A 50,735-nucleotide genomic window follows, 5' to 3' on the forward strand; every position below is an offset into this window, starting at 1 on the left:
TTCGGGGTCATGAAAAACCAGCGACGCATCGCCACCCGCTATGACAAGACCGCGCTCTCCTTCGCCAGCTTCCTTAACCTCGCCGCCGTGCGCCTATGGCTGAAATCTTTTGTCAACATCGCCTAGGCGAGCTTAGATTTCTGTGCCCTCTGCGAGAGTTAAAGCATCCTCCACATCAACTCCGAGGTATCGGACGTGCTTTCGATCTTCGTGTGCCCAAGCAGAATCTGGACCGCGCGGAGATATCCAGTCGCCTTGTAGATGATCGATGCCTTGGTCCGCCGTAGAGAGTGGGTACCATAGTCCTCGCTGGGCAAGCCAATTCCCGTGACCCATTCATCGACCAGGCGGGCATATTGCCTTGTGCTGATGAGGGTTACGTGATCAGTGCGGCTGGGGAATGCAAAGTCCTCCAGGGATCCACACCGCAGTTCGAGCCATTTCAGCAGGCTTGCGCGAGCATCGTCCATCAGTTCAAACTGGACTGGTCTTCCGGTCTTTTGCTGAACGACTGTAGCACGCGTTCGAATTTTCCGATCGCAAACGATATCGCTGATCCTGATTTTCGCCAGATCGCAGCCGCGCAATTTGCTATCGATAGCTAGATCGAAGAGGGCTCGATCCCGAATGCGCCCATGCTGGTCGAGAAAGAAGCGGATCGCCCAAATCTGACGGAGCTTCAACGCCCGCTTCGCGCCAACCTTGCGTCCGGCGTTCCAAGATATTCGCCCCCGGGCGGCGGGATCAAATTCTGATAATCCCATGACACGTCTCCTAGGGCCATGATGGCCGCAGGCATAACGATTCAAAATAGGCCAATCCTCCGCGGCCGATATAGACTCAACGCTTTCCCTCGAAATCTGATTTGCGAATCAGAAGAAGACTGATGCCGCTTCTGCGACACCAGCCTCCCCAATCGTCTATGACGTGCGTTTTGAAATAAATTGCGGACCAGAATAGACGCGCACAGGATTGCCGCGCTCCAGTTGTTTGTGAACAGCCCATTCTGCCTGTCGCCCTTTGGCTTGCGAATGGGCCCGCTGATCCTCGATCAACATCACCAGCTTCAGTTTCGCCAGTTTCCGATTGGCGTGCTGGGATCGTTGTTCCTGGGCGGTGGCGACGAGGCCCGTGGGGCGATGCGTTGCACGCACAGCGCTGTCGGTCTTGTTCACATGCTGGCCGCCCGGGCCACTGGCCCGCATCGCTTGATAGTCGATATCCTCCTCTCGCAAATCGGCAATCGCATCGGCTTCTGGCGCGACGCTCACGCCGACGAACCAGTTGCGACGCTTGTGATGAGTGCGGAATCGGCTTTCCCCCTTCCACAAGATCGTGCCTACACGCCTGGATGCGAAGGCGCCTGCGCCTTCGCCCGATATTCGAAGCAGGAGCGAAGACGGCAGGCCATCATGGCTTTCGACCAGTTCGCAGGCAACGCCAGCCTCCTTTGCTTCCCGCGCGAAAGCCATGGCCAACTGGGAGACGACCCAGCGGCACTCCTCCGGCCCACTGCCGGAGGTCAGATGAAGGATGATGTCGCTCATGGGCGCCTCGTTTTATAACTGAGCAAGGGACGCAGAAGCGCGATCACTCGGATCAGGCCCGCATCGTGCAGATCGCCAATCACGCCGCCTATATCCTTGTACGCCTGAGGTGCCTCCTCGAAGATCAGTCGCCGATCTTCGCAGATCACCCGACTGCCAAGGTCCGTCCGCTCCAGTTCAGCCGGTCGATAGCGACGGGACAGGCGGGCATGGGCATCCTTGCGGCTCCATTTGCGCCCCGCACCATGGGCAAGGGAATGGAGCGCAACATCGGCGCGATCAGCCAACGGCTCGACCAAATAACTGAAATCCCCGCGCGAACCGGGGATCGCGACGAGGTCCCGATCGGCCGGTGCGGCACCCTTGCGATGCAGCCATCCGCCCTGATGGGGCGTGACGCTGTTGTGGCAGATATCGAGGACGCAACGCCCCTCGAACCCCAGCTTTTCCGCGAAACGCCCGGCGATGATCCGCCGGTTGAGCATGGCCCAGTTTAGGGCCTGATCATGCCGGACGAGATAGGCGAGACCGTCCGGCTGATTGGCTTTCAATCCGGCACTCCCATTCCTGGCCGCATGCGTGGTCAGGATCGCATCCCCCGGCCCACGAGATCCGCTGTGAACCATCATCCACAACCGGTCGCGACCAAGCCCTAGTTCGTCAAAGCGCGCGGAGTCAGCGACATCCTCGATCCGTTGCAACTCGACGAAATGGTTGCCGCCGCCGATGGTACCCAGCGATGGATCGGCCATGGTCGCTGGCAAATCGGCCGCAATGAGCGCTCCTTCGCTATCCCCCTCCCAAGGCGTGTCGAGATCATGCAGCTTCCGTTCCGCCACTCCCAGCTTGAACTTGCGCAGGGCTAGGTCGGTTTCCCATAAGGCCATGCCGCATCCAATGTCGCTGCCGACCAGATGCGGATAGATATGGGTTTCCGACCAGAAGGCTGCGCCGACCGCAATACCGTTGCCGGCATGGAGGTCAGGCAGGCCAACCACGCGCCGGATGCCGTCCAGCTTCGCCGTGGCATGGAGTTGATCAACGGCGAGAGGATCGAGGCGAGCAGGATCATTCGCAATGAGGGTAATGCAGGACTGTTGCATCATGCACCGCCCTTCAATGGAGCATTGGTTTGGCACGCGCGATTGGCGGGCGGTAGCCTATGCCGAAGCTGGACATAGTCCTTCAAAAGCCCATCTTCAGGGTCCACGAAGAACGCGCGGCGCCGGAACCAGCGCCCTTCCCGTTCGAGCACCTCTCCCTCGAACATCCATTCGCCATGACGACCAATGGAGATGCGGGTGAGGACATAATCCTCCAGATGCTGGCGGACATGCATCTTCACCGTGCTACCGGTATCGAGGCCCGCGCAAATCTCGCTGAAGACCATATCCCAAGGCTTGCCACGCCTGCTGCGCAGGAAACGAACAAGCGGCGCAAGATTCTCGTTGAGGCTCTTGGTGTAAGGTGTCCCGATCTTGGCATGGCGCTTTAAGCCTATCTGCTTGATGCCCCGGGAGGCTTTTCCTTTCAGCTTTGCGGAACGTGCGTGACTCGCCCCCCAGCGCGGTCGCTCCACGATGGTCTTGAACATGTCAGCGCGCATGATCGACCTCCTTCCCGTTGGGAAAGGAAGCGGAAACGCTGACGTCGAAATGATTGAAGTTGATCTGGCCCGCGCGGCGCGGGTCAGCAATATGCGTCAGGTGAGCGAAGTCACCTGCAGGGAAATTGCCCATGCAATATCATCCTGAACATTCTGGATAAGAAGAATTTCTGGCTGGCTTGCAGGTGCTGCTCGCATGTCATTCTCCTTTCTACATTCAGGACCGGCCGGGATCGGCTGCGGGCTCAATAGTCGATTCATCATGACTTGGCAACGCGACAATATGCGCGGCCAGCCATGCTCCGCCTGACACGGAACTTGGCTGCACGTTATCGGACGACCAGCAGATGCGTCCCACCATGTTGCTGGGCGAACCCAAGTCGCCGATCCAGAAAGCGCCCGATCACGTCAATGGCCGTCAGGCTGTGCTGGCTCGGCTTGACCGTGGTAAAGCTGCCCCCGCCCGCAAGGGCAAAGGGAAGGAGTAACTGATCCGCCAGATAGGGGCCGGCAAATGCACTGGATTCCAGGAAGCCAAGCATTCGCCCGACCGCCTTCTTTGCCACGCGTTCGGCCGGCACGCCCAACTGGCCGAATCCGCTAACGATCTCGGTCCCATGCTCGAACTGCGCTTCAAGCAACAGGATATTGCCGGGGCCCTGATCGTCCGGAAGCTCGCGAGCACATGCTTCCCGCTCCGACCAGCCGAGGTCGCGGCGCACGACATTGATTTCGCGCTCTGCAATCTCGAACGGTAGGCCAGCAAACAACGCCTGGCCGCTGACGCCCATCAGGGCTCCGCGCTCTAGGCAGTCGATCGGCCGCAGCGGCGCCGGGCTGATGTCGACCTCGATCCGGCCGCCACCACGCGGGTAGAAGCCGTGACGGACAAGCCGAGCCTCCACCTTCGGCCCCATGCGATTGATGATCGGCAGGAAGCATTTCGCGATGAAGTCGAACGGCGGCGCCAGCATGTTGTGCGTGCCGCCCTCCAGCACCAGCCGCGACGGCGCATCGGCGAGCAGCAACGGCATCAGCACCGTCTGCAGGACAAGTCCCGTCGATCCTGCCGTGCCGACAGCAAAATGATATTCGCCCGGCACGACGCGGCCGGGCGTGAAGCTGAGCGCGGACGAACCGACATGAAGCCCCTCGCATTCGGCATTGCCGATGACGCACGCGGCTTCCACCGCAGTCACATGCTGGCGCATGAGCCCCGGTTTCGACCGTTTGGCGCGGACATTCTCGATGCGGACGGCCTTGCCGATAACGAGCGAAAGCGCGCACGCATTGCGCACGACCTGCCCGCCCCCTTCGCCTTCCGATCCGTCAATCGTGATCATGTGTCTACCAGTTCGAGAAAGAGGTGATCGGCTGCTGTGACGCCGTCGATATCCAGCCCCCTCTCTGGCAACTCGCCCGCACGCGCTAGTTCTTCGCGGATCAAGTCGTCCAGAGCAGGCACACGGGTTACATTGCTCAGTTCATTGCTCTGCCGTTTGGCCTCGACCAGCTTCGCCACTTCATCCCGCATGCAGTCAGGCAGTGCGCTCAATTCGACAAGAGCCTGAAGATTCATTGGCGGACGCACATTCCCATTGAGCCTCATGCAACGGATCGCGAGTGCTGGACGAAGGGCATAGAAATACCGCTTCACCGGCACGTCTCCGTGATCCTCCAGCCAGCGTTCAGCCGCATTGCGGCCAAGGTTGGCATAATGATGGGCAAGACCCGGCGCATCCAACAGTTGGTCCGCCAACGCGGCCAGCGGGGCCACGGCCGAATGAACGGGTCGATAGCGGATCGGGCTTTCAATCCATTCGCTGACCACCGCGTTCGACTTGAGAAGGAGACCCAGCGCCTTGCGTATGTCCCATCCGTTCAGATCGATGTCGTCCTCGATCGGCGTCTCGATCACATCACGTCCCGGTTTCAGCGAAAGATACCATGCGCGCGGCCGCACATAGATGAAGCGCACGTCATAATCGCTGTCGGGCGAGGGGAAGCCCCATGCGCGTGAACCGGACTCGACCGCCAGCAAGATCCGCACATCATGCGCCTCTTCAATGGCGGTCAGCCGCGTCTCGATCTCGCGCCGAACGGCCAGGGCAATGCTCTGATTGGTGACGGTCTGCATGATGATTCTCATTTGGAAGCAGTGCGCGCCAAAGGTTCAGCCTTTGACGCACACCACCTGTTTCAACGTATGGACGATCTCCACCAGATCGGCCTGGGCGGCCATCACGGCTTCGATCGGCTTGTAGGCCTTGGGCGTTTCGTCGATGACGCTCTCATCCTTGCGGCACTCGACGCCCGCGGTATCGGCGATATGATCGTCGAGCGAGACCAACTTTTTGGCCTGGGTCCGGGACATCACGCGTCCCGCGCCATGGCTGCAGCTCTCGAACGATTCCGCATTGCCGAGACCACGCACGATAAACGATTTCGCGCCCATCGAGCCCGGGATGATGCCCATCGTGCCCCTCGCCGCGCGCACCGCACCCTTGCGGGTCACGAGCACATTCTGGCCGAAATGGTTCTCCCGCGTCACATAGTTGTGATGGCAGTTCACCGCTTCGAGCTCGGCGTCGAAAGGCTTGGCGATCTGGCCGCGAAGCGCCCGGATCACATTGGTCATCATCATCCTGCGGTTCAGCGCCGCGAAGTCCTGCGCCCACTCGACCGCCTCGACATAGTCGTCGAAATGGTCGGTCCCTTCCGGGAAGTAGGCCAGATCCTCGTCGGGCAGGTTGATGAACCACTTACGCATGTCCTGCCTGGCCAGTTCGATGAAGAACGTGCCGATCGCATTCCCCACGCCGCGCGAGCCTGAGTGGAGCATAATCCACACGCGCTGCTCGGTATCGAGGCACAACTCGATGAAGTGGTTACCCGTCCCCAGCGTCCCCAAATGGGTAAGCTGGTTGGTATTCTTGAAACGCGGATACTTCTCCGTGATGCGATCGAACCGCTCAACGAGAGTCGCCCAGGCCGACACGATCTCGGCTGGCGGATCGCCCCACGAGCCATGATCGCGCTGTCCACGGCCTACCGAACGGCCATGCGGCACCGCCCGCTCGATCGCCGAACGAATGCCTTCCAGATTGTCCGGAAGATCGCTCGCCATCAGCGATGTGCGCGCTGCCATCATGCCGCAGCCAATGTCTACACCCACGGCGGCCGGGATCACAGCGCCCTTGGTTGGGATCACTGAACCAACGGTCGCGCCGATGCCGACATGCACATCGGGCATGGCCGCCACATGCTTGAAGACGAAGGGCATCTGCGCCGCCTTGCGGAGCTGCTCGTGCGCCTTCTCGTCGACCGGCACGCCGCGCGTCCACAGTTTGATCGGCTTGCCGCCCTCGACGTGCTGAATATCGTAAGTCCTGCTCTCGGTCATTTCGACCTCCCTTATCTATTCATGGTGCCGGCGACGAGTTTTGGCGAGACATCCCGGAGCATCCTGGCCGGATTGCTCCGGAGCAGATTCGAACCGCTCGGCCTTTCGGCCTTACCCGTGTAGTCCCGCCGGCATTCGCCAGCTCAAATTTCGGTGCCATGGCGACGAGGTTTTGACAGACTTCTCTCCGTCCTTGCGGACGGTCCCTGTGCTACCGTTACACTACGGACCGATTGGGCGGTCCGGCGGGATTCGAACCCGCACCTGGGGCGTGATAGGCCATGTAGTCCGTCAGGCATTCGCCATGGTTTTTGTGTTCCCGGTCACGGCGACGAGAAGTGAGAAAGACCGTCCCGAGGGACTGGCGCTCTAACCGGCTGAGCTACGAGCCCGAACGCATCGAAGGCCCGGCGGGACTTGAACCCGCGACAACCACATTACCAATGTAGTCCTTCTCGGCATTCGCCGTGATAATTCAAAGCGGGTCGTGACGACGAGGTTCGGCAAGACGCGGCCCTTAAGCTACGTATCGGCGGCGGGGTTCGAACCCGCATCTCCCTTCGGCACAACTGCCTTCCGGGTGCTTTACTCGTCGGGCCTCGTGGTTTGGAGACATGTAGTCCTGCCAGCATTCGCCACGACCCTGTTCGTTCAGACCTCGACTTGTTCGACGATGCTCACCCAGTCGCGCGTTTCGCCGGAGACAAAGCGCGCAATCGTGTCGAACACCGCGTCGGAGAAGCCCCCGACATTCAGGATTTCCGGTCGCCCGGTTGCCTGCGTGGTGCCGTAGGGCGAGATGTCGATGCAGACGAGCTTGGCCTGCGGATTACGCTTCACCAGTTTCGTCCACTCCTGCATCGTCGCCGTCGAGCCGTTCCGCGTCGCATCGACCCAGGACTCATTGTCCGAGACGATGACGACCAGATCGACCGCCGCCTTCTCCTTGTTGAGGAGAGCGAGCGGCGCCGAGACGTTCGTTCCGCCACCACCGACCGCCGCCAGCTTCGCGGCATTCGCCGCGACCCGGTCGGAGGCCTTCAGCGTCACTGGCACGACCGCCTGCTCGAACGGGATGACCCGCGCTTCACGGTTGGAGCGCAGCATCGCCGCCGCGACCAGGGCGGCGACATCGATGCAGCGCACCTTGGACGACGCACCCTTGCGGTAGCCCGTCACCGGCGATTGCATCGACCCCGACACGTCGGGGCAGACGACCACGCGACCCGGCACCGTTGGCACGCCTCGGAGCGACAGCTCCAGCGCCTCCTCCAGCGCCGCCTGCACCTTGAGCGGCACGCCGTCACCGACCTGGCCCAGCGCCATCATCAGCTGATAGGGCATGGGCCGCACGGCGCGGAGCGCGTCGCGGTCGGTGAGCCGGGCCGCTACCTGATCGGTGAACCCCTCCACACCGAACGCACCATTGCGCGCCAGCGTGTTGAGATTCATCCGCAGCGCCTGCCAGCCCATGCGGCCGGCAAGCGCCGCCCACTGTTCCGCGCTCAGCGGATAAGCGGTCAGCCACTCGAACGGCACCTGCGGCAGCGGCAGCGTGCGATCCTGCTTCCAGGCTTCGAACGCGGCGATCTCGGCGGGTAGAGCGGCAACGTCATAGGGACGGCCGATCAGCCAGCCATAGAAAGCCTTGCGCTCCGCATCCGCGGGGCGCGGGTGGACCATCTTGACGATGTCCGCCAGGCTCGGCGCACTGCCGGTCGCAGCCTGAATCAGGTCGCGGATCAACGCCTGCTCCAGCCACCGCTGGACCAGCCGCTTCGGCCGCGTGCCGAGCGACGTCCGCCCGACCTGCCCCGAGCGCATGATCTGCACGAAGCTGCGCAACATGCGGCCGTTGTTCACGACCTTGCCAAAGACCCGGACCGCGAGGTCAGGATCCGCAACCGTCAGATAGGCCGCCAGCAAGGCCGGTATGTCCTTCATCGCACTGGACGTGCGGGCATAGATCGCGGCCTGCGCCACGAAAGTCGGATCGACCGCGCGGGCCGCATCCAGCACATCGGCAAGCTGCGTCTCCGCCGCACCGTAGAAATTGTCGGCCAGTGTACCGGTCGCTGCCAACTGGGCGAGCTTCGCCTTCGGCCCATAGGCGTAGGCCGGCGCGCCCTCCCGGTTCAGCGCGTCGGTGCGCGGCAACAGCTTCGCCACGGCGCTCGCAAAAAGTCCCTTGTTGGCCATCGTCCAACTCCTCATCTGGTCAGGGCGGCAGGATTTGAACCTGCGGCCTCCTGCTCCCAAGGCAGGCGCTCTGCGCAGACTGAGCTACGCCCTGTGAATTTCCGATCCTTGGGGCGGCCAGCCCATTCCGACCGCCCCAGTTCCGCCTGCCGACCGAGTAATCCGCCTCTGCCGACACAAATCCAGATTGCAGGAGGTGTGCCAATCCGCAGATTGAGACGAAGGAAAATCACATACCATTGATATATAGTAATTTATTTTCCGGCCTGGCGATACGCCTCGCTTGACGGCGATCAAATTTCATATCGCAAAGGATATATTTTTATCCTATAGTATAAGAATGAAACCTCTCACCGTCATCGGATTCCTGGGCTCGACGCTCGATGCAAGCAAATTCGGGCCTTCACGCTGGAACAAGTGGCGACCGACGGTCGCGCTCACGATGCACGAAGATTTGCGGGTCGATCGGTTGGTGCTGCTCCACGGCACCGCTCACCGGCGCCTTGCCGAATATGTTGCGGAGGATGTCGCCTCGGTCTCACCGGAGACCCAGGTTGACATGCGCGTGCTCGACTTCCGCGATCCGTGGGATTTTGAGGAAGTCTATGGAAAGCTGCTCGACTTCGCACGCGCGGAGCCGTTCGACCCGGACGAGCAGGACTATCTCCTCCACATCACCACTGGCACCCATGTCGCACAGATCTGCCTCTTCCTGCTGACCGAGGCCCGCTATTTGCCGGGGCGCCTGCTCCAGACCCAACCGGCCAAGCGCGCCGAGGATGGCGGAGCGCCCGGCCGCTGGAGCATCATCGACCTCGACCTGTCGCGCTATGACAGCATCGCCACCCGTTTTGCCGTTGCGAGCGCGGAGAGTACCTCATTCCTCAAATCCGGCATCGATACGCGCAACGCCGCCTTCAACTGCATGATCGACGAGATCGAGCAGGTCGCGCTGCGGTCCCGCGCGCCCGTACTGCTCATGGGGCCGACGGGCGCGGGCAAGAGCCAGCTTGCGCGGCGGATCTATGAGCTGAAGAAGGCCAAGCACCAGATCGCCGGCTCGTTCGTGGAAGTGAACTGCGCGACGCTGAAGGGCGATAGCGCGATGTCGGCACTGTTTGGCCACCGCAAGGGTGCCTTCACCGGCGCAGTCGCCGACCGGCCGGGCCTGCTTCGCTCTGCCGACAAGGGCATGTTGTTCCTCGACGAGATCGGCGAACTGGGCCTCGACGAGCAGGCGATGATCCTGCGCGCCATCGAGGACAAGCGCTTCCTCCCCGTCGGTGCGGACAAGGAGGTCGCGTCGGACTTCCAGCTGATCGCCGGCACCAACCGTGATCTGGGCGAAGCAGTGGCATCGGGTGCCTTCCGCGACGATCTGTACGCACGTCTCAACCTGTGGACTTTTCGCCTGCCCGGCCTCTCTGAGCGGCGCGAGGATATCGAGCCCAATCTCGACTATGAATTGGATCGGTTCGCCGAGCGCGAAGGCGATCAGGCCAGTTTCAACAAGGAAGCACGCCAGCGCTATCTGGCCTTCGCGACGTCCGGAGAGGCAAGCTGGCCGGGCAATTTCCGTGACCTTGCCGCTAGCGTGACGCGAATGGCGACGCTCAGCCCGAAAGGACGAATTGATGTGAACTGCGTCGACAAAGAAATCGAGCGGCTGCGGCGGCTATGGTCAGGTCAGGCTGATAACGCCGTAGACATTCTGCCCGAGATATTGAGCGACGAGCAGATTGTCGAACTCGACCTGTTCGATCGCGTCCAACTCGCCGAGACAATCCGGGTATGTCGCGCTAGCCGTTCGCTTTCGGAAGCAGGGCGAACCCTCTTCAGCGCCTCGCGCGCGCGCCGCAGCAGCTCGAATGATGCGGATCGCTTGCGAAAATATCTGGCACGGTTCGACTTAGAATGGTCGGTGGTGAACGACTTAAGATGACGACCCTTATAGGACGCTCAAGAGCGAATTTTCTGCTCCGAGGTCCGGTCGGTCCGCTTTCACATTTTTTAGAGCCTAGAATTGGCCGATTTCCGAACGACCGTCAGCGGCAAGCGATTCGGGAAAGCTGCCTTCTATTCTCCTGCAAGATCAAAATTGCCAGTTCAGGCCGGCCTGAAGCTGATGATTTTGCCCACTACGGGCAATCGCGCCCTGATAACCGAGGTTGATCTGCAACTGGTCGCGGATCGCACCATGCAACCGCAATTCGCTGACCAGACTGTCGCGTGCAATCGGCAGGCCGCTGACCGCAAAACGCTGGCCGTCAAGGGCAGCCTGAACCACAGGTAGTTGATCTCCGAAAACATGCTGCCAGCCCGCCGATGCGCGCACCGCGAGCCGAGCGCTTCCTACAGCCAAATCGAGGTCGCCGCGCGTGCCCGCGGTCGCGTAGCTGGTGCGCAGGGAATCCGCTTCCAGTTGCAACGCCGCCGCCGCGCCGCTTTCCTGCCCGCGACCGACATCCAGCCGCACATGTGCGATGCTGACGAAGGGCTCGATTGATCCTGCCGCAGTCTCGATGCGATAAGCGGTCTCCCCAAACATCTGCGCGGTCGTCGCGCGATACTGCGTGACGACACCATCTGCAAAACCGGAAAAGCGCACGGAACGCTGGACCGCCACATTCTGCCAGGCGAAGGCCAACCCGCCGCGCAGCGCCACCCGGCCCAGCGTCCCGCCGCCGTAGAGTCCGGCGTGATAACTGTCCACATCCGCCTGCCCCTCTCCCCTCATGCGATCGCGGTTGTGACCGCCGATCATGCCAAGGCGAAAGCTGCTGCCGGGTGCCTGAGCCTCAATGCCCATCAGACCGCCCGACGAACTTTGGTCCAATCGCGCGGCATTGCCGTCGCTGCGCCAATGGCTCCAGGCGTCCAGCGCCTGTCCCCAATAGGTGAGCCCCGGACGGTCCGAAACCGTCCCGCGCAATCGGTCCAGCGCCGCATCGCGTGACAGGCTGCTGTTCTCGATCAACGCTGCACGCAGGGAGGCATGAAATTCACCGGACAGTTGATCGAAGGCTTTGCGCGCCGTCTCGGCGTCGCTCATCAACACGGCATCCTGTACTTTGTTGCCCGCCGCCATCCTCTCCAGCGCCGCGCCGGTCGCCTGCTGGTTCAAGGATGTGGCGACATCGCTGAACCGGACATCATTGCGATCCAGCCTCAGCCTCACACTGTCATGGCCGTAGCGGAGCCGAGGCGTCAGGAAGGCATAGGTGGACGTGACCGCGTCGAACCGGCCCTGCACTCCGCCCTCTGCGAGAAGAATGACATAGGTAGAACTGGGCCGGTAAATGCCGCTGGCGCCGATATGGGCAACTGTGCCGCCCAGCGTCGCAACGCCGCTCACAATGATCGCATCCGCCGACGTGCCGTAGGGATCGACCTCCACCTCATAGCGGCTTCCCGGCGCGAAGGTCAGATTTCCCTCGACGTGAAGAGTTGCGATCCCTGGGCCGGGTGCGATCTTGCCGCCTGGAGCGACCCGGACGGACCCCAATGTCCCACGGCCGGCCAGCAGTGTGTTCGCTTCCACCGCTATCTGACCGCCCAGCTTTCCGTCGACGATCAGGCGTCCGAACTGAAGCTGGGTGCTGCCGGTGAAGCCGGAGGAATCGCCGCTGAGGGTCAACGCGCCGTCGCCCGCCTTGATCAACCGCCCGCTGCCGCCGATCCGGCCGGAATAGCGGCTGGCGCTGGTCTCCGCGAACTGGAGTTCCGCGCCCGGCCGCAAGTCGGCATTGCCGGTGAAGCGGCTCGCGGCGGCCGCCAGCCGTCCCTCTTCCAATCGCCAGTCGAGCGTGCTGGGGCCAGTGAGCGTCAGCACGCCGCTACCCCTTTTCACCATCGTCCCGGCGTTTCCATCGAGCGCCCCGATCGCGCCGGAGAAACTGCCATTATCCCGCTGATCGAACACCAGCGTCGCCGCATTGCGGACATTGCCGCGAAGCGCGCGGGTGTTGCCGATCAGCGTGCCCGCCTCGACTTCGGTATCGCCCGTGTAGCTGTTGGCGCCGGACAGGATGAGCGTGCCCGCATCGCGCTTGACCACGGTCGTGGTTCCGGACAGGGGCGCGGCGATTTCGGCGCTCAGGCTGGAATCCCACACGCTGCCGGCGCCAACGCGGATGACCGTGCGATCCCCTCCCGCCAATGTCAGGGTGCCTCCCGACAGGACATAGCCGCCGGTCGCGAACTGCAATCCGCCGGTTTTTACCGCCCCGGCGCTATTGTCGATCAGGACCTGCCCGCTATTGCCGGTGAAGATCGCAAAGCCATTGACCTTTCCAGCTTCGTTGACGATTCCGTCCTGCCCAGTCCAACTGAGCGCTCCGTTGCGCCAGACGCCGGGGCCGCCGTCCACCCTGCCGTTTCCATAGCGGGTCGGGTCGCCGCCGTCCCAGAATTGCAAGGGCCGCGCCGCCGTGCCGGAAAGAAGATTCACCTGCCCCATGGTCGCGGTCTGGATCGAAAGACCGTCGGCAGCTTGACCGGGCGGCAGTACACCGATCTCCAGCCCTCCATCGGTGAGCTTGCCGCCATAGCTGATGAGCCGATAAAGCCCTTCACCCAATGGCGCCCCGTTGGAAACATGCAGCGTGCCGTCCAGCGTCACATCGCCCGCCACATCGAACAACGCCGGATCTTGCGTCGTCCCGAAAGTGGCCTGCGTGATCGAACCGGCGCCAAGTACAAGACTTCCCATATGAAGCGTCGCGCCGGCCCTGCCCGTCAGGCGCCCGCCAGTAGAAATCTCCACGGCGCCGACCTGCCCATCGCCGCTCAACATGCCATTCGCGCCGACATGGAGCGTGCCGCCCAGTGCGCCATCGACCCGCAGCGCGCTGTCGGCAACCTCCGTCCGGCCGGAGAATGTGGACTGGCCGGTCAGGACGAGCATGTCAGCTCCCTTGATGTCGAAACGGCCATTACCCGAAAGAGCGTAGGGATAGACGGTTTCCGTCTCCGCCCCCTCGCCCGCGTCGAAGGTCAGCTGTCCCGCCGCACCTATCTCGACATTGCCGCCAAAGCCGGCCGCGCGAGCCACGAGAGCGCCTTCTTCCAAGCGCCAATCCAGATTATTGCTGCTTCCAAGGGTAAGCGTGCCCTCACCCCGTTTGATCATGAAGCCCCAGAAGCTGAACAGGCCGCTCACGCCCCCAGCAAAGATTCCGTCCATATTCTGATCGAAGATGACGGTGCCGCCATTTTCCAGATTGCCGCGGATCGAATCCGTGTTGCCGACCAGCGTGCCGCCATCGACGCGCGTATTGCCTTGATAGCTGTTTGCGCCGGTCAGGATGACCGTGCCGAAATCATTGAAGAACACGCCTCCGTTGCCGGTCAGTTCGGCGTCGATCCGCGTGGTCGCCCCCGCCGTTGAACGAACCGAGGTGTAGGCGCCGCCATCGAGTTTCAGTTGCTCGCCGACGAGGCGATAGCCGTCCGTCAGAAAATGCATGCCAGTGACAGCCGGTGCGCCGCTCCTGTCGTCGATCGTTACCGTGCCGGCCTGCCCCTGAAAAACGGTAAAGGCGGGCACAGGTCGCATCGGACCATTCACCGCGCCGCTGCTGTCGGTCCAGCTCGGGTCGGTGGCGCTCCAGACGCCCGAACCCCCGTCGATGACGCCATTCTCACGCTCTGCCGGATCGCTGCCATCCCAAAAGCGCAGCGCCGGTTGCGCTTCCGCACTATCAGGCAGCACCATCAATCCACTCACGACCAGCGCCGCGATACTGTCGCTCGCCAATCGTCCTACTTTTGATACCGATTGCGCAATCGCTTCGCGCCGCCCTCCACCCCGCATCGGCGTAACCCCTTTATCAAGCAGGCCTTTTTATAGCCTCCTTAAGAGCTGCAGCGACGCAATCGCTTTGCGCCATTGCGTTGTCAATTTGCGGGGAAAGCTGGGTGATCGCCGAACTTGCGCGAAGGCTGTTATCCCGCCTCATCGTGGAGCGGAGAGGCGAAGAATTTGAAGGAGTTGGGACATGATGCAATCGATCTTCTGAGCGCCGGCTTCATAGATGGAATGCTCTTTGGCCGATCCCAGAATGACGGTTGGCGGCAGGCGACCTCGGCAAAGCTGTCGGGTGCACAATTTCCTTGAAAGTCAATATCTTGTTCTCGTCAGCATGCTTCTTCGCGGAGGTCCGCGCCTACTTGGATTCGGTTTCGCGCGGGACATTTTGCGCCATTCCGGGGGCTTTGCGAACCATAACCGAGCAGGGACGCTTGTGCCGAGCCCCGAACCAGCCTTAAGCTTCGCATGCCAGTCAATTCAGGGGTGCTATGAACTACCGTTGGGAGAGTTGCCAATATACCGGCAGATGCTACCGTATATCTGTGTCCCTATAATGCACTGAGGCCATTACGCCGTCACCGAACGACTGCTAACGCCTCGTCCAATAGGCAGGCGCCATGATTGCCTTCATATATGGCGCGCGCCGCGCATTCGAGGGGGCTCAAGCTGACTTCTCCGCAAATGTCCGCCCGGCATTAAACGGCACGGCAGCGACCCGCGCACTCGAGTGATGAAGAAGCAGATGTCTTTAGAATAGCCTCACGCCCAGTTGAAGCCCAGCGCCCAGATCCGGTGCGCCCTGCGATAGTCCGGCGCTGCCGTATAATCCGAGTGATAGCCGGTTCGTCAGACCCGCGTTGATTCCGGTCGAGATTTGCTCCTGATCGGGCGCGAGCCGGCTGAGGCTCTGAGCATAATCGTAGGAAATATGACCCCGCAAACCAGCAGCAATCTGCCCGGCGACGCCGGCCCGAGCCGAGATAGCATTACGCAGGTCAAAACCCTGCGGGTCGCCGGCAACGGTATAGGAGAGATCGGCAAAGGGTGTGATGCGGCCGAAGCTTTTCGCCAACTCGGCTCCCATCATATAATCTGGCTTGCCCGTTCCCAACTTCTTGCGCTGCGACGCCGTCGGCACTTTCACCTGCCCCATCACCGTCAGTCCGACGCCGGAAAGCGGCACGAGATAGGAAGCGCCCAGTCGCAAATCCCCCAGCCCCTCGCGGCGCACCCGGGTCGCCGGCTGGCTTGGATCAACGATGATAGGAAGCCCAAACAGTCCCCCGCCGCCGCCCACGACATTCCCCGGGGCGTCAATGATTAGATAAGGCAGCGTCACGGTGAATTGGAACCGGCCTGTTGCGATGCGCAAACTCGTGGGAATGGACGTGGTTTCAACCTTTTGCGCTGTACCAAAGGTCCCGTCCTGATATTCGATTCCCGTCGAAAGCTCGGCGCCCGCGCCCATGGGTGTCCGCCGGGTTACGGTGGATTGCTCTCCGATTTGGTCCGCCGCATCTGCGGTCGAGACGATCGCCAGAGTTGCGATTGCGGTCGATATGACATGACGCACGACTTGTTCCCCACGCTTGATGCTTCCGGCGGGAAACGGTCGGCGCGGGCAGTTTAATCCATAGCGCCTCTTCTAAAGATCGAAGATTTCCGTTCGAAGCGAACGAAAGCTCAGGCGAGGTGGCTCGCAACCCATTTCATCTTGAAGAGCAGATGTCCCGCCGCGCCATTGTCGCCGGCCAGGTTGCGATTATAGCGAAGCGCCATTCTCGGCGGCTTCCAGTGCAGTGCATCCATGACGCTGGCGATGTCCTCGCCGGCCGCGAACAGGTTGTTGGAGATCCCGACCCGGTGAACGGACAAAGAGACCGCGCCCGGTGCCCCATAGCCATTTTGATTGACGGACTGACTTTGCTGCAACTGCATCATTTTCTGACGCCTTTCAGCATGCGCGCCGCGGCGTTGGCGGAGGGCGCAAGCTTGCGACCATAGCGGAGCGCGGTCGCAGTGGAGGTCCAGCGCAGCGCTTGCGCAATCGGTCCCGCATCCTCACCGCTGGCGAACAGGTCCTGGGTCAGGCCGACCCGCAGTGAATGGGTGCTGAGCGCGTCGATCGCCTCGGCCAGAGCGGTGCCCATGAGATCCACCAATCCCTGATCAGCCGCAGCCAGCGCGGTGCGCTTGATGATCAGCCGCACGGCGGCCGGTGTCAGCGCCTGCTCCCCGATCTTGTAGATTGCGCTCGCCGATCGCGCCGGCTGCGCCGCCATGCGGTCGCGGTCGACCTGGGCATGATAGGCCAGATCGCTGATGGCCAGCGCCCGCCGCGCCGCGCGCGCGTTGGTGCGGACGACCGCAACGCGGCGGAACAATACGCCCTTGCGGATCACGGCAGCCTCGACCCACAAGGCGACACGCCGCATGGTATCAGGCGACAGCCACACCCAGGCCCCCTGCCCTTCCTGGTCGGTTTTCGAGCGCGCCAGCTCAAGCAGGGCAGACCCGTCCTCCTGGGGCTCGATCCGGTCGAGTTCCACGGCCGCCAGCTCCGAGACGCGCAGACCCGCATCATAGCCCAGCGACAGCAGCGCCGCATCGCGCAGCCCCATGACATCGCCACCGCAGGCTTCGAGCAGGACCGACAGCGTGAATCCCTTGACCGCCTCGCGGCCGATGCCCTCGCCGAAGCGCAACGGGCCGGCCTGGCGCTGCCGCACCCCGACCCGTCGCCGATGCCCGCGCAGCGCGTCGCGCACCACCGCCCCGCCCACGGGGCTGGCAACCCCGAGCAGCTGGTGCGCCACCGCCAGCGAGGACAGCCGCCGCGACACGGTCGCGGGTTTGAGCCGCCGCGCCTCGCAATAGTCGACATAGGCCACGAGCCGCGCTTCGCTGGCGGGTAGACCGATCCCGCCCTGTTTCGCCGAGAAGCGCGCATAGCAGTCGCAATCGACCGCGAGCGCCTTGATGCTGGCGGGGGCTCGCGCCTCGAGGCCCTTGCGGAAGGCTAGCGCGTCGAGAGCGGTACCCTCCCCTGTCAATAACTGGAGCAAGGCAACGAGCTGGGCCTCGCGATCCTGCGCGGAACCGGCGGGGCGCCGCGGCAGTTTGGCCTCGCCCGGCGCGAATACCGTCACGATCTCCCCGGAAACCGCAGCTTTGGTCGTCTGCCGCCGGGCAGCATACCCGTTGCGAACCGGACGGTCGCCAATGGACCAGCCCTTGCACGAATCGGGACCGCTTACGGCTGGCGGGGGTGGGTAGCGGACTGGCAGGTTTCCGCGAATGTCATCGAAAAAGCTGCCTGTCATCCTCATCAATGGGCATTGGTGATCGCTTGCGTATCCGTCGTGACAGCCATGGCAACATCACACTGGAGAAATTGGAGACCAGCTTCGCGAGGAATATATCAGCCGCGACTCCCGTATTTCATGCCAACTTCGAAGATTTCTGAATTACCTCCAGACTTCTCCGTTGATTCGGATAACTGAAATCGCGCTATCCCTGTTTTGTCATCACCATTCCACGCGTAATTTTTTATCGTCGGACAACGGATAATTGCGCTCCATCTATCCTCGCCCTTATAGATATAATCTCTGTAGTAGATTTCGAGTTCAGATTGGACGTTCATTGCACTTGGCCGACTTGGTGAACAGCCGCTAAATGCGATGACGACGGGCAGAATATGCAATGGGCGGATGGCCAAAAAGGAGCTCCTGATTTCTGCCTGAACTACGGATTATAGTGTCGAGTAACAGGCCCGCCGGCAAGCCAATCTGCCGACCGCTTCTGGTCGTCAGAAATGCCTTGGAAGCAATTGGAGGCAATACCATTCCCACATTGCCTATCGAGACTGACGGCTTCATAAGGGACTATGACAATTCCTTTACAGAATTCAGCCGCCCTTTTCCGTATTCAAGAAAATTGGCTTGCCGCGAAAGAGCGGAAATTACTGAACTGGCTGTGCGCTCAAATGCCGCCGTACGTCACGCCTGATCGCCTGACGGCCTTGGGCATGTTCGGCGCATGCATGATTTTTCTAGGCTACGTGGGGAGCAATCTACATTCATCCTGGCTGTTGCTCGCCATCGCCGGTTATGTCGTCCAATGGTTTGGGGATTCGATGGATGGGAGCATCGCTCGCTTTCGCCGCATCGAACGTCCGTCCTATGGCTATTTCATCGATCATAGCTGCGATGGGCTTGCGACACTGTTCATCCTTACCGGCATTGGCCTTAGTCCGTTCGTCACCATGGACGTCGCGATGGTGGCGCTTGCTGGATATCTGCTGCTCTCGATCCACGCCTACCTTTCCGCGCGCGTGTTGGGAGAGTTCAAGCTGTCTTATCTCGCAGCGGGCCCGACCGAATTGCGATTGATCCTCATCGCGCTGACGTTGATGATGATGGCTCTGGGTTCTGGTCCAGGATATTTCGGACGTCTGTCAGGCTTCGACCTGTTTGTTGGGACAGTCGGATTTATCCTCATTCTCCTTTTCGTCATTCAGACTTTGACCACCGGCCGGCGACTGGCGCGATCCGAGCGTGGGGCAGAATGAAAAGCGGTGCCTTGGGGGCGATGGCGAGGATAGCTGTTTGGTAACGCAGGCGACACGTGCCCGACTCGACGAATGGCGTTGTTTGGCACTGTCTCAGGCTGCCGAGGCCGTCGCCGCCCGCCCGGCCAAGGCCAGCTTCTCGGTCGGTTTCCTGACCGGACAAGAAGTGGAGTGGCTCCCTCATGTCACGCAAATCCTGCGCGACCAGCTCAAGGAGATCGATTTCCGCGTCTCGAGCGACTTTTCGCCCGCCGTTGCCAAGGCGCTGCAGCGTGGCGAGATCGACCTTGGCTTCTCCCGCGTCGAGCCCCAGCCCGATGTGACCTATGCAGTCATCGCATCCGAGCCGATCGTGGCCACGCGCAGTTCGCCCGCACCGGGCTCGGGCGTGGGCAGTTCGCTAAGCTGCAGCGTCTCGGGGCCGCCCGCCCGGAGGGAAAGCAGCGCCTTCATCACAGCACCTCGAACAGGCCGGCCGCGCCCATGCCTCCGCCGATGCACATCGTCACGACGACATGGCGCGCGCCGCGCTTCTTGCCCTCGATCAGCGCATGGCCAACCATGCGCGCGCCCGACATGCCATAAGGATGGCCGATCGATATCGCGCCGCCGTTGACGTTGAGCCGTTCGTCAGGGATGCCGAGGCGGTCCTGGCAATAGAGCACCTGCACCGCGAAGGCTTCGTTGAGCTCCCACAGGCCGATATCGTCTACCGCAAGCCCGAAGCGTTCGAGCAGGCGAGGTACGGCGAAGACAGGGCCGATGCCCATTTCGTCGGGCTCGGTACCCGCCACTGCCATGCCGACATAGCGGCCCAGAGGCGCAAGACCTCGCTTTGCAGCCAGGGCGCCATCCATCACGACGCAAGCCGAAGCACCGTCGGAGAGTTGCGACGCGTTGCCGGCGGTGATCACGCCACCTGCGACCACAGGCTTCAGCGCCGCCAGCCCGTCGGCCGAACTATCGGGCCGGTTGCTCTCGTCTTTGGTTAGCGTCACCTCTTTCGCGGAGGTTTCGCCGGTCGCCTTGTCGGTGACGGACATTGTCGCGGTGACGGGGATGATTTCCTCGTCGAAGGCGCCGGTGGCCTGCGCCTGGGCAGTAAGTTGCTGGGAACGCAGGGCATAGACGTCTTGCCGTTCCCGCGAGATGCCGTAGCGCCCGGCGACCACTTCGGCGGTCTGCAGCATCGGCATGTAGATGTCCGGCACCATCTTGAGCAATTCGAAATCCGGGCTGACGCGCAGTTCGGGTGTCTGAACCATCGAGACGGACTCGACACCGCCGGCGACGACCACATCCATACGGTCGACGATCACCTGTTTGGCAGCGGTGGCGATCGCCATGAGACCGGACGAGCACTGCCGGTCCATCGTCATGCCCGCCACCGTGACCGGGAGACCGGCGCGTAGCGCGGCGGTACGGCCGATCGTTTGCTGCACGCCCTGTGGAAGTGCCGCGCCAAGGATCACATCGTCGATTTCGGCTGGATCGACACCCGATCGCTCGACCGCCCCGCGAATAGCGTGCGCGGCCAGCGTGGGGGAAGGGGTGGCGTTGAATGCGCCTCTATAGGCCCGGCCGATCGGGGTGCGGGCGGTGGAAACGATAACGGCGTCGCGCATAGGAAACTCCTGTCAGAAGAGGGCGTCAGATCATGAAAAGGATGTGCCAAAGCGCGACCAGAGCAGGCTTGTCCGCCCCTTCGATCTCGACGGTCATCTTCAGTGTCTGCTGAAAAGATCCGGGCGTCTTTTCCACGACTGAAACAAGTGTCGAGGCGGCTCTGATACGGCTGCCCGAACGTACGGGATGGATGAAGCGCACCTGGTCCAGCCCATAGTTCACCTCGATGCTGGCGGCGGGCACGGCCGGGCGCGATATCGAGTTCTGGAGGTGGGGCAACAGCGACAAGGTGAGGAAGCCGTGCGCAATGGTGCCGCCGAAGGGCGTGGTGGCCGCGCGGACGGGATCGACATGGATGAACTGATGATCGCAGGTGGCGTCGGCGAAGCGGTCGATCATCGCCTGATCCACCACGATCCAATCCGAATGACGCACGATGCCGATCTCGGCCCGCAAAGCCTCTGGCAGCGTAGTCACGCGAACGCGTCCTCCGGCATGGCGCGGGCAAGATCGCCATGTCTTTCGACAACTGACAACCAGGCGAGGGCCTGCGGCAGTTCAGTGTCAAAGAAGAAGCGGCAGGCGTAACTGAGCCCCGCCCGAAGCTTGTCGTTGGCGAGCGACACGCCCTTGAGCGCCATATCGAGCCAGAGCCAGCCCAGGATGCCATGCCCGAAGGCACGCAGGAACAGGGTCGCGTCATCCAGCGCTTCGGGCATGACGCGCAGCCGCAGGCCATCGACAACCTCCTCAACCTTGTCCCAATAGGCCAGCAAGGCAGAGCCCAGCGAAGACCATTCCGCTGCCTTGTGCGCCTGATCGGCGGTTGCGGCGATCCGATGCCGCAGGAGGGCGAGCGATCGGCCATCGGACGTCAATATCTTGCGGCGGAGCAGGTCGATGGCCTGAATGCCGGTCGTGCCTTCGTGGATCGGATTGAGCCGGTTGTCGCGCCAAAGCTGTTCCACCTCGAAATCGCGCGTATAACCATAGCCGCCATGAACCTGGATCGCGAGATCATTGGCGATCAGGCCGAATTCGGACGGCCAGCTTTTGGCCACCGGCGTGAGCAGAGATAGCAGGCTTTCCACCTCTTCCCCGCCGGTATCGATCAGCCGCGCGCAATAAAGGCACAGGGCGAACGCTCCCTCGGCATAAATTTTTTGTTGCAGCAGCATGCGCCGTACATCGGGATGGTCGATGATGGGGATGGCAGCGCCGCCCTGCATTCCGGCCACGCGACCTTGCACGCGTTCCCGCGCATAGCGCAGGGCGTGGCGATAGCCGCGATAGGCCAATGCTGCAGCCCCCATGCCAACCGATATCCGGGCCTCGTTCATCATCATGAACATCTGGGCCAGCCCTTCTCCCTCCGCGCCGACACGCCAGCCTATGGCACCATCGGCTTCGCCGAAATTGAGCAGGCAATTCGAAGTGCCGCGATTGCCCATCTTGTGGTTGAGACCGGCGACGCTGACGTCGTTGACCGTATCGTCCGGGAGTATCCGAGGCACAATGAAAAGCGAAATGCCCTTCGATCCTTCCGGCAGACTGCCGTCGGGACCCGCCACCTTGGCCAGCACGAGATGCACGATATTCTCGCTCACATCCTGGTCGCCGCCTGAAATCCACATTTTATTGCCGGTCAGCCGATAGCGGAAGCCGAGTTCATCCTCTCCCTCGCAGACGGCGCGGGTCCTGATGTCGCCCAGGCTGGAACCGGCCTGCGGTTCGGACAGACACATGGTTCCGAACCAGCGGCCCTTGATCTGAGGATGCGCGAACCGCTCGACCTGACGCGATGTGCCGAACGTCGAAATCAGGCGGGCATTGGCTGCTGTCAGCATCGCGTAGCCGATCGTCGAGATATTGGCGGCTGCGAAGATGCTGTGCAGGGCGAGCGAGGCGGTATAGGGCAAACCCAGGCCGCCCAATTTTTCAGGGAAGCTCACGCCCGACAGGCCGAGCTCGGCATAGGCGCGCAGGGCGACATGGATCGCAGGGCACAGGCGTACCCTGCCATCTTCCAGCCGGGGTTCCTCGATATCGGCCTGCCGGTAATGCGGCATGAAGACATCAACGGCGAGTTGCCGGGCGGCATCCATGATCGCGGACAGCACGTCCCGATCCGTCAGGGCACCCACATCCAGCCAGTCGAACAATTGGAATCCGAGCATCTCTCGCGAAGGCAGAAAGTCGTCCGGACTCTTCATGCGGCGCTACCCAGTGCAATGAATCGTTCCAGATGATGATCTTCATCGCCCAATTGGTGATCTATCATGACAAGCCGCTTCGCATAATGGGACAGCGGTAGTTCCCAGGTCATCCCGATGCCGCCGTGCATCTGGATCGCTTCTTCGGCGGCCAGCGCGCCAACCCGGCCGATCGTGTATTTGGCGGCAGAAACGGCGCGTTCCCGTGTTGTACGTGGCCCTTCGAGCGCGGCTGCGGCATTAATGGCAGCGGATCGCGCCTGTTCTATTTCCAGGGCGACGGTTGCCATGCGATGCTGGAGCGCCTGAAATTTGCCGATCGGCATGCCGAATTGCCTGCGCGTCCGAAGATAGTCGAGGGTCGCGGCCTTGAGCATGTCCATGGCCCCCACCGCTTCCCAGCTGAGGGCAACGATGCCGGCGGCAATGGCATCTTCGATCAGGGCATGGCCATTTTCCGAAACCCGCTTGGCCGGCGTGTCCGTTAGCATCAGATCCCCACCACGGCCTCCATCGATCAGCGGATAGCCATGGACCCTGAGACCCGGCGCACCCTTATCGACGAGAAACAGGCCCACGCCCGCTTCGTTGCCCGCTGCGCCGGAAAAGCGCGCACCAACAAGGATGTGGTCGGCCTCCTCGACCTGCGGGACGACCGCCTTGCCGCCGTTGAGCAGCCATCCATCGCCTGCCTGATGCGCCTGCGTTGCGATCCGGGTCAGGTCATCACCGCTATGTGCCTCGCCCTGGGCAAAGGCGAGAAGCTTTGTTCCCGCAATCACTTCGGCCAGCAGGTCCGCCTGTGTGCCAGATCGGGCAAGCGCGCGGCCGGCCATCAGCGTGCCGAGAAAAGGTTCTACGACCAGACTCCTGCCAAGCTGTTCGAAAATCACGGCGATGTCGAAGCCCTTGCCGCCGAAACCACCTGTTTCCTGGGAAAAGAGCGCGCCGATGATGCCGAGTTCGGCCATCGCCCCCCAATGTTCGGCGGACCATCCGCGCTCCGACGCGCTGATCGCGTGGCGCTGGTCTACAGGATATTTCTGCTGCAGGTAGCGGCCGAGCATGTCGGCCAGCATCCGCCGGTCCTCATCATGATGAAAATCCATGTCAAAGCTCCAATATGGCTTTGGTAATGATCTCGCGCTGGACTTCGTTCGAGCCGCCAAAGATCGACAGTTTTCGATTGTTGAAATAATCGGCCGCGACAGGCGCTGCGTAGGAGGGACCGACGGGAGTGCCGTTAAAGTCCTCGTCCAGCGCTTCCGATACGAAAGGATGCGCATAGCGTCCCAGCGCGCGCCGGGTGAGGCTTGTGATCTCCTGCCGGATTTCGGTTCCGCGAATCTTGAGCATCGAACTTTCCGCAACCGGCGCCACCCCGTGCCCGGCTGCGGCCAGAACGCGCAAATTGGTGGTCTTCATATTCTCAAGATCGATTTCGAGCTTCGCCATCCGGGCAGCGAAGAAGGGGTTTTCGGCAAGGGGCCGGCCATTTTTGATCTGCGCCGCGACGATGTGCCGCAAATGATCGAAGGCCGCCATCGAAGCGCCAACGCCCGCTATGTTGGTGCGCTCGTAGGTCAGGAGATATTTGGCGTAGGTCCAGCCCTTATTCTCCTCGCCCACCAGATTTTTGATCGGCACCCGAACATCGGTGAAGAAGACTTCGTTCACCTCCTGCTCGCCGTCGAGCAGGGTGATGGGACGTACTTCCACGCCCGGTGTCGCCATGTCGATCAGCAGGAATGAAATGCCCTCCTGCTTCTTGCCCTCGCTCGACGTGCGGACGAGGCAGAAGATCTTGTCGGCATGTTGGCCAAGGGTGGTCCAGGTTTTCTGACCGTTGACGATATAATGGTCGCCCCCGGCATCCCTGCCGCGCACCGCGCTGGTCTTCAGGCTGGCGAGATCCGATCCCGCGCCCGGTTCCGAATAGCCCTGGCACCACCAGTCCGTGCCGTCCAGAATGCGGGGCAGCCAATAGGCCTTTTGTTCTTCTGACCCGATTTTGATGAGGACGGGCCCCAGCATCGACAGGCCGAAGGGAATGATACGCGGCGCGTGTGCGAGCGCGCATTCCAGGTCGAAAATATAGGACTGGGCAAAGGTCCAGCCCGTGCCGCCATGTTCGACAGGCCAATGGTTCGCCAGCCAGCCGCGGCGGTTCAGTATCGCATGCCACTGCTCCATGTCCTGCTTGGTCAGCCGTTTGCCGGTTCTTACCTTTTCGGAGAGAACCGTTGGCAGATTGTCGCGCAGGAATTCGCGAACGGTGGCGCGGAAGGATTCCTCCTCCGCGGTGAAGTCCAGGTTCATTGGGCAGGTCCTTGTGGGAATTGCGTGCGGAGCAGTTTCTTGTCTATCTTGCCCACGCTGGTCTTCGGCAGGGTGTCGAGGGTCGCGAAATGCCCGATCTTCGCGTAGCGGGTAATTTCGCCGCGCTGTATCGCGGCTAGAATGGGAGCATTGATCGCGTGCAGCGTTGGCGTGAATCCGGGCTGCGGCACGACCACGGCCATCGGACGTTCGCCCCATTGCAGGTCGGGCAGGGCTATGACGGCAGCCTCGGCGATGCCTTCGACGGTGCAGATCAGTTCCTCCAGCATGATGGAATCGATCCATTCCCCGCCGGTCTTGATGACGTCCTTCAGCCTGTCGCGGATCATTATATTGCCCCGTTCGTCCAGGGTCGCGATGTCCTGCGTATGCATCCAGCCACCGCGCCAGAGCGTCGCTGACGCCCGCTCATCGCCTGCATAGCAGGGCGTCAGCCATGGCGCGCGCAGCACCAGCTCTCCGCGCGTGGTGCCGTCGGCGGGCAGGACGTTCATGTCCTCGTCCACGATCCGGGCGGAGACGAGAGGGACGGCAATACCGCTGGTGCAAAACGCCTCGACAATGGCGGCTTCCTGGCCGTCGTCGTCCCGCCGCCGCCGTGCGATCGCAATGATGGGCGCGGTTTCCGACATGCCGTAGCCCGCCACCAGGTTCATGCCGCGCCGCCGACCTTCGGCGCACAGCGCCTGCGTTAGGGCCGCGCCGCCGATCGTCATGGTCCAACCTTTGAGATCGGCCCCCGTCCGGTCTGCCGCATCCAATATCATCTTCAGGATCGTCGGGACGCAATGGGAGTATGTGACGCCATGTTCGGCCCGGAGCCGACAGATCATTTCCGGTTCGTAGGGGCCGGGATAGACCTGTTTCAGTCCCAGCATCGTCGCCACATAGGGCATGCCCCATGCATGGACATGGAACATGGGGGTCAAGGGCATATAGACCGATTCCGCGCCGAAACTGGGGCTGAGCGCGCTGACGCCGAAGGGAGCCCTGGCTACCAAGGCGTGGAGCACGAGCTGGCGGTGGGTAAAGCAGACGCCCTTTGGATTGCCGGTCGTGCCGGTCGTGTAGAATGTCGTCGCCAGTGCATTTTCATCGAAATCGCGGAATGGGAAATCCGCGCTCGCGGCGGCGGACAGCGCCTCATATTCCCCGGTTGCCCAGGTCGGCAGCGGGCCTTCCGCCCCATCCATGATCGCGACCACCGCCTTCACCGCCGGAAGTTGGGGCAGGACGGTCTCCACCAGCGGGAAGAAGTCGCGGTGCACGATCAGGATTTCGGCGCCGCTATGATTGAGAGTGTAGCATAGCTGTTCCGACGGGAGGCGGACATTGGCGGTCATCAGCACAGCACCCATCATCGGAACGGCGAAATAGGCCTCCAGATAGCGATGGCTGTCCCAGTCGAGCATCGCGACGGTCGAGCCTTCCTCGGCGCCCAGTCCGGAGAGCAGCGACGCCAGCCGCCCGATGCGATCATGAAAGCCGCGATAGGTGTAGCGATGCTTGTCGCGATAGATGATTTCCTGATCGGCCGCCGACAGCATGGCGCTGTCGAGCAGATGGCCGATCGTGAGCGGGAAATGATAGGCTTCCGGCGCGGCGGCGGGAAAACGAAGGGGCATGATCCTCTCCTGTTATAGTTTACGGCTGAAGGTCCCTCCTTTGGGGCCTTACAACGTGCCACCGGTCGCAGCGCGGGCCTTCAGCAGCGGCGAAATGGCGAAATTCGGACCGAGTCGGTCGCCATAGCGTTCCAGGCCCGCGACGATCGCGGCAAGTCCGGTCTGCCCGGCCCAGAACATCGGGCCTCCCTTGTGACGCGGCCAGCCATAGCCGTAGATCCAGACCACATCGATGTCAGAGGCCCGCTGGGCGATTCCTTCCTCCAGAATCTTCGCGCCTTCGTTGATCATCGAATAGAGGGTACGAACCTCGATCTCCTCATCGGAAATGGTGCGGGGCGTGACGCCTGCCTTTGCGCGGAAGGCATCGACGATCCGGGTAACGACGGACGACGGCTTCGGCTTGCGGCCTTCGCCATAGTCATAATAGCCCGCGCCGGTCTTCTGGCCCCAACGGCCCTCTGCGCACAGCGCATCCTGGATCGTTTCGATGCGATCGGGATCGCGATGCCAGCCAATGTCCACTCCGGCAAGATCAGCCATCTGGAACGGCCCCATGGGCATGCCGAAGGCGGTATGCACGCGGTCGATCTGTTCGGGCGTCGCGCCTTCCAGCAGCAGCTGCGTCGCATTGTCCTGGCGCGGAATGAGCATGCGGTTACCAATGAAGCCGTAACAGACGCGTGAGACCACCGGCACCTTGCCGATCCGCCGGGCAAGGTCCATGCCGGTCGCCAATGCATCGGGCGCCGTTCGGGCGCCGCGCACCACTTCGACCAGCTTCATGACATTTGCGGGTGAGAAGAAGTGCAGGCCCAGCACGTCCTGGGGCCGCCTCGTCGCGGAGGCGATATCATCAATGCTGAGATAGGAGGTGTTTGACGCGAGCATTGCGCCCGGCTTCGCGACGGCATCCAGCCGCGCGAAGATTTCCTTCTTCACGTCCATATTCTCATAGACCGCTTCGATCACCAGATCGCAGTCGCCCAGAGCCGCGAAATCGAGGCTGGGGGTCAGCAGGCCCATGGCACTTTCAACCTGTTCGCCGGTCAGCCGTCCCTTGGCAGCGGTTGCTTCATAATTGCGGCGTATGATGCCCACGCCGCGATCCAGCGCGTCCTGCGTCATTTCGACGATCGTCACGGGGATGCCAGAGGACAGGAAGTTCATGGATATGCCGCCGCCCATCGTCCCCGCGCCGATCACGCCGACCTTGCGGATGGGGCGCAGGGCGACGTCGGTGGGCAGCCCATCGATCCGGGCTGCCGCGCGCTCGGCAAAGAAGACATGCCGCAGCGCCTTCGACTGATTGCCTTCCATCAGCGCCGCGAACAGCGCGCTTTCCTTGGCCAGGCCTTCGCGGAAAGACATGTTCGCTGCTGCCTTCACCGCACTTACACAGGCCTGGGGGGCAGCCAGCCCCTGAATCCTGGGGGCCTGGTCGGCCACAAAATGTTCGAACAACGATGCGTCGGCCCTGACCGGCAGTTCGCTCGTCCGCCGCACGCTGCCCAGCGAACGGGCATAGGCAATGGCGTCCTGCATCAGCGTTGCCTCATCGGCCAGACGGTCGACAAGGCCGATGTCGACGCCCTGTGAGGCATGGATCGGATCACCCGAGACGATCATCTGGAGCGCGGCCTCGACACCCGTGAGGCGAGGCAGGCGCTGGGTGCCGCCCGCACCGGGCAGCAGGCCCAGCTTGACCTCCGGAAGCCCCAGTTTCGCTGACGGCGTCGCGATACGGTAATGGCAGCCGAGCGCCACTTCCAGACCTCCGCCCAGCGCCATGCCGTGGATCGCCGCGATGACCGGCTTGCCGCTTGCCTCTATGGCGTCGATCACGACGGGCAGGGATGGATCGGCGATCGGCTGGTCGAATTTGGTGACGTCGGCGCCGCCCGAGAACATGCGGCCCGCACCCCGGATCACGATTGCCCTGACGGCATTGTCGGCCTGCGCATTGCTGATGGCGTTCGCCAGCCCTCGCCGCACAGCCGTGCCGAGGGCGTTTACCGGCGCGTTGGCCATCGCGATTTCCAGAATATCGCCGTGGAGCTGAATCTCGATCATGATGCCTCTGTGTTTCAAAATGTGGTTTCGCCCAGTTGCCTGCGGCGAGGGAAGGGATGGGATGAGGACAGCCCGCCATCGACGACCAGAGCCTGGCCGTTGACGTAGCTGGCGTCGTCGGAAGCGAGGAATGCGATGGCCTGCGCGATTTCTTCCGTCTGACCGCCTCTGCGCAGCGGATTGAGTTGGCCAATCTGATGCTCGAGGCCACGGGTGCGGGCATTGTCGTAAAGCGGCTGGGTCATGCCGGTTTCGATCAGGCCGGGGCAGACCGCATTCACGCGGATATTCGATCCGGTGAGCTGTTGCGCTGCAGTCTGCACCAGATTGATGACACCTGCCTTGGATGCGGAATAGGCAGGACCACCCGCTCCTGCGCGCAGGCCCGCCACGGAGGCCGTGCAAATGATGGCGCCCGTCCCGCCAGCGGCCAGCATCGCGCGCGCACCATGCTTGATCGCCAGGAACGGACCGATCAGGTTGACCCTCAGCAACGCGGCCCAATCTTCAGCGCTCTGGTCCAGCAGGCCCGCCATGCCGCCGCTGACACCTGCATTGGCCACGATAATGCCGAGTCCTCCCTGACGACCCGCCGCCGCCGCGACCAACGCCGCCACATCGGCGTCGCTGCCCGCGTCGCCGCGCATGGCAGTGATGGACGGATGGCTTGCCGCGACATCCTCGACCGCATCGGTGATGTCAAAGGCCAGCACATGCGCACCCTCCCGCGCGAAGGCTATTGCCGCTGCCCGGCCGATCCCCGATCCGGCGCCAGTCACCACGACATTGCGGGAGGAGAAGCGCCCGGTCACAGGACGCCCCGGGCCGTAGCGCCGCCGTCCACCACGATCGTTTGTCCAGTCATGTACGTCGCCGCCTTTGCCGCCAGGAACAGGGCGGCGCCGGCAATCTCCTCCGGCTCACCGATGCGGCCGAGCGGCGTCGCCTTTTGCAGGGCGGCCTCAGCCTTGGGATCCTCCCACAGCGCGCGGGCGAAATCGGTGCGCATCACACCGGGCGCGATGGCGTTGATCCGGACATTATGGGGTCCGAGTTCCACCGCTAGATTGCGCACGAGCTGGAAATCAGCCGCCTTGGAGATGTTATAGGCGCCGATCACATCAGATCCGACCAGCCCGCCAATAGAGGAGATCAGGATGATCGCACCGTCCCGGCGCGCGATCATTTCAGGTGCGATCATGGAAATCAGCCAGTGGTTGGCGAGGACATTGTTGTCGAAGATCTTGCGGAACTGCTCATCGCTGATCCCGGCCATCGGGCCGTAGTAGGGATTGGTGGCGGCATTGCAAACCAGCAGGTCGATGCCGCCCAGCCGTTTTCGCGTTTCGGCGACCATCGCCTCCAGTGCCGCCTTGTCGGAGATGCTGGCGGCAATGGCGATCGCGCGTTCTTCACCATGGCAAGCGTTGATCGCGGCGGCGACTTCCTCACAGGCGGCCTGCCTGCGGCTGGAGATCACCACGCGGGCACCCGCCGCCGCATAGGCTTCGGCAATCGCTCGGCCGATCCCGCGCGTGGATCCGGTGATAATCGCGACCTTCCCGGTCAGGTTGAACAGTTCCATGGATTTCCTCTCCAGAGCTCCGGCGGCTTTCTTCCCGCGTGATTAACGACCGGCTCCGGCCCTTTGCGCCTGATCCCACGCGGCGTGGGCCAGTGTGCCTATTTGTTCCACCGCCGTCGCGGCCTGGGTGCTGGAGGCATTGCCGTCGGCCAGCCTCTTCTTGACGCCTTGAAGGATGCCGATGAGGCGGAACAGATTATAGGCGAAGTACCAGTGCAGATCAGGCAAGCTCTCACGCCCTGTCAGCGTACAGTAGCGCTGAACGGCCTCATCCAGCGTGGGTATGCCCTCGCGGTCCAGATCGATGCCCGCCAATCCAGCACGACCGTCCCTGGGCAATGCCCAGTTCATGGCGAGATAGGCAAAGTCGGCTATCGGATCGCCGATGGTCGCCAGTTCCCAGTCGATTACGGCCCTGACCTGGCGATAATCCGGCGCGAAGATCAAATTGTCGATTCGATAGTCGCCATGGATGATGGACGTCGCGGTCTGCAGGGGCACAGTGCGGGGCAGCCAGTCGATCAGCCTTTCGACCTCAGCGATTTCCTCGGTCTGGGCGGCGCGATATTGTGTGGTCCAGCGACCCACCTGCCGGGTGAAATAATTGCCGGGGCGGCCAAAATCCTCAAGGCCCAGCGCGGCATAATCGATTTTGTGCAACGCAGCCAGGGTATCGATCATCGTTTCATAGACGCGCCGCCGTTCCCGCCTCGACACTTCGGGCAGGGCGCCGTCAAAATGGTTGGCCCCTTTCACCATCTCCATCAGGTAGAAGGGCGCGCCGATAACCGCGCTGTCCTGGCACAGGGCGATGGGGCGCGGGATAGGGAAGCCCGTGGGTTGGAGCGCGCTGAGCAGGCGATATTCGCGCTCAATCGCATGGGCGGAGGGCAAAAGCGGGCCAAAGGGTTTGCGCCGCAACACGATATCGCCGTCGGCCGTGCCAACCCGGTAGGTGGGATTGGACTGGCCGCCTGCGAATTTTTCGATGCGCAGGACGGGTGCATGGCGGGCTGCGGCTTGCACCAGCCATCGGGACAGGCTGGCTGCATCGATATCGGTCATGCCCTGACTTCCGGATAGCGAGCAAATTCCGACCGGGCAATGGCGCGGGCGTGAACTTCATCCGGACCGTCGGCAAGACGCAACGTGCGGATGTGTGCCCAGTCCGCCGCCAGGGAAAAATCGTCCGAAACCCCGGCGCCACCATGCGCCTGGACAGCATCATCGATAATCCGCAAGGTCATTTGCGGCGCCTGTAACTTGATCATCGCGATTTCGTCGCGCGCTGCCTTGTTCCCGGCGCGGTCCATCATGTCGGCAGCTTTCAGGCAGAGCAGGCGCGTCATTTCTATTTCGGTGCGGGCACGGGCGATCCGTTCCTCCCAGACCGAATGGTCACCGATGCGCTTGCCGAATGCCGTCCGACTGAGCAGCCGACGGGTCATGGCTTCCAACGCCTCCTCGGCGGCACCAATAGTCCTCATGCAGTGATGAATGCGTCCCGGCCCCAGGCGGCCCTGCGCGATCTCGAACCCACGCCCCTCCCCCAGGATCAGGTTTTCAGCAGGAACGCGAACATTGTCGAGCGCGATCTGGGCATGGCCATGGGGTGCGTGGTCATAGCCGTAAACCGACAGGGTTCGCTCTATCTTCACGCCGGGCGTGTCGAGATCGACCAGGATCATGGCCTGCTGGCGATGTCTGTCGCCATCCGGATTGGTCTTGCCCATGACGATGGCGACCTTGCATCGCGGGTCGCCCGCACCGGACGACCACCACTTGCGGCCGTTAATGACATAGTGATCGCCCGCCCGCTGGATGGAGGTGCGGATATTGGTCGCGTCAGACGAGGCAACTTCCGGTTCGGTCATCAGGAAGGCAGAGCGAATCTCTCCATCCATCAACGGCTTCAGCCAACGATCCTTCTGTGCACGCGTTCCATAGCGGTGCAGCACTTCCATGTTGCCCGTGTCGGGCGCGGAGCAGTTGAACAGTTCCGACGCCCAGGCGATGCGTCCCATTTCCTCGGCGCACAGCGCATATTCGAGGTTCGTGAGGCGTTCGCCGGAAAACAGGAATCTGTCGTCAACCAACGCCTCATGGGCCGGCGGCATGAAAAGGTTCCAGAGCCCGGCCGCCTTGGCTTTCGCTTTCAGCCGCTCGATCACCGGCAATGCCGACCAGCGATCTCCGCTCGCCAGTTCGCGCGCATAGTCACCGGCCGACGGCCTGACCTCGTCCTGCATGAAATCGCGTACCCGTCGCTGAAAGTCCAGCTCGCGATCCGTCTGCGTGAAATCCATGAATCCGCTCCCAATTATTCTGTTGTTTCGACCTTCAGGCGGCGCCCAGGACGGCCTTCACTTCCAGGAAATCGGCCAAGCCATATTTGCCGCCTTCCCGGCCATTGCCTGACTGTTTGTAGCCACCGAAGGGCGTGGTCATGCCACTGGCCCACATGTTGATGGTGACGATCCCCGCCCGAATCCGTGGCGCTACGGCCGCAGCCTTGGCAGGATCTCCCGAAATGACCGCCGACAGCCCGTAAACCGTATCGTTGGCCAGGCGGACAGCTTCATCCAGGTCACGATAGCTGGTGATGGTGGCAACGGGACCGAATGTCTCCTCACGGAAAATCCGCATGCCGGGATGAACTCCGGCAAGAAGCGTGGGGCGCACGAAATAGCCCCTGTCCAGTCCCTCTGGCCGGCCCGGGCCGCCGACGACGAGTGTCGCGCCTTCATCAATGGCGGAATCGATCAGGTGCTGGATCTTCTCGAACTGCGCCTTGTTGACGACCGGACCGATGTGAAGACCCGGCTGGTCCGGAGAACCCACGTCCACAGCCTGCATGATGGCGGCAATGATGGCCGTAGCGGCTTCCAACTCCGCTTCATGAACCAATATCCGGGTGGGCGCGATGCAGCTTTGCCCTGAATTGGCGAGCACTCCCTGCACGGTTAGCGGCAGTATGGACGCCAGATCCGCGCCGGGAAGTACCAGATTGGCTGCCTTCCCACCCAGTTCCTGATGGACGCGCTTGACGGTCGGAGCCGCGGCTTGGGCGACGAGAATGCCCGCCTGCGTCGATCCTGTGAAACTGATCATGTCGACGCCGGCATGGCGGGACATGGCGGAGCCGACCCCCGGCCCATCACCATGGACCAGATTGAAGACTCCGGCTGGTACGCCCGCCTTTTCGAGAATCTCGGCCAGGATCACGGCGCATCCAGGGGTTTCTTCGGACGGCTTGAGGATGATCGTGTTGCCAGCGGCAAGCGCCGGTGCGATCTTTGCGCAAATCTGGTTGAGCGGCCAGTTCCATGGCGTAATCAAGCCCACGACACCGATCGGTTCGTGCAGAATGCGGGCGCCGTCCACCTGTTCCTCAAACGGGAAATCGCGAAGCGCCGCCAGTGTTCCCATGATCTGGCCCAGGCCAGCGGCGACCTGCGCGGCCTGCGCAAAGGATATCGGCGCGCCCATTTCCTCGCTGACCGCCTTGGCCAGATCGCCTGCCCGCGCTTGATATTCCCCGACAATCCGTTCCAGAAGCTGGATGCGATCGGCGACCGGCCTGGCACCATAGCGTTCAAAGGCATCTCGCGCTGCGGTCACCGCGGTATCGACATCCTGCGCATTGCCCAGGGTCAGCCATGCGACCGCTTCCTCCGTGGCCGGATTGATGACCGTCCTGGTTTCGCGGCCCGCGCTTTCGATCCACGAACCGCCGATGAAATGCCTGTCATACACACGCATGGGTATCTCCTTGAAATCTGTTCTGTTGATGGAAGTGGAGGGAAGACCGTTCCGGCCCCGCCAAGGACTGCATTCAGTCCCTCATCTTCCGTTTTCCGGCACGATCGGGTCATCCGGCATTGTTACGCCTTCCGGCGAAGCCTGCCATGTAACGAGCAGTATCAGGACCCCGCCGGACAGGAATGTTCCGACACTGAACCACAAGGCGCCAATAGCCCCGAAATGATCGACAATGATGCTGGCCATGAAAGGCACCAGCGCTGACCCGGCCAGTTGGCTGACCGGCAGATAGAGTACTGCACGCCGCCGGCGATCCACCGAGATCAGCATGCCGGTGTAGAATGGTTGGCCGAACAGCCACAAAAATCCATAACCCGCGACAAAGACCCACGGCACCCACGCCACCGCTCCCGCCAATGCGAGTACCGCCACCAGCACCGGTTGGATCATGGCAGCAGCCAGGATGACGGCACGATCCGCCAGATATTCTCCCCACCGCGCGGCGGCGAAGGCGCCGATGACCTGGCTGCCAAGGCACAATGCGACAAGCGATCCCCGCTGGCCTGAACTATAGCCGAAATGCCCAAGAACGACGCCGAGATAACTCCATGTGGCGATGATGCCGCCAATATAGAGACCCGCCGTTGCCAACAGGACTATGCCGTTCCCGGGTATGCCGCCCCCCGCCGGATCGGGCGGAGGAGGACGAAGGCGGCGGGGCGCCCATGGAACCATCATCAGGCTCGCCACGCCCGACAGGGACAGGATCAGCAAGGCTCCGTCGGTTGCCGAACCCCGCCAGAGGACGGAAGGCATGAACTGGGCGACGACAAGTTGCAGGATTGTCTGCGCCGCAAGGAAGAAGGCCGACAGACGCTCCGGGTTTACGCTTGTCGCTATCGCGGATCCGGCCAACGCCAGCAGAGTGCCTTCCCCTACTCCTGCCATGCCGCGCCCCATGGCCAGCCACGGCAACCCAGATCGGCCGACGAGCAGCAAGTTGGCCAGGACCAACAATATGCTGCCTCCGGCGAGGACAGCCTGCGTTTGCATGAACCGCAACAACCGGAGCCCGCCGAGCGACCCCAGCGCGATCATCGTCAGTTCGCACATCGCCAAAGGACCGACCCCTCCTTCGGACAGGCGACCTTCGACCGTCAGGGCGCCCAACAGAATTGGCTCGACTCCAAGGACAAGCAAGCCGATGGAACCGGCTGCCAGACAGACCGGAATATGGCCGTGTCCCAGTCGGTTCGCATCGTGCATCAGAAATTGATCCTTGCGTATACGCCTGCGACCCGTGGCGGAGCATAGCTCAATTCATCGACGCCCAAACTGTCGATGGGTGAAATATAGAGCAGATAGGTCTTGTTGAAGAGGTTCTTGGCGAACACACCCATCTCAATCTTGCTGTTGGATGAACGCCAGCCGATCTGACCGTTGACGACCGTTGCGGGACCGTCGGACAGTCGGTTCCGCTGCGTGTTGTCGAAAAAGACCCGGCTGCGCCAGTTGGCGTCGATGCTCGACACGATCGCGCTGCCGTCTGCCAGGGGCATGTTATAGCTGATGGAGCCCCCGATCGACCATTTGGGCGAGTTTTGCAGGACATTACCGGAGAAATCCTGTCCGTCCGACACATATTTCAGAATCTTGCTGTCAAGATAGGCGACCGATAAGGAGAAGCTCAGATTGCGGGATATTTCGCCTGCCAGTTCCGCTTCGCCGCCATAGGAGCGGGAACTGGCGGCATTATCGAGTATTTGCATGGTCAGGCCGTTGCGCAAGACCTGCGAGAAAACCTGCTGGTTCTGATAATCATAATAGAAAGCGGACAAGTTTGCGCGGATCTTACGACCGAACAAATTTGTCTTCAGACCGACCTCATAAGCGTTCAGGATTTCGTTGTCATAAGGTTCGATCTGCTCAATACTGCTGGCCAATCCCCCAAAAAAACCGCCGGACTTGTAACCGCGATTGTAAGTGGCGTAGATGCGCGCATCAGTCCCCAGTCGGTAATTGATGCCGGCGCGGCCAGACCAGTCGCTGAAGGTCTTCCGGCCGTTGAAATGCAGCAGGACAGCCAGGCCATTATCAACCTGGCTGGTATAATTCAGGGATTTCCGGTCTGCCGACCAGCGTAGACCGCCCGTTAACGTCAGACGATCTGAAACATCGTAATCAGCCTGGCCGAACACCGCATAGCTGTCGACCTTCTGGATGTTAGGCCACCCAAAGACTCCCACCGAATTTTCGATGCTGAGACCTGTCGGATTGTTGTCCGTAATGAACATCGGGCGCAAATCCCGCAGGGTGTCGAACGAACTGTCGTCATTTAGATGATCGTGCATGTAATAAGCGCCCGCCACCCACCTGAGGCGCGTCTGCCCGTGGGATTGCAGGCGCAATTCTTGGCTGAACTGACGCTGCTTGGTATGGAAATGCCCTTCGATCATCTGCAGCGGGCTGGCGTCGGTATTTTCCCGGTCGTCGCGCCAGGCATTCTGATAGGCAGTAATGGCAATCAGATCGACTGCGCCCATTTCGATGGTGGCGGATAGGTTTGCGGTGGTGACATCCACCTTGTCCTTGCCGTCCACATTATCTTCCAGCGATCGGGGACGCGGATCGGTATCGCTATAGCCCAACAGGTCCGTACAGCCGGATGAATTGTAATATGCGGGCGCGCATAGCCCGTCGGAACCGGCAAATTGCGGTGCAGTGGGGAACAGGGAACGATGCTTGACCTGAATCGCGTCGCCGCGGTTCCGGAAAAAGCTCGCCTGGGCAAGAATTTCCACATTGCTGGCCGGCGTGAACAGCAACTGGCCGCGCACCGCCCAGCGGTCCGCGGCTCCGGCCTCACGGCGCGTCAGACGATTGTCAGCAAAGCCATCGCTGCTCACCCTTTGGCCGGAAACGCGGAAAGCCAGCTTGTCCGCGATTATCGGACCGCCGACGCCCGCATTCAATGTGACGCTGCTATACTCGCCATAGTCGACCGACGCGTCGCCGGTATATTTCCAGGTCGGACGTTTCGTGATGACATTGATCGCCCCGCCAGTGGTATTCCGCCCATATAAAGTGCCTTGCGGACCGCGGAGCACTTCAATCCGATCAATGTCATAGAAGCCGGCGAGCTGCGCGAGGGGCGAACCGACATAGACGCCGTCGACATAAATCCCGACGCCGCTTGCCGAACCTGGATTGAAGTCGGAAAGCCCCACGCCTCGGATGAAGATTTTGGGATTGGCGGCCGCATCCGATGTGGTGAGCCGAAGGCCCGGCACGATATTGTTGAGATCAAGCGCGCTGGTTATATGGCGGTTCTGGACGTCTTTGTCCGCAAGCGCTGAAATGGCGATAGGAACGTCCTGCAACCGTTCGCTGCGTTTGTTGGCGGTCACGACGATATCGGCAGGTTCTCCGGCACCAGGGCCGCGATCGCTGGCAGGGCCTGTCTGCGCTGCGGCCGGAACGGCGAGAAGCAGAAGGGACAGGGCTGAACTGGCCAAGAGGTAATTTCGTATCATGCTTTCCCCCTTTGATGTCTTGATTTGTCGTTGGCGCCTCGATCAACCGAGATCCACTTCCTGATGCCGTGACAAGGTTCCAAAAAGATAGTGAAGATTACCATATAGACAAGACTATTTTTTATATCGTTTTTCGCCAGATGCTGTTAAGCGCGCTTTCTGCCCTGATCTCCGGCGATTACCTGTGCCAGTAACGTGCCGAAAAAGCGCGACCAGGCCGGGGGGAGCCCCCGTCGAGAACGAGGGTGACGACGTCGCAAAGGGGTAACGTAGGTTAGATTAGAAAGGTGATTCGGGGACGTTTATGACCAGAGAGAAGCCGAAAGCGCCAAGAGCGTCGAAAGGAAAATCTCCCGCCGGGAAGAGCGCGGCCGACCAGATATCCCTGAATACGAAAATGGAACCTTCGCAGGATCGCGCGAAGGCGACATTCGAACTGATCCTTGAAGTAACCGGCGAACTGCTGGGAGAAGTCGGGATCGAACGGCTATCGACCAACATGGTGGCGCAAAGGGCCGGGCTGACGCCGCCCGCACTCTATCGCTATTTCCCCAACAAATACGCCATATTGCGGGAAATGGGGCGACGGCTGCTCGCGGCCGAGGATGAAGTCGTGTTCGAATGGCTGGCGGCGGGCAATGCCGAGCGCCCGACCACCCTGGAAGAGGATGTGCAACGCAATGTCGAGTTGCTGCGCCGTGTCAGGAAAATCGCGCAGGATCAACCGGGCGGCGCGTGGATTCTCCGGGTGATGCGCGCCGTTCCGATCCTGCGCGAAGTGCGGGCCGAATCGATCGATGCCGTTGCCGACGCCCTATATCAACGGCTGCGGCCCGTCCGTCCCGACCTGGACGAAGAGAGACTACGGGCTGCGACCGTTTTGAGCACCAGTCTGACGACCGCCGCGAATGAGTTGATGATCGATAATCCGGCACTGGAAGGGCATGTCGCAACAGAGGTCGCACGAATGATGGCCCTTTATTATCGCGACCTTATCGGCGAGAATTAAGGAAGATCATTACTGCCGGAACGCCATGATTGTCGGCGCAACCGGGCCACTATATTCGGCCCGGCCAGCCATGCCTGTCGACTACTCCCTTTGACCCCGAAACCTTCCACGACGTCAGTCTGTGGCGCCGCACGGCCATGCGCCTTGTCGTCTGACGCTGCAACAACTGGCCCCAGCCGCTGGGAAAGCGACACTGGGCGGCACAAAAGATAGTCATCATTATTTTTTTCTTGACAACAGATGGGATGTCGCGCTGTTTACCGGCAACGATGAACAGGAGACTTGGCTCATGAAGCGACAGGCAGATCAGGCGCTGAAAGCGCGCGCGTTGAAAGTGATTCCCAACGGAATGTACGGGCATGAGTCGACCCGGCTTCTGCCGGAAAGCTTCCCGCAATTTTTTGAGCGTGCCGAGGGGGCCTATATCTGGGACGAGGATGGAAACCGTTATCTGGATTTCATGTGTGCCTATGGCCCAAGCCTGTTCGGCTACGGCCTCAAGTGCATCAATGATGTGGCGATCGATCAGATGTCCCGGGGCGATACGCTGACCGGACCGTCGCCCCTAATGGTGGAACTGGCCGAAACGATGGTGTCGATGGTCAGCCATGCTGACTGGGCCATGTTCTGCAAGAACGGCACTGACGCAACCACCATGGCCATGATGTCGGCGCGCGCGCAGACGGGTAAAAGGATCGTGCTGGTCGCGCAGGGTGCCTATCATGGAGCCGCGCCCTGGTGTACGCCGGTCCCCGCTGGGACACTGCCTGAGGATCGCGCGTTCCACCGCAGCTATATCTACAACGATGTCGAAAGCCTGAACGCGGCGGTGGAGGCTGCTGGCGATGATCTGGCTGCGATCTTTGCCTCACCGTTCAAGCATGACGTGTTCGCGGATCAGGAATTGCCGGACCGGGCTTATGCGCACCGCGCCAGGGAACTTTGCGATGCGACGGGCGCCATGCTGATCATCGATGAAGTGCGTGCGGGATTCCGGCTGGCCCGCGATTGCAGCTGGGCACTGGTGGACGTCAAGCCGGACCTCAGTTGCTGGGGAAAATCGCTCGCAAACGGTCTTCCAATCTCCGCGCTTCTTGGGTCCGACCGCTGCCGTGAGGGTGCGGGTTCCATCTACGTTACCGGATCGTTCTGGTTCTCGGCGGTACCCATGGCGGCTGCGCTGGAGACGCTGAAGCTCATCCGGGACAGCGACTATCTCGAACAGGGGATAAAGCTGGGCACGCAGTTGCGCGAAGGGCTGGATGCCGTTGCAGCTCGTCACGGTTTCACCTTGCGGCAGACCGGTCCGGTCCAGATGCCGCTTATCATGTTCGCCAATGATCCGGATTGCCGCATCGGCTATGCCTGGACGGAAGAAATGCTGAAGCGGGGTGTCTACATGCACCCCTGGCATAATATGTTCCTGTGCGCTGCCATGACGGAGGCGGATATCGCCATGACCGTTGCCGTCGCCGACGAAGCATTTGCCGTCATCGCGTCACGCCTGTCCTCGCTTCAGCCACATCCCCTATTGATGGCGATGGCCGAGACCGAAGGCGCAGAGGCGGCGTGAGGGGAGAGAGGACATGACGAACCGCTGTGACCTGATGGCGGTCGGCCTGACGACCCTGGACGTGACGGTCTATCCCGTTGACGCCTTGCCCGAACCGGACGGCGGACAGTTGGTGGAGCGTATCTGCCTTGCACCAGCAGGGACGGCCGCCGGGACAGCCTATGTCGCGGCAAAACTGGGATTGTCCGCCACCATCGTGTCTGCTGTGGGATCTGATCCGCAGGGCCGCATTGTCCGCTCCATGCTGGAAGAAGGCGGCGTCGACACGGCCATGCTGGAAACCAGTGATGCAATGCCGACATCGACGACCGTCCTGCCGGTCCGGTCCGATGGCGCGCGACCCATTTTCCACATGATAGGCGCCAGCGTCATGGCCGACATCCCGGCCGGCGCATGGGCAGCGGCCAATCAGGCAAAGGGCGTTCATTGGGGGGCAGTGGGCTTCCCTGGCGTAAAGGACAGCGGAGCAGATTTTCTACGAGCGGCACGGACGGCAGGGGCGTTCATCACATGTGATCTGATCGTACCGTCCGAAGAGTCGATGCAGGATCTTGCCCGATTACTACCCTTTGTCGATCTGTTCATGCCGAGCCTTTCGGAGATCAGCTATCTTGCCGGCACCGAAGATCCGAACGAGGCAGCAGCCTTTTTCATGAATCTCGGTGCCGGAGGGTGCGTGTTCAAGATGGGGGCGCAAGGCGCCTTGCTGATTACCAGGGAACAGAAGATCGCGGTGCCCGGGTTCAATATCGTTCCTGTCGATACGACCAGTTGCGGAGATTCCTTTTGCGCCGGCTTTCACGCCGCCCGCGGCCGGGACTTGCCGCTTGAGGATTGCCTCCGTTTTGCCAGTGCAACCGCGGCGCAAGTGGCGCAGGCGGTCGGGACCACTGGCGCGTTGCAAGGCTTCGATACGACATGGGATTTCGCCCGGACAGCACCATTGCGGCAGGGGATTGCAGCGTGAGCAAAGAACTGGAACTGCGCAAGACTATCGTCGCGGTGATGCGGAAAATGGACGCGCGAGGCCTCAATCGCGGCACTTCGGGTAATGTGTCGGCGCGCTGGCGGGATGGCATGCTGGTCACACCCTCCGGTGTCGTCCCGGATGAACTGACGCCTGACACCATCACATTTGTCAGGGAAGACGGATGGACTGCACCCGAAGGACCGCGTCCGTCGAGCGAATGGCGCATGCATATGGGCGTCTATGAAAGGCGGCCTGACGCCCAAGCCGTTGTCCATTGTCACGCCCGCCACTCGACCATCCTGGCTTGCGCCGGACGAGAGATACCGCCGTTACACTATATGGTGGCGGTGGGTGGAAAGGCATCCGTGCCGGTTGCTCCCTATGCCACTTTCGGCAGCGACGATCTGGCGAAAAATGTGGTGACCGCTCTGGATGGGCGGCGGGCCTGCCTGATGGCCAATCATGGGCTGATCGCCGTCGGTCCGAACCTGTCTTACGCCTTCGCGATAGCGGAAGAGATTGAGGAACAGGCAGCCATATATTGGGGCACACTGGCCATTGGCGGCCCTGTCCTCCTGGAACAGGATGAAATGGACAGAATATTGGACGCCTTTTCCCGATACGGCCAACGTTGAACGTCCGTGGTCGGAGCATGTTCGCTGCAATACTGTCTTCAGGAGTGACCCATGACTGATCTGCGGCAGTTTTTCGCCGGTAAGGTGGTCCTGATCGTCGGCGCGTCGTCGGGCATGGGTCGAATCTTTGCGAGGCGGATCGCAGCAGAGAAAGCCCTGGTGGCCGCCACCGCGCGCCGCGCTGGAAAACTCGAAACGCTAGTGCAGGAAATCACTGCAGGCGGCGGCACATGCGCCGTCTTCCCGGCCGATGCGCAGGATGAAGAGGCCGCCGCCCAGGTTGTGCGTGACGTCGTGTCCCGTTTTGGCCGGATCGACGTGGTCGTGCTCAATGCTGGGGGCGCCCCCGCGATTGACATGCGGCGGATGAATGCCGCCGAGGTCAAAGCCTACATGCGGTCCAACTATGATGTAGTCGTCAACTACCTCTTTCCCGTTCTGGATCAGATGCGCACGCAAATGGGCGGTCTGGTCGTACACACCAATTCGCTGGCCGGACTGATCGGCGTTCCGTTGCAAGGGCCATATTCAGCAGCGAAAGGCGGCGCAAAGCTTCTGATCGATACTTGCCGCATCGAATTCGCCCAATATGGCATCCGCTTTCTAACCGTCTATCCGGGATTTGTCGCGACCGAAGCGACCGTCGGCGATGGCATGCCCTCCCCCATGGAAATCTCCGAAGAGAAGGCTGTCGATCACATTCTACATGCGATCAGGAAGGGACATATCCATTATCCGTTCCCCTGGCGCACTGCCGCGCTTACCCGGTTGGCCCTGATGCTGCCGGTCCGGGTCCGGGACCGGATTCTGGCGCGCGAGCTTCCGGCACTAGCCGACGGGAAATAGCGTCCAGCATCCGGACCGCACGGTCACGTCAGGCTGCGCATCCCTGAATTCAGTCACCCAGGCATTGCAATTCTTGCCACGGGCGCAGCGATGTTGCGCCCGTGGCGGCTCATGGGACGCGGTTCGGCCCCTGCCGGCCGAGTTCATATGATCCCAAGGGAATTACAAATTCCTTGCAGGCTTGAAAAGCCGATCAATGATCGATATATAAACTCGATCATTGATCGGAAAGGTTCGCTTTCATGGCATCAAATCCCCTACCTTCACCGCCCAGCTTTCCTTTTGTCGGGCATCTTTTCGAACTGGATGGCCAGACGCCATTGCAAAGCCTGACGCAACTTTGCGCCAAGCATGGTCCGATTTTCCGACTATCCGTGCTGGGCCAATCTACTATCGTCGTCAGCGCCCAGAAATATGTGAATGAACTGTGCGACGAGAGCCGCTTCGGCAAGCATGTGCACAGTGCCCTTGTCAGCCTTCGTCCCGCAGTAGGCGACGGCCTGTTCACGGCTTATGGCGATGAACCCAATTGGGCACTCGCGCATCGCATCCTGATGCCAGCCTTCGGTCCGCTGGGGATCAGGGATATGGTGGGCAAGATGCTCGACATCGCGCACCAGATGTTCGATCGTTGGGAGCGTTTTGGACAGGATGCGGAAATCGACGTTGCTGACGCGATGACGCGGCTGACGCTCGATACGCTGGCCTTGTGCGCGTTCGATGTCCGGTTCAACAGCTTCTATCGGGAAGACATGCATCCATTCATCGACGCGATGGTCGATACGCTGCTGGAGGCTTCCGCGCGGGATCGCCGCCCGGAATTCGTTACCCGCGCCATGCTCGGCAAACGCCGCCAGTTCGAACGCGATATTGCTGTGATGCACGACATGGCGGATGCGCTGATGGCCACGCGGCGGAAAGAAGGTCGGGTCGGGCAGCGCGGCGATCTGCTGGATTCGATGTTGACCGGTATCGATCCGGTGACCGGTGGACGCTTGGCTGATGAAAATATCCGCCACCAGCTTGTGACCTTTCTGATCGCAGGGCATGAAACGACCAGCGGCCTTCTGTCGTTCGCAACCCATTTGCTGCTGGAAAATCCGGATATTCTGGAAAAAGCGCAGCAACTGGTGGATTCCGTTCTGGGTGATCGTGATCCAAATCTCGATGATCTGGCGGATTTGAAGTTCATCGAGCAGATATTGATGGAATCGCTGCGCCTGTGGCCCACGGCACCCGCATTCGCCGTCACACCGCATGCGCCCACCATGCTCGCCGGTCTCTATCCGCTCAAGCCGGGAGATGAACTGCTGATATTGCTGCCCGCGCTGCACCGCGATCCGGCAATATGGGGAGAGGATGCGGCGCTGTTCCGGCCGGAACGCTTTGCGGATGGTATGGCAGAACGCCTGCCGCCCAATAGCTGGAAGCCTTTCGGCAATGGGCAGCGCGCCTGCATCGGCCGCGGTTTCGCGATGCAGGAAGCCCTGCTGGTCCTGTCGATGATGTTGCAGCGGTTCGACATAAGCCGCGCCGATCCGGATTATCGGCTCAAGGTCGCAGAAACGCTAACCATGAAGCCGGAAGGATTGCGCATCCGCGCGCGCCGGCGCCAGCCCCCAGGCATCGTGCCCGTGCTGCGAACGCCCTCCGAAACCAGCACCGCTGCCCAGGCGCGGCAATATCTCGGTGCGGACGGGACGGATACACCGCTGCTGATATTATATGGAAGCAATTCCGGATCGAGCCTGGCCTTCGCCCGTCAGATCGTGACTGATGGCGCAGCGCGCGGCTACCGGCCCCGTCTGGCCGCGATGGATGAAGCGGTCGCCGACCTGCCCAAGGATGGCGCTGTCGTGATCGTGACGGCATCTTATGAAGGATTGCCGCCCGACAATGCCAGGCAGTTCGTTGCATGGCTCGATCAGCTGGAGCCGGGCATGCTGACGGGTGGGCGCTTCGCGGTATTGGGCTGTGGCAACAGGCAATGGGCGCGTACCTATCAGGCGATCCCCTCACGGGTCGATGACGCGTTGGAAAGGGCAGGCGCAAGCCGTCTTGTCGAACGCGGAGTCGCGGATGCCGCGGGCAATTTCGTGGAAGCGGCGGAAGCGTGGATGGCAGGATTATGGCCTGCCCTTGCCGAAGCCTTTGGTGGCGGGGAATGCCTGCGGTCTGTGGAGCCGACAATCGAAATGCTGCCCCCGTTGCGGGGGCGTTCGCTGGGCGGTTTCCGGCCCGGCAAGTGCCTGCGCAATGTTCCGCTGACACGGGGGGGAATGCTGGAGGCCGCCAGCGACAAGCGACATTTCGAGATCGCCCTGCCGCCAGGGCTGAGCTACCAGCCGGGCGATCATTTGTCGGTGTTGGCAAGCAACCCCGTGGAGACAGTGAACAGGGCGTTGCACCGGCTCGGACTGGACCCGGACATGCGCCTGGTCGTTCGTGACGATGCGGGGCTGACCCTGCCTTTGCCCGCCAGCGAAGCGGTCAGCGTGCGGGAACTGCTATCGGATTTTGTGGAACTGGAACAGCCCGCGACGATGCCGCAGCTTCGTCTCTTTGCGCAGTCAACCCAATGTCCCCCCGAACGCGCGCGGGCACAGGCCATGCTGGACCCGGCCGTTTTCGAACGGGAAGTCACCGAATGCCGGCTGGGAACATTGTCGCTTCTGGAAAGCCTGCCGTCCTGCAGCGTTGATCTGGCAGCCCTGCTTGCAGTCCTGCCGCCCATGGCGCCCCGCCGCTATTCCATCGCCTCGTCCCCGCTCGCTGACGCCGGACGATGCGCGCTGACGGTATCGATCGTCGATGCCCCGGCTCGATCGGGCAAAGGCCGTCATCTCGGCGTTGCATCCAATTTCCTGGCGCGTCTGGAGGATGGTGCGCAGTTGGCAGTCGCTCTGCACCCGGGGCCGCGCCATTTCCGGTTACCTGAGGACCCGGCCACGCCGATCATCATGATCGCAGCGGGAAGTGGCATCGCGCCGTTCCGTGGCTTTGTGGAGGAACGGGCGCTGCGGCGTGGTGCCGGGGAAACCACCGGGCCGGCGCTGCTCTTCTTCGGCTGTCGCCACCCAGACAAGGACTGGCTCTACCGTGATGAGTTCGCCGCATGGCAAGCCGATTCTGTGGTTGACGTGCGCCCTGCATTCTCCCGCGCACCCCAGGACGGCCACCGTTATGTGCAAGGCCGTCTGGTTTCGGACGCAGCGGATATTGCCACGCTGATTGGCAGAGGCGCCCATATCTATGTTTGTGGAGACGCCATGACGCTGGTGCCTGAGGTTGAGAGGCTGATCGTTGAAATTGCTGGCCGGGCGCTCGATAGGGATCCGGAGCAAGCCTATCGCCTTCTGGTTGACGAGGGACGTTATGCCGTGGATGCCTTTGCCTGAATTTCCCGGAAGGAAGAACGGCGACAAGACGAAGGGAAGGATCAGGACAAGGCATGATGGAACAGGATAATCTGGCCGACCGTGTCGCACCACGGTCGGCATTGAAACAGGAACGTAGCCGGCAAAGGCAACAGGCCCTGCTGGACGCAGCAGAGGAGATGATCGCAGAGGCCGGGCTTGACGGGCTGTCGATGCGAGAGGTGGGCAGGCGCGCTGGTCTGCCCATTGCATCAGTCTATCATTATTTCCCGTCGGCGCCGGCAATGGTTCGGGAACTGGCCACCCGGCAGTTGGCGCGTCTGGGCGCCCTGGTCGAGCATCGCCTTTCCACAGGAGAGGAGCTGGTAAAATCAAACATCGGCATCCAATCGCTCGCGGGGCATATCGTTTCCGATCTGGCGGCCTATCTGGCCGAGGCAAAGGCCGCGCCCGCGATTTGGAATGCGCTTCGTTCCAACCCGGAACTGCGCCTGCTCGACCGCGCCGACACGATCGAAAATGCCCGCAATCTCGCTCCCTTTCTGACTGCTCTTGATCCGGGCGTGTCTGGACAGGTGGCGGAAGCTCTGGCGATCGTGATTCTTGAAACGGTTGCAATCAATCTGATGTTCGCGATGGAATGTTCCGAACCGCAGCAGGGCGCTCAACTCGCCGCGTTGCGGCTTTTCCTTTCAGCGGCGATCCGGGGGCTGGCGCAGGGAGAGGCGTAAACCAGTCCGGCGCTCGTCAACAGCAGGGTGCGATCAGCATGATGGGGCCTGGCCCTCTATCCTTCAAATGCACCGGGTGTCTGCTCCAGCGAAACTGTGTCCGTTATCATCGACCGAGGCGCAACATTCCCAAAATCGAGCGAACGGCGTGAAGGTGAAGCTGAAGGGCGGCGGGCAAGGAGGTGCGTCAGGGTAACACGACCTTTGGCGACGATACTCATATGCGCCCCGACAAGCGCTTCGCGCGGGCCGCAGCGATATTGTTCGTCGATGCGGCGGTGTGATTGCCGTACGCGAATAATCTGCCAGCTTCGACGCCCCCTGCAGAATTGCCTTGTTCGGCGCGAGGGCCGCGACAAGCCGCTCCAGCCGGGCATCGCCAGGCTCCAACTCCTTTATCCGGCACGCCTGATCGACCTTCAGCCCGCCATGTCCTGGCGCCACGGATGCAGCGCCGGGTCCGGAGTGTGGATTGGAAGGCGTAGGAGAAGCGCTCCGACTGGTGCCTTGACAATTAAGAATAGTAGTGATAGCTACTATATTCTGTTCAACGGTCTGGTGTTCCCATGATTAAGCCTCGCGATATTCGATTCCCGCTTGATTCCGCCCTGAGCTCCGACTGGAATGGGTCGGACTGGTTCCGCACCGCCTTCTTCAATGCGATGTCGATCCTGTTTCCCTATGGCGAGAAGTCGTTCATCGACAGCGTTCGCGCCAACGAGAAGGCAGCGACAAGCCCAGCCCTGAAGGCTGCGGTGCGGGGTTTCATGGCGCAGGAATATGTCCACCGCCGAGAGCATCAGCACTTCAACGAAGAATTGTGCGTCGCGCGGGGTTATAGCCTTGACTGGCTGGAAGCTGCGATCCGGAGCGATTCCGAGGAATTGCAAGATCTCGACCCACTGTTCTGGCTGGCGACGACTGTCGCATATGAGCATCTGACCGCAACGATCGCGGGCGGCATTCTTGGCCGGACAAACTGGCTTGACGGCGCCGATGCCGGGATAGCCAAAATGTGGCGTTGGCATGCGATCGAAGAGATCGAGCACAAGAGTGTGGCCTTCGATGTCTATCTGGCTGCGGGCGGCACCCACGCAATGCTGCGAAAGGCCATGGTTTTGATGAGCTTCGAGTTCCTGGTACGTTTCCAGACGCGCAGCCTGTGGCACATGTATCGGCGCGATCGCCCTCCCCTGGGTCGGACATTGGTGCAGGCTGCAAGGTTCCTGTTTGGCAAGGGCGGGCTGATCCGTGGCAATTGGCGCCACTACTGGGCCTTTTTCCGCAGCGACTTCCATCCCGATCACATTGACGACGTTGTCATCCTGAACCGCGCGATTGCGGCTGACGGTCTGGCGCATACATGATTGCCAGGGGCTGACCTTGCGCGCGCCTCTCCGGAGAGGACAGGATGTATCGATCGACCGATCATGCACTATTGTGCCGTTGGAGAGCTTCGGGTTCGATTTGCGCAACGACAATCCACCCCGCCGCGTCAATGTATCGGCGAGCAGAGCATGTGAGGTGGTCCCGCCATTTTGGACAGGTTTTCGTCTGTTTTGCTTTCGGTCTGATCCGCGACTTAGGGCTTGTTCGTAATCGCTTCGAAGGTCTGGGCGTAGTGATGCTGGAGCAAGGTGATCGCGCGATCGGCGTCGCGATTGATGCATGCATCGACCAGATCGCGATGTTCCTGCAGCTCATTGCGCTCCAGGACCTGCTCCAGCGCGAGAAGACGGTAGCGTTCCGCGGCGTCGAACAACTGGCCGCTGATCCGCTTGATCCACCGGCTGCCGCACCCGCCGATGAGGGCAAGGTGGAAGTCCTTGTGCCGGCTTTCCCATTCGGAACTTTCGCCCTGGCCCGTCTCCCCGCGATGGGTTCGCGACAGATGATGGAGCGCGAGTATGAGATTCTCCTCCCATGCCAGGTCGAACCGATCGATCGATTCACGAATGGCCAGGCCATCGATCCAGCAGCGCGTCTTGACGAGTTCCTTCAGTTCCTCGGCGCTCACCGGCGCGACACGAAAGCCCTTCTGCTCCTCGAGCGCGACGAAGCCTTCTGAAAGAAGCCGGTTGAGCGCTTCCCGAACCGGGCTGCTGGCCGTGTTGAACCGCTTGCGCAGGGCTTCGGCACGGATCTTCTCGCCAGGACGCATCCGCCCGCTGAGAATGTCGGCGCGCAACTGCGCATAGACGGACTGGGTCAACGTCGCCGTTTGCCGCTCGCCAGCCCCCTCCGGCGTGGCGATGGTGTCCACTGCAGAAAGGGCAAATTTGCCTTTCAAAGGCATTCGATCATCTTCTCTTCTGGAAGGAAGGCGGAAAACAGCATGAGACATATTCAGATGGGCCTTGCGGGTTCTGCTCCGCCTGCGTTCATGCGTGCGAGGGCGGTTCGGTGTGCGACGCGATCGAGCAATGTCACCATTTCTTCCAGTTCGCCGGCGGGCAGATCCTGGGTGATGAAGACGATGCGCGTGCGCTGATCCTCGTCGGGCCATTCGGGAAGCCAGGTCAGGTTGTGCAGCAGATGCTGCGCGCCCTGGATGACGGCGGGCTGGCCGGGTTCCTCCCTGACATTCACCAGCCCCTTCACCCGGAGCAGATTGGCGCCGAGATGCTTTTCCAGGGACGTCAGCAGCAGGTTCAGAGCCTCGCGCGGGAGCGGCTCGTCCCGGATCAGGTTGAACGACGCGATGCCACTGTCATGCGCATGCGCTTCATGGCCATGCTCCGCATCCGCCGCTTCATGGGTGGGAGCCGCGCCAAGGGCGGCCTCCATCCAGCTCTTCGCGGCTTGTGGATCCTCTCTCGGATCGGCCATCAGCTTGCGCATCACGCCCACCGGATCGGCCGCCAGGTCATCGCTTTCCAGCACAGGAGCGGTGCGGTTGATCTGGCCCAGGCGGGCGATCAGCGCCGCCTTGCGCGCTGCCCGCTCCGCAGGTTCCAGCAGGTCCGTCTTGGTCAGGAGAATGCTGTCCGCCAGCGCGACCTGCCGCACGGAAACGGGATGATCCGCCAGGGTTGCCTCCGCGTTCACCGCATCGACGGTCGCAACGACCGCGCCCATCCGGAAGAGCCCCTCAAGCGTGGGTTCGGACAGGAAAGCCTGGAGGATGGGGCCCGCCTCGGCCAGGCCGGAGGTTTCGATGACGACATGGTTGAAATCGACCTCGCCGGCCTCACGGGCATGATAGAGCCGGTTGAGGGTCTGGATGAGGTCGCCAAAGACCGTGCAGCACAGGCAGCCATTTTCCAGCACCATGATCGTATCGTCGCTCGCCGTGGTGAGGGCGTGATCGATCCCGATCTCTCCAAACTCGTTTATGATCACGGCGGTGTGCGTCATCGCCGGATCGCGCAGGGCGCGATTGAGCAATGTGGTCTTTCCGCTGCCGAGAAAGCCGGTCAGCACTGTGACCGGCGTCCTCATATCCTGTTTGGGAGTCAGCATGCGCGCGCTCAGGCAGGTGCGCGGTGGTTGGGATACAGCTGCGGGCGAAGCGCGGGCCTGGCCATGCCGTATTTGGGCGCATAGTCGGTCGTCGCGCCGAGTTCCTCGGCCGCGTGCCATGCCCAGCGAGGGTCGTAGAGCGCGTCGCGGCCGATCATCACGAAATCGGCCTTGCCGGAGGCGATGATCTCTTCAGCCTGCTGGGCGCTGCCACCGATGAGGCCGACCGACATGGTCG

Annotated in this window: 39 protein-coding genes, 1 tRNA gene and 5 pseudogenes; 12 read left to right on the top strand and 33 right to left on the bottom strand. The window is 61.7% G+C overall.

Annotated elements, in window-relative coordinates:
- Nucleotides 1-126: pseudogene (locus tag MRBLMC3_RS23090) on the top strand (IS5/IS1182 family transposase); the annotation flags it as partial.
- Nucleotides 127-132: 6 nt separating this feature from the next.
- Here the strand turns inward: MRBLMC3_RS23090 and MRBLMC3_RS09815 are convergent.
- The 10 genes and pseudogenes from MRBLMC3_RS09815 to MRBLMC3_RS09860 form a co-directional block, all read right to left on the bottom strand.
- A pseudogene (locus MRBLMC3_RS09815) lies at nt 133-764 on the bottom strand (tyrosine-type recombinase/integrase).
- Nucleotides 765-920: 156 nt separating this feature from the next.
- Entirely contained in the window at nt 921-1,547 is a 627-nt protein-coding gene (prfH, locus tag MRBLMC3_RS09820) for a peptide chain release factor H (RefSeq protein ID WP_363828087.1), read from the bottom strand.
- Complete coding sequence (locus tag MRBLMC3_RS09825; protein ID WP_363828090.1) at nt 1,544-2,653, bottom strand: RNA ligase RtcB family protein; 1,110 nt, start codon at nt 2,651-2,653, stop codon at nt 1,544-1,546. The genes prfH and MRBLMC3_RS09825 overlap by 4 nt, the downstream gene beginning before the upstream one ends.
- Nucleotides 2,650-3,153: a hypothetical protein gene (locus tag MRBLMC3_RS09830; protein WP_363735763.1), complete on the bottom strand. Its 504-nt coding sequence runs from the start codon at nt 3,151-3,153 to the stop codon at nt 2,650-2,652. The genes MRBLMC3_RS09825 and MRBLMC3_RS09830 overlap by 4 nt, the downstream gene beginning before the upstream one ends.
- Nucleotides 3,143-3,286: a hypothetical protein gene (locus MRBLMC3_RS09835; RefSeq protein WP_363828092.1), complete on the bottom strand. Its 144-nt coding sequence runs from the start codon at nt 3,284-3,286 to the stop codon at nt 3,143-3,145. The genes MRBLMC3_RS09830 and MRBLMC3_RS09835 overlap by 11 nt, the downstream gene beginning before the upstream one ends.
- A 196-nt stretch (nt 3,287-3,482) precedes the next feature.
- Nucleotides 3,483-4,496 carry an RNA 3'-terminal phosphate cyclase gene (gene rtcA / locus MRBLMC3_RS09840; protein ID WP_363828094.1) on the bottom strand — a complete coding sequence of 338 codons (1,014 nt, stop codon included), beginning with the start codon at nt 4,494-4,496 and terminating at the stop codon, nt 3,483-3,485.
- The gene (locus MRBLMC3_RS09845) at nt 4,493-5,290 is read right to left on the bottom strand and encodes a nucleotidyltransferase domain-containing protein (protein WP_363828097.1); all 798 of its coding nucleotides are present in this window, start codon (nt 5,288-5,290) and stop codon (nt 4,493-4,495) included. The genes rtcA and MRBLMC3_RS09845 overlap by 4 nt, the downstream gene beginning before the upstream one ends.
- Before the next feature lie 36 nt (nt 5,291-5,326).
- Complete coding sequence (locus tag MRBLMC3_RS09850; RefSeq protein ID WP_363828100.1) at nt 5,327-6,556, bottom strand: RtcB family protein; 1,230 nt, start codon at nt 6,554-6,556, stop codon at nt 5,327-5,329.
- A 651-nt stretch (nt 6,557-7,207) separates the two neighbouring features.
- The gene (locus MRBLMC3_RS09855) at nt 7,208-8,755 is read right to left on the bottom strand and encodes an RNA-binding protein (RefSeq protein ID WP_363828103.1); all 1,548 of its coding nucleotides are present in this window, start codon (nt 8,753-8,755) and stop codon (nt 7,208-7,210) included.
- 16 nt (nt 8,756-8,771) lie between these two features.
- Nucleotides 8,772-8,849: transfer RNA gene (locus MRBLMC3_RS09860), tRNA-Pro, on the bottom strand.
- A gap of 246 nt (nt 8,850-9,095) precedes the next feature.
- On the opposite strand from MRBLMC3_RS09860, the gene rtcR reads away from it, so the two are divergent.
- Nucleotides 9,096-10,697 carry an RNA repair transcriptional activator RtcR gene (gene rtcR, locus MRBLMC3_RS09865; protein WP_363735769.1) on the top strand — a complete coding sequence of 534 codons (1,602 nt, stop codon included), beginning with the start codon at nt 9,096-9,098 and terminating at the stop codon, nt 10,695-10,697.
- Between the two features lie 150 nt (nt 10,698-10,847).
- On the opposite strand, the gene MRBLMC3_RS09870 is transcribed toward rtcR, so the two are convergent.
- From MRBLMC3_RS09870 to MRBLMC3_RS09885, 4 genes are all read right to left on the bottom strand, one after another.
- Nucleotides 10,848-14,513, bottom strand: a complete 3,666-nt coding sequence (locus MRBLMC3_RS09870; RefSeq protein WP_363828106.1) for an autotransporter domain-containing protein — start codon at nt 14,511-14,513, stop codon at nt 10,848-10,850.
- A gap of 802 nt (nt 14,514-15,315) precedes the next feature.
- Nucleotides 15,316-16,140, bottom strand: a complete 825-nt coding sequence (locus MRBLMC3_RS09875) for a transporter (protein ID WP_363828108.1) — start codon at nt 16,138-16,140, stop codon at nt 15,316-15,318.
- Between the two features lie 110 nt (nt 16,141-16,250).
- Entirely contained in the window at nt 16,251-16,508 is a 258-nt protein-coding gene (locus tag MRBLMC3_RS09880) for a hypothetical protein (RefSeq protein WP_363735772.1), read from the bottom strand.
- Nucleotides 16,505-17,890: an integrase gene (locus MRBLMC3_RS09885; RefSeq protein ID WP_363828110.1), complete on the bottom strand. Its 1,386-nt coding sequence runs from the start codon at nt 17,888-17,890 to the stop codon at nt 16,505-16,507. Before MRBLMC3_RS09885 ends, MRBLMC3_RS09880 begins: the two co-directional genes overlap by 4 nt.
- Before the next feature lie 563 nt (nt 17,891-18,453).
- Here MRBLMC3_RS09885 and MRBLMC3_RS09890 point away from each other — a divergent pair.
- Both MRBLMC3_RS09890 and MRBLMC3_RS09895 read left to right on the top strand, forming a co-directional pair.
- A complete protein-coding gene (locus MRBLMC3_RS09890; RefSeq protein ID WP_363828112.1) occupies nt 18,454-19,137 on the top strand; it encodes a CDP-alcohol phosphatidyltransferase family protein in 684 nt (227 codons plus the stop codon).
- A 166-nt stretch (nt 19,138-19,303) separates the two neighbouring features.
- Nucleotides 19,304-19,435, top strand: a pseudogene (locus MRBLMC3_RS09895) (LysR family transcriptional regulator); the annotation flags it as partial.
- A 26-nt stretch (nt 19,436-19,461) separates the two neighbouring features.
- Here MRBLMC3_RS09895 and MRBLMC3_RS09900 read toward each other — a convergent pair.
- From MRBLMC3_RS09900 to MRBLMC3_RS09975, 16 genes and pseudogenes are all read right to left on the bottom strand, one after another.
- Nucleotides 19,462-19,590 (bottom strand): hypothetical protein, encoded by a 129-nt coding sequence (locus tag MRBLMC3_RS09900; RefSeq protein WP_363754402.1) that lies wholly within the window; start codon nt 19,588-19,590, stop codon nt 19,462-19,464.
- Nucleotides 19,590-20,762, bottom strand: coding sequence for an acetyl-CoA C-acyltransferase (locus MRBLMC3_RS09905; RefSeq protein ID WP_363735776.1), 1,173 nt, complete (start codon nt 20,760-20,762; stop codon nt 19,590-19,592). The genes MRBLMC3_RS09900 and MRBLMC3_RS09905 overlap by 1 nt, the downstream gene beginning before the upstream one ends.
- A 25-nt stretch (nt 20,763-20,787) precedes the next feature.
- On the bottom strand, nt 20,788-21,240 hold the full coding sequence (locus MRBLMC3_RS09910) for a MaoC family dehydratase (protein ID WP_363828115.1): 453 nt from the start codon (nt 21,238-21,240) through the stop codon (nt 20,788-20,790).
- A complete protein-coding gene (locus MRBLMC3_RS09915) occupies nt 21,237-22,976 on the bottom strand; it encodes an acyl-CoA dehydrogenase (protein ID WP_363828117.1) in 1,740 nt (579 codons plus the stop codon). Before MRBLMC3_RS09915 ends, MRBLMC3_RS09910 begins: the two co-directional genes overlap by 4 nt.
- Nucleotides 22,973-24,085 carry an acyl-CoA dehydrogenase family protein gene (locus tag MRBLMC3_RS09920; protein WP_363828119.1) on the bottom strand — a complete coding sequence of 371 codons (1,113 nt, stop codon included), beginning with the start codon at nt 24,083-24,085 and terminating at the stop codon, nt 22,973-22,975. The genes MRBLMC3_RS09915 and MRBLMC3_RS09920 overlap by 4 nt, the downstream gene beginning before the upstream one ends.
- A 1-nt stretch (nt 24,086) precedes the next feature.
- The gene (locus MRBLMC3_RS09925) at nt 24,087-25,295 is read right to left on the bottom strand and encodes an acyl-CoA dehydrogenase family protein (protein ID WP_363828122.1); all 1,209 of its coding nucleotides are present in this window, start codon (nt 25,293-25,295) and stop codon (nt 24,087-24,089) included.
- Entirely contained in the window at nt 25,292-26,941 is a 1,650-nt protein-coding gene (locus MRBLMC3_RS09930; protein ID WP_363828125.1) for a long-chain-fatty-acid--CoA ligase, read from the bottom strand. The genes MRBLMC3_RS09925 and MRBLMC3_RS09930 overlap by 4 nt, the downstream gene beginning before the upstream one ends.
- A gap of 48 nt (nt 26,942-26,989) precedes the next feature.
- Complete coding sequence (locus tag MRBLMC3_RS09935) at nt 26,990-29,014, bottom strand: 3-hydroxyacyl-CoA dehydrogenase NAD-binding domain-containing protein (protein WP_363828127.1); 2,025 nt, start codon at nt 29,012-29,014, stop codon at nt 26,990-26,992.
- A gap of 14 nt (nt 29,015-29,028) precedes the next feature.
- Nucleotides 29,029-29,826: an SDR family NAD(P)-dependent oxidoreductase gene (locus MRBLMC3_RS09940; protein ID WP_363828130.1), complete on the bottom strand. Its 798-nt coding sequence runs from the start codon at nt 29,824-29,826 to the stop codon at nt 29,029-29,031.
- Nucleotides 29,823-30,599 carry an SDR family oxidoreductase gene (locus tag MRBLMC3_RS09945; RefSeq protein WP_363828133.1) on the bottom strand — a complete coding sequence of 259 codons (777 nt, stop codon included), beginning with the start codon at nt 30,597-30,599 and terminating at the stop codon, nt 29,823-29,825. Before MRBLMC3_RS09945 ends, MRBLMC3_RS09940 begins: the two co-directional genes overlap by 4 nt.
- Before the next feature lie 42 nt (nt 30,600-30,641).
- A complete protein-coding gene (locus tag MRBLMC3_RS09950; protein ID WP_363828135.1) occupies nt 30,642-31,664 on the bottom strand; it encodes a phosphotransferase family protein in 1,023 nt (340 codons plus the stop codon).
- Nucleotides 31,661-32,905, bottom strand: coding sequence for an acyl-CoA dehydrogenase family protein (locus MRBLMC3_RS09955; RefSeq protein ID WP_363828137.1), 1,245 nt, complete (start codon nt 32,903-32,905; stop codon nt 31,661-31,663). Before MRBLMC3_RS09955 ends, MRBLMC3_RS09950 begins: the two co-directional genes overlap by 4 nt.
- A 34-nt stretch (nt 32,906-32,939) precedes the next feature.
- Entirely contained in the window at nt 32,940-34,361 is a 1,422-nt protein-coding gene (locus MRBLMC3_RS09960) for an aldehyde dehydrogenase family protein (RefSeq protein WP_363828139.1), read from the bottom strand.
- A gap of 81 nt (nt 34,362-34,442) precedes the next feature.
- On the bottom strand, nt 34,443-35,627 hold the full coding sequence (locus MRBLMC3_RS09965) for a hypothetical protein (protein WP_363828142.1): 1,185 nt from the start codon (nt 35,625-35,627) through the stop codon (nt 34,443-34,445).
- Nucleotides 35,627-37,333: a TonB-dependent receptor gene (locus tag MRBLMC3_RS09970; protein ID WP_363828165.1), complete on the bottom strand. Its 1,707-nt coding sequence runs from the start codon at nt 37,331-37,333 to the stop codon at nt 35,627-35,629. The genes MRBLMC3_RS09965 and MRBLMC3_RS09970 overlap by 1 nt, the downstream gene beginning before the upstream one ends.
- A 141-nt stretch (nt 37,334-37,474) precedes the next feature.
- A pseudogene (locus tag MRBLMC3_RS09975) lies at nt 37,475-37,894 on the bottom strand (TonB-dependent receptor plug domain-containing protein); the annotation flags it as partial.
- 397 nt (nt 37,895-38,291) lie between these two features.
- Here MRBLMC3_RS09975 and MRBLMC3_RS09980 point away from each other — a divergent pair.
- From MRBLMC3_RS09980 to MRBLMC3_RS10015, 8 genes are all read left to right on the top strand, one after another.
- Nucleotides 38,292-38,903, top strand: a complete 612-nt coding sequence (locus tag MRBLMC3_RS09980) for a TetR/AcrR family transcriptional regulator (RefSeq protein ID WP_363828144.1) — start codon at nt 38,292-38,294, stop codon at nt 38,901-38,903.
- A 289-nt stretch (nt 38,904-39,192) separates the two neighbouring features.
- Nucleotides 39,193-40,476, top strand: coding sequence for an aminotransferase class III-fold pyridoxal phosphate-dependent enzyme (locus tag MRBLMC3_RS09985; protein WP_363828147.1), 1,284 nt, complete (start codon nt 39,193-39,195; stop codon nt 40,474-40,476).
- 13 nt (nt 40,477-40,489) lie between these two features.
- A complete protein-coding gene (locus tag MRBLMC3_RS09990; protein WP_363735792.1) occupies nt 40,490-41,443 on the top strand; it encodes a carbohydrate kinase family protein in 954 nt (317 codons plus the stop codon).
- Nucleotides 41,440-42,081: a class II aldolase/adducin family protein gene (locus tag MRBLMC3_RS09995; RefSeq protein ID WP_363735793.1), complete on the top strand. Its 642-nt coding sequence runs from the start codon at nt 41,440-41,442 to the stop codon at nt 42,079-42,081. Before MRBLMC3_RS09990 ends, MRBLMC3_RS09995 begins: the two co-directional genes overlap by 4 nt.
- 51 nt (nt 42,082-42,132) lie before the next feature.
- Nucleotides 42,133-42,927, top strand: a complete 795-nt coding sequence (locus MRBLMC3_RS10000; protein ID WP_363735794.1) for an SDR family NAD(P)-dependent oxidoreductase — start codon at nt 42,133-42,135, stop codon at nt 42,925-42,927.
- 242 nt (nt 42,928-43,169) lie between these two features.
- Entirely contained in the window at nt 43,170-46,325 is a 3,156-nt protein-coding gene (locus tag MRBLMC3_RS10005; RefSeq protein ID WP_363828150.1) for a bifunctional cytochrome P450/NADPH--P450 reductase, read from the top strand.
- Between the two features lie 53 nt (nt 46,326-46,378).
- Complete coding sequence (locus MRBLMC3_RS10010; RefSeq protein ID WP_363828153.1) at nt 46,379-47,035, top strand: helix-turn-helix domain-containing protein; 657 nt, start codon at nt 46,379-46,381, stop codon at nt 47,033-47,035.
- 566 nt (nt 47,036-47,601) lie between these two features.
- On the top strand, nt 47,602-48,402 hold the full coding sequence (locus MRBLMC3_RS10015) for a metal-dependent hydrolase (RefSeq protein WP_363828156.1): 801 nt from the start codon (nt 47,602-47,604) through the stop codon (nt 48,400-48,402).
- Nucleotides 48,403-48,617: 215 nt separating this feature from the next.
- On the opposite strand, the gene MRBLMC3_RS10020 is transcribed toward MRBLMC3_RS10015, so the two are convergent.
- The 3 genes and pseudogenes from MRBLMC3_RS10020 to MRBLMC3_RS10030 all read right to left on the bottom strand — a co-directional run.
- Entirely contained in the window at nt 48,618-49,331 is a 714-nt protein-coding gene (locus MRBLMC3_RS10020; RefSeq protein ID WP_363828159.1) for a GntR family transcriptional regulator, read from the bottom strand.
- 50 nt (nt 49,332-49,381) lie between these two features.
- Complete coding sequence (locus tag MRBLMC3_RS10025; protein ID WP_363828162.1) at nt 49,382-50,497, bottom strand: CobW family GTP-binding protein; 1,116 nt, start codon at nt 50,495-50,497, stop codon at nt 49,382-49,384.
- A gap of 8 nt (nt 50,498-50,505) precedes the next feature.
- Nucleotides 50,506-50,735: pseudogene (locus MRBLMC3_RS10030) on the bottom strand (hypothetical protein); the annotation flags it as partial.

Origin of the sequence: Sphingobium sp. LMC3-1-1.1, from assembly GCF_040676285.1 — a bacterium.
GTDB lineage: Bacteria > Pseudomonadota > Alphaproteobacteria > Sphingomonadales > Sphingomonadaceae > Sphingobium.

Coding starts and splice junctions, on each gene's coding strand:
- MRBLMC3_RS09825 (WP_363828090.1), bottom strand. CDS start 2,653: ATGATGCAACAGTCCTGCATTACCCTCATTGCGAATGATCCTGCTCGC.
- MRBLMC3_RS09920 (WP_363828119.1), bottom strand. CDS start 24,085: ATGGATTTTCATCATGATGAGGACCGGCGGATGCTGGCCGACATGCTC.
- MRBLMC3_RS09915 (WP_363828117.1), bottom strand. CDS start 22,976: ATGAAGAGTCCGGACGACTTTCTGCCTTCGCGAGAGATGCTCGGATTC.
- MRBLMC3_RS09960 (WP_363828139.1), bottom strand. CDS start 34,361: ATGCGTGTGTATGACAGGCATTTCATCGGCGGTTCGTGGATCGAAAGC.
- rtcR (WP_363735769.1), top strand. CDS start 9,096: ATGAAACCTCTCACCGTCATCGGATTCCTGGGCTCGACGCTCGATGCA.
- MRBLMC3_RS09905 (WP_363735776.1), bottom strand. CDS start 20,762: ATGCGCGACGCCGTTATCGTTTCCACCGCCCGCACCCCGATCGGCCGG.
- MRBLMC3_RS09980 (WP_363828144.1), top strand. CDS start 38,292: ATGGAACCTTCGCAGGATCGCGCGAAGGCGACATTCGAACTGATCCTT.
- MRBLMC3_RS10015 (WP_363828156.1), top strand. CDS start 47,602: ATGATTAAGCCTCGCGATATTCGATTCCCGCTTGATTCCGCCCTGAGC.
- MRBLMC3_RS09985 (WP_363828147.1), top strand. CDS start 39,193: ATGAAGCGACAGGCAGATCAGGCGCTGAAAGCGCGCGCGTTGAAAGTG.
- MRBLMC3_RS09955 (WP_363828137.1), bottom strand. CDS start 32,905: ATGGATTTCACGCAGACGGATCGCGAGCTGGACTTTCAGCGACGGGTA.
- MRBLMC3_RS10005 (WP_363828150.1), top strand. CDS start 43,170: ATGGCATCAAATCCCCTACCTTCACCGCCCAGCTTTCCTTTTGTCGGG.
- MRBLMC3_RS09830 (WP_363735763.1), bottom strand. CDS start 3,153: ATGCGCGCTGACATGTTCAAGACCATCGTGGAGCGACCGCGCTGGGGG.
- MRBLMC3_RS09845 (WP_363828097.1), bottom strand. CDS start 5,290: ATGCAGACCGTCACCAATCAGAGCATTGCCCTGGCCGTTCGGCGCGAG.
- MRBLMC3_RS09935 (WP_363828127.1), bottom strand. CDS start 29,014: ATGATCGAGATTCAGCTCCACGGCGATATTCTGGAAATCGCGATGGCC.
- MRBLMC3_RS09885 (WP_363828110.1), bottom strand. CDS start 17,890: ATGACAGGCAGCTTTTTCGATGACATTCGCGGAAACCTGCCAGTCCGC.
- MRBLMC3_RS09965 (WP_363828142.1), bottom strand. CDS start 35,627: ATGCACGATGCGAACCGACTGGGACACGGCCATATTCCGGTCTGTCTG.
- MRBLMC3_RS10025 (WP_363828162.1), bottom strand. CDS start 50,497: ATGCTGACTCCCAAACAGGATATGAGGACGCCGGTCACAGTGCTGACC.
- MRBLMC3_RS10020 (WP_363828159.1), bottom strand. CDS start 49,331: ATGCCTTTGAAAGGCAAATTTGCCCTTTCTGCAGTGGACACCATCGCC.
- MRBLMC3_RS10000 (WP_363735794.1), top strand. CDS start 42,133: ATGACTGATCTGCGGCAGTTTTTCGCCGGTAAGGTGGTCCTGATCGTC.
- MRBLMC3_RS09855 (WP_363828103.1), bottom strand. CDS start 8,755: ATGGCCAACAAGGGACTTTTTGCGAGCGCCGTGGCGAAGCTGTTGCCG.
- prfH (WP_363828087.1), bottom strand. CDS start 1,547: ATGAGCGACATCATCCTTCATCTGACCTCCGGCAGTGGGCCGGAGGAG.
- MRBLMC3_RS09950 (WP_363828135.1), bottom strand. CDS start 31,664: ATGACCGATATCGATGCAGCCAGCCTGTCCCGATGGCTGGTGCAAGCC.
- MRBLMC3_RS09945 (WP_363828133.1), bottom strand. CDS start 30,599: ATGGAACTGTTCAACCTGACCGGGAAGGTCGCGATTATCACCGGATCC.
- MRBLMC3_RS09835 (WP_363828092.1), bottom strand. CDS start 3,286: ATGGGCAATTTCCCTGCAGGTGACTTCGCTCACCTGACGCATATTGCT.
- MRBLMC3_RS09880 (WP_363735772.1), bottom strand. CDS start 16,508: ATGATGCAGTTGCAGCAAAGTCAGTCCGTCAATCAAAATGGCTATGGG.
- MRBLMC3_RS09900 (WP_363754402.1), bottom strand. CDS start 19,590: ATGAAGGCGCTGCTTTCCCTCCGGGCGGGCGGCCCCGAGACGCTGCAG.
- MRBLMC3_RS09990 (WP_363735792.1), top strand. CDS start 40,490: ATGACGAACCGCTGTGACCTGATGGCGGTCGGCCTGACGACCCTGGAC.
- MRBLMC3_RS10010 (WP_363828153.1), top strand. CDS start 46,379: ATGATGGAACAGGATAATCTGGCCGACCGTGTCGCACCACGGTCGGCA.
- rtcA (WP_363828094.1), bottom strand. CDS start 4,496: ATGATCACGATTGACGGATCGGAAGGCGAAGGGGGCGGGCAGGTCGTG.
- MRBLMC3_RS09925 (WP_363828122.1), bottom strand. CDS start 25,295: ATGAACCTGGACTTCACCGCGGAGGAGGAATCCTTCCGCGCCACCGTT.
- MRBLMC3_RS09850 (WP_363828100.1), bottom strand. CDS start 6,556: ATGACCGAGAGCAGGACTTACGATATTCAGCACGTCGAGGGCGGCAAG.
- MRBLMC3_RS09890 (WP_363828112.1), top strand. CDS start 18,454: ATGACAATTCCTTTACAGAATTCAGCCGCCCTTTTCCGTATTCAAGAA.
- MRBLMC3_RS09930 (WP_363828125.1), bottom strand. CDS start 26,941: ATGCCCCTTCGTTTTCCCGCCGCCGCGCCGGAAGCCTATCATTTCCCG.